Annotated in this window: 45 protein-coding genes, 3 tRNA genes and 2 pseudogenes (1 of these 50 only partly in view); 19 read left to right on the top strand and 31 right to left on the bottom strand. The window is 52.3% G+C overall.

All coding sequences use genetic code 11. The annotated features are described in order from the left end of the window. Positions 1-345, top strand: the 3' portion of a protein-coding gene (locus BSZ31_RS14910; RefSeq protein WP_240605725.1) for a DUF1841 family protein. 51 nt of this gene lie to the left of the window's left edge; 345 of the gene's 396 nt are visible here — the last part of the coding sequence; its start codon lies beyond the left edge, outside the window; the stop codon is at positions 343-345. 92 nt (positions 346-437) lie between these two features. On the opposite strand, the gene BSZ31_RS14915 is transcribed toward BSZ31_RS14910, so the two are convergent. Further along, positions 438-770 carry a cytochrome c gene (locus BSZ31_RS14915; RefSeq protein ID WP_105029407.1) on the bottom strand — a complete coding sequence of 111 codons (333 nt, stop codon included), beginning with the start codon at positions 768-770 and terminating at the stop codon, positions 438-440. 22 nt (positions 771-792) lie between these two features. Further along, on the bottom strand, positions 793-1,134 hold the full coding sequence (locus tag BSZ31_RS14920; RefSeq protein ID WP_105029408.1) for a cytochrome c: 342 nt from the start codon (positions 1,132-1,134) through the stop codon (positions 793-795). A gap of 210 nt (positions 1,135-1,344) precedes the next feature. On the opposite strand from BSZ31_RS14920, the gene BSZ31_RS14925 reads away from it, so the two are divergent. From BSZ31_RS14925 to BSZ31_RS14940, 4 genes are all read left to right on the top strand, one after another. Beyond that, on the top strand, positions 1,345-2,187 hold the full coding sequence (locus BSZ31_RS14925; protein ID WP_105029906.1) for a MoxR family ATPase: 843 nt from the start codon (positions 1,345-1,347) through the stop codon (positions 2,185-2,187). Positions 2,188-2,201: 14 nt separating this feature from the next. Then, on the top strand, positions 2,202-3,377 hold the full coding sequence (locus BSZ31_RS14930; RefSeq protein ID WP_105029409.1) for a VWA domain-containing protein: 1,176 nt from the start codon (positions 2,202-2,204) through the stop codon (positions 3,375-3,377). A gap of 69 nt (positions 3,378-3,446) precedes the next feature. After that, complete coding sequence (locus BSZ31_RS14935; RefSeq protein WP_105029410.1) at positions 3,447-4,037, top strand: glycine zipper 2TM domain-containing protein; 591 nt, start codon at positions 3,447-3,449, stop codon at positions 4,035-4,037. A 134-nt stretch (positions 4,038-4,171) separates the two neighbouring features. Beyond that, positions 4,172-4,633 (top strand): hypothetical protein, encoded by a 462-nt coding sequence (locus BSZ31_RS14940; RefSeq protein WP_105029411.1) that lies wholly within the window; start codon positions 4,172-4,174, stop codon positions 4,631-4,633. 13 nt (positions 4,634-4,646) lie between these two features. Here the strand turns inward: BSZ31_RS14940 and htpG are convergent, their stop codons facing one another. The 5 genes from htpG to rnr form a co-directional block, all read right to left on the bottom strand. Then, positions 4,647-6,218: a molecular chaperone HtpG gene (gene htpG / locus BSZ31_RS14945; RefSeq protein WP_369907273.1), complete on the bottom strand. Its 1,572-nt coding sequence runs from the start codon at positions 6,216-6,218 to the stop codon at positions 4,647-4,649. Further along, positions 6,215-6,544 (bottom strand): hypothetical protein, encoded by a 330-nt coding sequence (locus BSZ31_RS17850; protein ID WP_369907274.1) that lies wholly within the window; start codon positions 6,542-6,544, stop codon positions 6,215-6,217. Before BSZ31_RS17850 ends, htpG begins: the two co-directional genes overlap by 4 nt. 95 nt (positions 6,545-6,639) lie before the next feature. Beyond that, a complete protein-coding gene (gene parC / locus BSZ31_RS14950; RefSeq protein ID WP_105029412.1) occupies positions 6,640-8,961 on the bottom strand; it encodes a DNA topoisomerase IV subunit A in 2,322 nt (773 codons plus the stop codon). Between the two features lie 18 nt (positions 8,962-8,979). Further along, positions 8,980-9,714, bottom strand: coding sequence for a 23S rRNA (guanosine(2251)-2'-O)-methyltransferase RlmB (gene rlmB, locus BSZ31_RS14955; RefSeq protein WP_105029413.1), 735 nt, complete (start codon positions 9,712-9,714; stop codon positions 8,980-8,982). Positions 9,715-9,728: 14 nt separating this feature from the next. After that, positions 9,729-12,245, bottom strand: a complete 2,517-nt coding sequence (gene rnr, locus BSZ31_RS14960; protein ID WP_105029414.1) for a ribonuclease R — start codon at positions 12,243-12,245, stop codon at positions 9,729-9,731. A 44-nt stretch (positions 12,246-12,289) separates the two neighbouring features. On the opposite strand from rnr, the gene BSZ31_RS14965 reads away from it, so the two are divergent. Continuing rightward, a tRNA-Leu gene (locus BSZ31_RS14965) sits at positions 12,290-12,376 on the top strand. Positions 12,377-12,509: 133 nt separating this feature from the next. On the opposite strand, the gene BSZ31_RS14970 is transcribed toward BSZ31_RS14965, so the two are convergent. The 10 genes and pseudogenes from BSZ31_RS14970 to BSZ31_RS15015 form a co-directional block, all read right to left on the bottom strand. Beyond that, complete coding sequence (locus BSZ31_RS14970; protein ID WP_168427010.1) at positions 12,510-13,541, bottom strand: YdiY family protein; 1,032 nt, start codon at positions 13,539-13,541, stop codon at positions 12,510-12,512. A gap of 145 nt (positions 13,542-13,686) precedes the next feature. Then, positions 13,687-14,163 carry a phosphoribosyltransferase gene (locus tag BSZ31_RS14975; RefSeq protein WP_105029416.1) on the bottom strand — a complete coding sequence of 159 codons (477 nt, stop codon included), beginning with the start codon at positions 14,161-14,163 and terminating at the stop codon, positions 13,687-13,689. A gap of 17 nt (positions 14,164-14,180) precedes the next feature. Further along, a complete protein-coding gene (locus tag BSZ31_RS14980) occupies positions 14,181-15,482 on the bottom strand; it encodes an adenylosuccinate synthase (protein WP_105029417.1) in 1,302 nt (433 codons plus the stop codon). Continuing rightward, positions 15,479-16,680 (bottom strand): annotated as a pseudogene (locus BSZ31_RS14985) (ATP phosphoribosyltransferase regulatory subunit). The gene BSZ31_RS14980 and the pseudogene BSZ31_RS14985 overlap by 4 nt, the downstream one beginning before the upstream one ends. Before the next feature lie 27 nt (positions 16,681-16,707). After that, complete coding sequence (locus tag BSZ31_RS14990; RefSeq protein WP_105029418.1) at positions 16,708-16,887, bottom strand: DUF2065 family protein; 180 nt, start codon at positions 16,885-16,887, stop codon at positions 16,708-16,710. A 69-nt stretch (positions 16,888-16,956) separates the two neighbouring features. After that, on the bottom strand, positions 16,957-17,823 hold the full coding sequence (gene hflC / locus BSZ31_RS14995; protein ID WP_168427011.1) for a protease modulator HflC: 867 nt from the start codon (positions 17,821-17,823) through the stop codon (positions 16,957-16,959). A gap of 2 nt (positions 17,824-17,825) precedes the next feature. Continuing rightward, entirely contained in the window at positions 17,826-19,124 is a 1,299-nt protein-coding gene (gene hflK, locus BSZ31_RS15000; protein ID WP_105029420.1) for an FtsH protease activity modulator HflK, read from the bottom strand. A gap of 36 nt (positions 19,125-19,160) precedes the next feature. Further along, positions 19,161-20,282 (bottom strand): GTPase HflX, encoded by a 1,122-nt coding sequence (gene hflX, locus BSZ31_RS15005; RefSeq protein ID WP_105029421.1) that lies wholly within the window; start codon positions 20,280-20,282, stop codon positions 19,161-19,163. Between the two features lie 36 nt (positions 20,283-20,318). After that, positions 20,319-20,552 (bottom strand): RNA chaperone Hfq, encoded by a 234-nt coding sequence (gene hfq / locus BSZ31_RS15010; protein ID WP_008248719.1) that lies wholly within the window; start codon positions 20,550-20,552, stop codon positions 20,319-20,321. Between the two features lie 179 nt (positions 20,553-20,731). Next, the gene (locus BSZ31_RS15015) at positions 20,732-22,099 is read right to left on the bottom strand and encodes a YihY family inner membrane protein (RefSeq protein WP_168427012.1); all 1,368 of its coding nucleotides are present in this window, start codon (positions 22,097-22,099) and stop codon (positions 20,732-20,734) included. Between the two features lie 50 nt (positions 22,100-22,149). Between BSZ31_RS15015 and wrbA the strand changes: the two genes are divergently transcribed. The 3 genes from wrbA to BSZ31_RS15030 are packed head-to-tail and all read left to right on the top strand — an operon-like array spanning position 22,150 to position 24,573. Further along, a complete protein-coding gene (gene wrbA / locus BSZ31_RS15020) occupies positions 22,150-22,755 on the top strand; it encodes an NAD(P)H:quinone oxidoreductase (protein WP_105029423.1) in 606 nt (201 codons plus the stop codon). Next, on the top strand, positions 22,755-23,138 hold the full coding sequence (locus BSZ31_RS15025) for a DUF2069 domain-containing protein (protein WP_105029424.1): 384 nt from the start codon (positions 22,755-22,757) through the stop codon (positions 23,136-23,138). The genes wrbA and BSZ31_RS15025 overlap by 1 nt, the downstream gene beginning before the upstream one ends. A gap of 4 nt (positions 23,139-23,142) precedes the next feature. After that, positions 23,143-24,573, top strand: a complete 1,431-nt coding sequence (locus BSZ31_RS15030; RefSeq protein WP_146106719.1) for an FAD-binding oxidoreductase — start codon at positions 23,143-23,145, stop codon at positions 24,571-24,573. 7 nt (positions 24,574-24,580) lie between these two features. Here the strand turns inward: BSZ31_RS15030 and dusA are convergent, their stop codons facing one another. From dusA to BSZ31_RS15085, 11 genes and pseudogenes are all read right to left on the bottom strand, one after another. Further along, positions 24,581-25,558, bottom strand: a complete 978-nt coding sequence (dusA, locus tag BSZ31_RS15035; RefSeq protein WP_105029426.1) for a tRNA dihydrouridine(20/20a) synthase DusA — start codon at positions 25,556-25,558, stop codon at positions 24,581-24,583. A gap of 77 nt (positions 25,559-25,635) precedes the next feature. Further along, positions 25,636-27,455, bottom strand: a pseudogene (gene typA / locus BSZ31_RS15040) (translational GTPase TypA). Then, complete coding sequence (gene truB / locus BSZ31_RS15045) at positions 27,452-28,486, bottom strand: tRNA pseudouridine(55) synthase TruB (protein WP_105029427.1); 1,035 nt, start codon at positions 28,484-28,486, stop codon at positions 27,452-27,454. The pseudogene typA and the gene truB overlap by 4 nt, the downstream one beginning before the upstream one ends. Beyond that, positions 28,458-28,862, bottom strand: coding sequence for a 30S ribosome-binding factor RbfA (gene rbfA, locus BSZ31_RS15050; RefSeq protein WP_105029907.1), 405 nt, complete (start codon positions 28,860-28,862; stop codon positions 28,458-28,460). Before rbfA ends, truB begins: the two co-directional genes overlap by 29 nt. 27 nt (positions 28,863-28,889) lie before the next feature. Further along, positions 28,890-31,721 (bottom strand): translation initiation factor IF-2, encoded by a 2,832-nt coding sequence (gene infB / locus BSZ31_RS15055; protein ID WP_105029428.1) that lies wholly within the window; start codon positions 31,719-31,721, stop codon positions 28,890-28,892. 72 nt (positions 31,722-31,793) lie between these two features. Then, entirely contained in the window at positions 31,794-33,263 is a 1,470-nt protein-coding gene (nusA, locus tag BSZ31_RS15060) for a transcription termination factor NusA (RefSeq protein WP_105029429.1), read from the bottom strand. Positions 33,264-33,273: 10 nt separating this feature from the next. Then, the gene (rimP, locus tag BSZ31_RS15065; protein WP_240605727.1) at positions 33,274-33,789 is read right to left on the bottom strand and encodes a ribosome maturation factor RimP; all 516 of its coding nucleotides are present in this window, start codon (positions 33,787-33,789) and stop codon (positions 33,274-33,276) included. Positions 33,790-33,979: 190 nt separating this feature from the next. Beyond that, the gene (gene rluB / locus BSZ31_RS17855; protein WP_335618915.1) at positions 33,980-35,350 is read right to left on the bottom strand and encodes a 23S rRNA pseudouridine(2605) synthase RluB; all 1,371 of its coding nucleotides are present in this window, start codon (positions 35,348-35,350) and stop codon (positions 33,980-33,982) included. Further along, a complete protein-coding gene (gene scpB / locus BSZ31_RS15075) occupies positions 35,322-35,936 on the bottom strand; it encodes an SMC-Scp complex subunit ScpB (RefSeq protein ID WP_105029431.1) in 615 nt (204 codons plus the stop codon). The genes rluB and scpB overlap by 29 nt, the downstream gene beginning before the upstream one ends. 461 nt (positions 35,937-36,397) lie before the next feature. Further along, on the bottom strand, positions 36,398-36,613 hold the full coding sequence (locus BSZ31_RS15080; RefSeq protein WP_105029432.1) for a DUF1289 domain-containing protein: 216 nt from the start codon (positions 36,611-36,613) through the stop codon (positions 36,398-36,400). Positions 36,614-36,622: 9 nt separating this feature from the next. Next, the gene (locus tag BSZ31_RS15085; protein WP_240605728.1) at positions 36,623-37,117 is read right to left on the bottom strand and encodes a DUF4442 domain-containing protein; all 495 of its coding nucleotides are present in this window, start codon (positions 37,115-37,117) and stop codon (positions 36,623-36,625) included. Between the two features lie 127 nt (positions 37,118-37,244). Between BSZ31_RS15085 and BSZ31_RS15090 the strand changes: the two genes are divergently transcribed. The 3 genes from BSZ31_RS15090 (at position 37,245) to BSZ31_RS15100 (ending at position 40,029) form a co-directional block, all read left to right on the top strand. Further along, positions 37,245-37,321: transfer RNA gene (locus BSZ31_RS15090), tRNA-Met, on the top strand. An 854-nt stretch (positions 37,322-38,175) separates the two neighbouring features. After that, positions 38,176-38,865, top strand: coding sequence for a RusA family crossover junction endodeoxyribonuclease (locus tag BSZ31_RS15095; RefSeq protein ID WP_105029433.1), 690 nt, complete (start codon positions 38,176-38,178; stop codon positions 38,863-38,865). Positions 38,866-38,991: 126 nt separating this feature from the next. Further along, the gene (locus tag BSZ31_RS15100) at positions 38,992-40,029 is read left to right on the top strand and encodes a DUF4917 family protein (RefSeq protein WP_105029434.1); all 1,038 of its coding nucleotides are present in this window, start codon (positions 38,992-38,994) and stop codon (positions 40,027-40,029) included. 321 nt (positions 40,030-40,350) lie between these two features. On the opposite strand, the gene BSZ31_RS15105 is transcribed toward BSZ31_RS15100, so the two are convergent. The 3 genes from BSZ31_RS15105 to BSZ31_RS15115 all read right to left on the bottom strand — a co-directional run bounded on the left by BSZ31_RS15105 (position 40,351) and on the right by BSZ31_RS15115 (position 42,762). Then, positions 40,351-41,331, bottom strand: coding sequence for a hypothetical protein (locus BSZ31_RS15105; RefSeq protein WP_105029435.1), 981 nt, complete (start codon positions 41,329-41,331; stop codon positions 40,351-40,353). 15 nt (positions 41,332-41,346) lie between these two features. Further along, positions 41,347-42,183: an abortive infection family protein gene (locus tag BSZ31_RS15110; RefSeq protein WP_105029436.1), complete on the bottom strand. Its 837-nt coding sequence runs from the start codon at positions 42,181-42,183 to the stop codon at positions 41,347-41,349. Between the two features lie 503 nt (positions 42,184-42,686). Next, positions 42,687-42,762: transfer RNA gene (locus BSZ31_RS15115), tRNA-His, on the bottom strand. 597 nt (positions 42,763-43,359) lie between these two features. On the opposite strand from BSZ31_RS15115, the gene BSZ31_RS15120 reads away from it, so the two are divergent. The 7 genes from BSZ31_RS15120 to BSZ31_RS17860 form a co-directional block, all read left to right on the top strand. Then, positions 43,360-43,656 carry a phenol hydroxylase subunit gene (locus BSZ31_RS15120; protein WP_105029437.1) on the top strand — a complete coding sequence of 99 codons (297 nt, stop codon included), beginning with the start codon at positions 43,360-43,362 and terminating at the stop codon, positions 43,654-43,656. Between the two features lie 34 nt (positions 43,657-43,690). Continuing rightward, positions 43,691-44,704 carry an aromatic/alkene monooxygenase hydroxylase subunit beta gene (locus BSZ31_RS15125; RefSeq protein WP_105029438.1) on the top strand — a complete coding sequence of 338 codons (1,014 nt, stop codon included), beginning with the start codon at positions 43,691-43,693 and terminating at the stop codon, positions 44,702-44,704. After that, on the top strand, positions 44,701-45,003 hold the full coding sequence (locus tag BSZ31_RS15130) for an MmoB/DmpM family protein (protein ID WP_105029439.1): 303 nt from the start codon (positions 44,701-44,703) through the stop codon (positions 45,001-45,003). Before BSZ31_RS15125 ends, BSZ31_RS15130 begins: the two co-directional genes overlap by 4 nt. 39 nt (positions 45,004-45,042) lie before the next feature. Next, a complete protein-coding gene (locus BSZ31_RS15135) occupies positions 45,043-46,584 on the top strand; it encodes an aromatic/alkene/methane monooxygenase hydroxylase/oxygenase subunit alpha (RefSeq protein WP_105029440.1) in 1,542 nt (513 codons plus the stop codon). 22 nt (positions 46,585-46,606) lie between these two features. Further along, complete coding sequence (locus BSZ31_RS15140) at positions 46,607-46,969, top strand: phenol hydroxylase subunit P4 (protein ID WP_105029441.1); 363 nt, start codon at positions 46,607-46,609, stop codon at positions 46,967-46,969. A 19-nt stretch (positions 46,970-46,988) separates the two neighbouring features. Beyond that, positions 46,989-48,047, top strand: coding sequence for an NADH:ubiquinone reductase (Na(+)-transporting) subunit F (locus BSZ31_RS15145; RefSeq protein WP_105029442.1), 1,059 nt, complete (start codon positions 46,989-46,991; stop codon positions 48,045-48,047). A gap of 15 nt (positions 48,048-48,062) precedes the next feature. Next, positions 48,063-48,192: 2Fe-2S iron-sulfur cluster-binding protein (locus tag BSZ31_RS17860; RefSeq protein WP_146106744.1), on the top strand; the 130-nt coding region annotated here is incomplete at its 3' end.

Consider the following 48,192-nt stretch of genomic DNA (forward strand, 5'->3'; position numbering starts at 1 on the left):
AGCCTCGCCCTGCAATGGATGACCAAGCACCCCGAGTATTTTGAAGTGTTTGACGCTGAACCAGAATCGATTCTTGCCGCTGACTTCTCGGTAGAAGCGGGCCAAAGCAATCCCTTTCTTCACTTGTCCATGCACCTGGCCGTGGCTGAACAGGTCAGCATCGACCAGCCACCCGGTATTCGGGCAGCTTTCGCCAAACTGTGCGAGAAAATGGGCGATGATCACAAAGCAGCTCACCAAGTGTTTGAATGTTTGGCCGAGCAAATTTACCAGCAACAGAAAAATGGTGTCGCGTTCAGCAGTGAAAATTACATTCAATGCATTCTGGAACACAGCGGGGTTTGATCCACTCCCATTCGTCGTAAAAAACCCGCTTCAGCAACAAGGCTTCAAGCGGGTTTTTTATTAAGCCCAGTCCATTCAGACTGGTAACTAATTTACTTCTTCAGGTACAACTCTCCTTCAAGCGACGCAAAGAATGCTGACAAATCCTTGATGTCTTGCTGGCTCAGGCCAGCGGCCATACCGGCCATAATGGCATTATTACGGCCACCCTTCTGGTACTGCTTCAAGGTGTTGGCAATGTAGTCCGCATGCTGCCCAGCCAGCTTCGGGTAAGAAGGATCCATGGTTTTATTCCAGTTGCCTTCAACAGCATGGCATGCCGCGCACTGGGCTTCGGCCTTGGCTTTGCCTGCTGCAATGTCAGCAGCCTGAACTGAGAATGACGCGGCAAACAAGGCTGCAGCGATAGTGTATTTAGTTTTCATATTGATTAGTCCTTGTTGCAAATCACTTGGCTTGTGCGTAGTACGCAGCCAGGTCAGCGATGTCTTGTTCGGTCAGGGTTTCAGCAATACCGCGCATGGTCGGGTGTTTGCGATCGCCCTTCTTGTAGGCATTCAGCGCTGCCTCAATGTACTTGGCGTTCTGACCCGCGATATAGGGCACGTTATACACCTCGGGGAAGCTGGCCTTGTAACCGGGAATACCATGGCAACCAATGCACATGGACTTCTTCGATGCCGCTGCCTCGGCGTTGCCTTCAACAGCCATTGCGGGGGTGGTAAAAGCCACCGCAGCCAACAGGCCGATAGCGCTCATTGCGCGAACAGTCAAACCGATACGTTTCATCTCGCTCTCTCGTCAACAAATGTAATTGGTGGTCAGCCGCGCCATTTTGTGTAAGGGGTGGCGCTGGGCAAAAACCTTGCTATTTTACGGTTGATCTGCCGCTTAGTCTATGAACTGCTGGTCGAAAGCGCCAAATTGGATGAAAAATTCAGCAAATTCGCCCTGAAAAGCACTTACACTTGCGATATTGAATTACAAGGAATTACAAAAATGCGTTTTGAAGGTAGCAAAACCTACGTCGCCACTGACGATCTTAAACTTGCCGTCAATGCAGCCATTACCCTGCAACGCCCCTTGCTGATCAAAGGCGAACCCGGCACCGGCAAAACACTGCTGGCTGAAGAAGTGGCTGCATCCCTCGGCCTTGAGTTAATGCAGTGGCACATCAAATCGACCACCAAGGCCCAACAAGGCCTTTACGAGTACGACGCGGTGAGCCGCCTGCGCGATTCGCAGTTGGGTGAAGCGCGTGTCAAAGACATCGCAAACTACATTGTGAAAGGCGTGCTGTGGCAAGCGTTCGAGGCCGACAAGCCAGTTGTGCTGCTGATCGATGAAATCGACAAGGCCGACATTGAGTTCCCGAATGACTTGCTGCGTGAAATTGATCGCATGGAGTTTTACTGCTACGAAACCAAGCAGCTGATCAAGGCCAAGCACCGCCCGATCGTCATCATCACCTCCAACAACGAGAAAGAGTTGCCCGATGCCTTCCTGCGTCGCTGCTTTTTTCACTACATTCAGTTTCCTGACAAAGCCACCATGGAAAGCATTGTGGCTGTGCACTTCAAGAACTTGAAAAAAGAATTGCTGGATGCTGCCATGGCCAGTTTTTTTGGCATTCGCGCCCTGCCCGGCTTGAAGAAAAAACCGACCACATCGGAGTTGATCGATTGGCTACGCCTCCTGCTGGCTGAAGACATTCCAGCCGGTGCACTGCAAGCGAAAGACGGAAAAGACGCCATTCCACCCATGCACGGGGCGTTGCTGAAAAACGAGCAAGACATTGAACTGTTCAACCGCTTGGTGTTCATGGCCCGTCAGGGTCGCTGATAAAGGCTTTTGCTGTGCTACTGGATTTTTTCTTTCAACTTCGCGATGCCAAAATTCCCGTCACCGTGCGGGAATACCTCACCCTGCTTGAGGGGATGAAGGCGCAATTCATGACCCCAAGCCTGGACAATTTTTACCATTTGTCCCGCCTTACGCTGGTGAAGGATGAACGGTTCTTTGACCGGTTCGATCAGGTGTTTGGCAACTACTTCAAAGGGCTGGAAAAGAACATGGACCTGTTCGCCCAGCTGCCGAAAGACTGGCTGGAAAAGCGATTCAACCGCGAATTCACGCCTGAAGAAATGGCGGCCATTGAAGCCATGGGCGGGTTGGACAAGCTGATGGAACGCCTGAAAGAACTGCTGAAAGAACAAAAAGAACGCCATGAAGGTGGCAGCAAATGGATTGGTTCGGGCGGTACCTCCCCGTTTGGCAACAACGGATACAACCCGGAAGGCGTGCGTATAGGGCAAGATGAAAGCCGAAACCGCCGTGCCGTGAAGGTGTGGGACCAACGCCTTTACCAGGATTACGACGACGAGCTGGAAATTGGCACACGCAACATCAAGATTGCCCTGCGCCGCCTGCGCCGCTTTGCGCGAGAAGGTGCGCAAGAAGAACTGGATTTGGACAACACCATTGAATCGACAGCGCGCAATGCGGGCTGGCTGGATTTGAAAATGCGCCCCGAACGGCACAATTCAGTGAAAGTGTTGATGCTGCTGGATGTGGGTGGTTCCATGGATGATCACATTCGCCGCACGGAAGAATTGTTCAGTGCCGCGAAAAGTGAATTCAAGCATTTGGAGTTTTATTACTTCCACAATTGCGTCTACGATTTCTTGTGGAAAAAAAACCACCGTCGCCACAGCGAGCGGTTTCAGACCACAGACATACTGCGCACCTACAACGGCGACTACCGTTTGATCTTTGTGGGAGACGCCACGATGAGCCCCTACGAAATTCTACAGCCCGGTGGTTCGGTCGAGTACAATAACAAGGAAGCTGGCGCAGTGTGGTTGCGTCGTTTTCTTGATCGTTTTCCGAAAGCCGTCTGGCTGAATCCGGAACCCGAAGGGCTATGGCAATATCGCCAAAGCGTTGAAATCATTCAAAATATCATGGAACACCGCATGCACCCCCTCACGGTCGGTGGGCTTGAAACTGCAATGCGATACCTTAGTAAGTAATCCTTGTATTCCTTTTTCTGACCCTCCCCGTTATTAGCATCACAAACACATTTCGTGTGGAGAAAGAAAATGGAAACCAAACGTACCCATCCCCTGATTATTACTGCCGCTGTTGCCGTTATTTTGGCCAGTGGCATTGCAATTGCATCCATGACTGGCCTGCTGCCAAGCAGCAACGCCAATATGAGCGACCAGGAAATCGCCCAATTGGAAGAAGAAGCACGACTGGAAGAAGAAGCAAAAGCCAAGGAAGAGGCCGCTGCGAAGAAAGCAGCTTCAAAGCCTGTCGCTTCCAAGCCCGCACCAGTGCAAACGGCCGCAACTTGTAACACTTGTGGCCGCGTTGTGGAAATTCGCCAGCGCACCATTCAAGGTGAAGGCTCCGGCATCGGCGCAGTGGCTGGTGGCGTGGTAGGCGGCCTGCTGGGCAACCAGATTGGCGGCGGTAGCGGCAAGAAGGTGGCCACCGCAGCCGGCGTGGTTGGTGGTGCCGTGCTTGGTAATAAAATTGAAAAGGACCGTAACTCCAGCACCCAGTATGATGTGGTGGTTCAATATGACGCTGGCGGTTCCGACGTGTTCAGTTTCAGCAGCCCACCCAGCTGGCAGTCTGGCGACCGCGTAAAAGTTGTGAACGGTCAGATCACCTCTAGCCTGTAAACCCGCTCATCTGTTTACAGGATTTGTTTGGTCACCCAGCAATGGGTGGCCTTTTTCATTTGAATGGCCGGTTGTGGAACCAGTTGAAATTGTGGGGCACTCAATTCAAATTTCCTTTTGAATGGAATCTCCACATGACAGCATTGAATGACCCCGATTTGATCAAGGCATTAGCCGCCTGGGTGGGACAACTGAAAAGCCCCTATCATGAGGACAAACAAGTGAACAAGTACCCTGTAAAGCTGATGTCAAGTTCACCGAATGCCTGGCTTGAAATCAAGCAGATTGACCAAGGCATGATGGAAATAACCTGTATTCATCGGGTGATGGAGCAAGACGAGCACAGCGACCTGGAAGGAATTCGCAAGGAGTGCAGCCAGTTCAATGCACTAATGGAACGAGTGCGCCTTCCTGCATATATGTGGGAAGACAGCCACAAGGCAGAATTTCAGCTGCGGTGGCAAGAAACCCTAGTAACCCAGGCAGACCTGAAGTACGTGCAGCGATTTTTTGAGCAATCACTTTACCTGGCCAACGCCTTGCAAAGCAGGCTGGGCTGGGCACTGAATAATCAGGCCCAGCCACTTAGCCATTAATTACTTGTCAACCCTAGGCTTTTACGGTCAGTAACAACATGTTCAAGCGGCGAACAAACCCGGCTGGATCTTCCAGCTGGCCGCCCTCAGCCAACACCGCTTGATCAAACAGCACGTTCACCCATTCATCGAAATGATCTTTCTCGATTTTCAAACGCTGAATGAAGGGGTGCTCAGGGTTTAGTTCCAGAATCGGCTTGGTGTCGGGTGCATTCTGGCCAGCCTGCTTTAGCATACGCTTCAAATGCTCGCTCATGCCCATTTCGTCAGCCACGATACATGCCGGGCTGTCGGTTAAACGCAAGGTAACACGGGCCTCTTTGATGCGGTCTTTCAGCAGGTCTTCGACCTTCTTCAATACATCCTTGAACTCGTCTTCAACCTTCTTCTTGGTTTCCTTGTCTTTTTCATCCTCAAGGGCACCCAAATCAAGGCCACCTTTGGCACAGCTTTGCAGCTCCTTGCCTTCAAACTCCTGCAGGTAAGACAACATCCACTCGTCCACGCGGTCGCTAAGCAGCAGCACTTCCACACCCTTTTTCTTGAACACTTCCAGGTGCGGGCTGTACTTGGCCGCAGCATAGGTATCAGCCGTCACGTAGTAAATCTTTTCCTGTCCCTCTTTCATACGGCCCACATAGTCAGCCAGTGAAACAGTTTGTGCCTCGCCTTCGCTTTGTGTGGTCGCAAAACGCAGCAGTTTGGCAATGCGTTCTTTGTTGGCTGGGTCGTCGCCCATGCCCTCTTTCAGCACCTGGCCAAACTCTTTCCAGAAACTGGCGTATTTCTCGGCTTCATTGGCGGCCATGTCTTCCAGCAAGCCCAACACCTTCTTCACAGACCCTTCACGAATGGCTTTCACATCACGGCTTTCCTGCAAAATCTCGCGTGAAACGTTCAAAGGCAAATCAGAGGAATCGATCACACCTTTGACAAAGCGCATGTAAGGGGGCATCAACTGCTCTGCGTCGTCCATGATGAACACACGCTTCACGTACAACTTGATACCTTTCTGTTGGTTGCGGTCCCAGAGGTCGTAAGGGGCCTTGGCGGGAATGTACAGCAGCGAAGTGTATTCCGAGCGGCCGCCTTCAACGCGGTTGTGAGTGTAGGCCAAGGGGTCGGCAAAATCGAAGCTAATGGTTTTGTAAAACTCGTTGTACTGCTCAGCAGTGATGTCGCTTTTCGAACGGGCCCACAAAGCATTGGCCTTATTTACATTTTCCCACTCGCCCGTGGCTTTCATCCCGCCCGCTTCTTCGTCCCATTCTTCTTTCAGCATCTGGATGGGCAGGGAAATGTGATCAGAATATTTGGTCAGAATGCCCTTCAATTTCCAGCCAGAAAGCAATTCGTCTTCATCAGCCTTCAAATGCAGAATAATTTGGGTGCCTCGGTCTGCTTTCTCAATGGCTTCCACGCTAAATTCGCCATCACCTTTCGATTCCCATTCAACGCCCTCTGCGGCCGGCAAACCGGCCTTGCGCGAGCGCACAGTCACCTTGTCAGCCACAATGAACGCCGAATAAAAACCCACGCCAAACTGGCCGATCAAGGCAGCGTCTTTTTGCTGATCGCCACTCAATTTGCCAAAAAATTCTTTGGTACCACTTTTGGCGATCGTGCCAGGTGCTCAATCGCGTCCTCGCGGCTTAAGCCAATCCCGTTATCCTCAATAGTGATAGTGCGCGCTTCCTTGTCAAAGCTGACACGAATTTTCAGTTCAGTGTCGCTCTCGAACAGCCCAGCGTTGTTGATGGCTTCAAAGCGCAGTTTGTCGCAAGCGTCCGATGCGTTGGATACCAGCTCGCGAAGAAAGATTTCCTTGTTGGAATACAGGGAATGAATCATCAAATGCAGAAGTTGCTTTACCTCTGTTTGAAAACCCATTGTTTCCTTCATTGCACCCATGTTGTTTGCTCCCTTCATCTTCTTGGTTTGGATGTTGGGGAAATGGGGACGGATTCCTGAATTTCAAGACGAAAAAAAGCCCCGAAGGGCTTTTTTTAACTGGCCTTGCGCAGGGTGTCGGCTTTGAACTTGATGTCCAGTTCCTTGCCTTTTCTGCCGCGCTTGCCCAGCCGCTCAGCCAGCAAGGCAGGTTTCAAAACCTCCTCCCGGTCTTTGCCGCCGCGGCCTGTGCCGGCAATCACCAGGCTATCCGACGGACCGAAAGCAACAACGGCCACCAACGAGTCTTTGTCATCGAGTGGCAACAGTTGTACGCCACGCCCGCCACCTGAGAGTTGTTTGAGCTCGTCCAGCATGAAGACATGGAAACGTCCACTTTCGGCAAGCACAGCCACCCGGTCGTCGGTGGCCTGCAACAGCACCGGCGGCAACAGCTTTTCACCCGGGTTAAGGCTGATGAATTGCTTGCCCGCCTTCATGCGGCTCTCCATATTGCCAGCCATGGCCAAAAAGCCGTAGGCCGCGCTGCAAGCCAGAAATACGGGCTGGGAAGCAGGTGCGGCTAGCGCGTGGCTCAGCGTACCGCCATTCAACTCCACAAGGCTTTGTGCGGGTATGCCATCGCCCCGGCCACCCGGCCATGCAGCAACGGGCACACTAAACACCTTGCCCAGTGCATTGCCAGCACCAAACAAGTAGGTATTGTCGGTGGTTTTGCATTCAAAAGCGGCGTACAAGGCGTCGCCCACCTTAAAACTGAACTGGGCGGCGTCGTGACCATGGCCCTGGCGGTTTCGTATCCAGAATTTCTGGGAAACAATGACCGTGGTCGGTTCTTCAACCACTTTCACTTCCACGCTGGCCTTCTCGGCCTCTTCAATCAGCGTGCGGCGATCATCGCCATAGGTGTCGGTGTCTTTGCGAATTTCACCAATAATTCGGGTTTTCAGCTTGCCCTCATCGGCCAGCAAAGCCTCCAGGTCGGCTTTTTCCTCACCCAACTTGGCCAGTTCCTGCTCAATCTTGATTTTCTCCAAGCGAGCTAACTGACGCAGTCGAATTTCAAGAATGTCTTCGGCTTGACGGTCGCTCAGTTTAAAAGCCTCAATCAAGGCAGGCTTGGGCTCATCACTTTCGCGAATCACCTTGATCACTTCATCAATATTCAACCAGGCAATCAACCTGCCTTCCAGCACGTGAATACGATCATTAACCTGCGCCAAGCGGTGTTGGCTGCGTCGGGTTACGCACACTTTGCGGAACTCGATCCAGTCCAGCAACATGGCAATCAAACCACGCTGGCCCGGGCGGCCCGAATTGTCGATGCTCACCAAATTGATGGACGTGTTGGTTTCCAAACTGGTGTGGCTAAGTAGCAGGTTCGAAAACTCCTCTACCGACACATTCCGGCTTTTCGGCTCGAACACCAAGCGCACGGCGTTCTCTTTGCCCGATTCATCGCGCACCGCATCCAACATGGCCAACACTTGCGCCTTCAAGTTTTGCTGTTCCGTACTCAGGCCTTTCTTGCCAGCTTTTACCTTGGGGTTGGTCAGTTCCTCAATTTCTTCCAACACCTTGGCAGTGCTGGTGTTGGGTGGCAATTCTTTCACCACCAGCTGCCACTGGCCACGGGCCATTTCTTCAATGTCCCAACGAGCACGCACCTTGATTGACCCACGACCACCCGCATAAATTTCTTTCATCGCGCTGGCGGGCGAGATAATTTGCGCGCCACCCGGAAAATCAGGGGCTGGCAAATGACCCATGATGGTGTCCAGGTCGGCATTGGGATGCTTGATCAAATGGATCGTTGCTGCAGCCACTTCCCGAATATTGTGAGGGGGGATGTCAGTGGCCATGCCCACCGCAATACCGGAAGCACCATTGAGCAACACAAAAGGCAAGCGCGCTGGCAACAGCTTGGGTTCTTGAAAGCTGCCGTCATAGTTCGGAATGAAGTCGACGGTACCCATGTCCACTTCATCAAGCAGCAACTTGGCGATGGGCGTCAAGCGGGCTTCGGTGTATCGCATGGCCGCAGCGCCATCACCATCCCGGCTGCCAAAATTGCCTTGACCGTCAATCAGCGGGTAGCGCAAGGTGAAATTCTGCGCCATGCGCACCAATGCATCGTAGGCGGCTTGGTCGCCATGCGGGTGATATTTACCCAAAACATCGCCCACCACACGGGCCGATTTCACAGGCTTGGCGTTGTTGCCCAGGCCCATTTCATTCATTGCGTACAAAATGCGACGCTGTACCGGTTTTTGACCATCGGCACATTCGGGCAGCGCCCTGCCCTTCACCACAGAAATGGCGTAGTCCAAATAAGCGCGCTCGGCGTACAAGCCCAGCGTAATGGTTTCAGAATCGTCGCCAGAAGGTGGCGTTGCATCCAGGGTGAGTTGTTCCATGCGGTGCTTCGAGGTTTCTTATTTTGTGAATTGACGTTGACGAAGGGTTTCAAACAGGCACACTGAACTGGCCACCGACACATTCAGGCTTTCAACACTGCCGATCATTGGAATCTGTACCAGTTGGTCGCATTTTTCGCGGGTCAAGCGACGCATGCCGTCGCCTTCGGCACCCAGCACCCAGGCGATGGGGCCGTTCAAATCGGCGTTATACAGCGTGTCGGTGGCTTCGCCTGCTGTGCCAATGCACCACACACCGGCATCTTGAATTTCTTCAAGCGTGCGGGCCAGGTTGGTTACGGTAATTACGGGAATTGTTTCAGCCGCACCACAAGCCACTTTCGACACCACCGGAGTAATACCCACTGATTTGTCTTTCGGCAACACCACCGCGTGCACCCCAGCCGCATCGGCACTGCGCAGGCAGGCCCCCAGGTTGTGGGGATCAGTGACACCATCCAGCACCAGCAGCAATGTGTTCTTGCCATGGGTTTCAATGATTTCAAACAGATCGTTGCTTTTTACCAATTCTTTGGCAAATGCAACCACGCCCTGGTGCTGTTTGTGACCCGCTGCTTTTTCCAGACGATCGGAATCGGCTGCACTTACTTTCACGCCGGCAGCTTTCACCTTGTCGATGAACTGCTGCATGCGTTTGTCTTTGCGGTGTTGGTCCACCAACACCTCTTCCACGCTGGCCGGGGCCGTTTTAACCCGGGCCGACACGGCATGAAAACCATACAATATGGCCAATTGGTACGCTCCGCTTATCTAGATTTTTTCGCTGCAGTGCGCATTTTAGACCCTGTGGCAGGTTTGGTACGGCTGACACGCTTGGCTTTTTGAATTTCTTCCTTGCGTTTTTTCTCGGCAGCAGCTTTGCTTCGCGATTCGTCCGCGGCCCGCTTCTTGTTCACACCACGCGTGGTTGCCGCTTCTTCAGGTGGCAACACTGGGGCAGTTTTTCCTGCGTCTTGCACAGCCTGCTGCATCTGAGCGGTATTGGTGCGACGGCCCTGCTGGCGCTGCGGACGGTTACCCGCTTTGCCATTGGGCTTGGCTGAACCTGGATCGCGCATCAGGCTTTCAAACTTCACGCCTTGTACCAAACGGAATTCAATGCGACGCGCATCCAGATCAACCCTGGACACCTGCACATTGATCGGGTCCGTCAGACGGTAGCGAATACCGCTGCGCTCTCCACGCAATTCATGCAGGCTGTCGCTGTACTGGAAGTATTCTGTACCCAGTTCAGACACATGCACCAGACCTTCGACATACAAAGCATCAAGCGTAATGAAAAGACCAAAGCTGGTTACACCGGAAACATGGCCCTGGAAGGTGTCACCAACGCGCTCTTTCATGAAGAAACACTTCAGCCAGGACATCACGTCGCGTGAGGCTTCGTCCGCACGGCGCTCGGTAGACGAAAACCAATTGCCAGATTGATCCCAACGGGCAATTTCCTCGGACTTGTCTATTTTGCGCTTGGGGTCGAAATCTTCGAACTCACGATCATCCAGCGGTAGTGGCACATAACGCTTGCCGGCCAGCAGGGCCTTGATGCTTCGGTGAACCATTAAATCGGGATAACGGCGAATGGGCGAAGTAAAGTGCGCATAAGCTGGGTAAGCCAAACCAAAGTGGCCACTGTTGTGCGGCGTGTAAATGGCCTGTTGCATGGAACGCAGCATCATGGTTTGTAGCAAAGCCTGATCGGGGCGCCCCTGAATCTTTTTCATCAGGTTCGCGTAATCGATACTGGTGGGGTCGTCGCCGCCATCCAGTGTTAAACCAACCGAGCGCAAGAAAGCGCGAAGGTTTTGCAGTTTCTCAACTGTTGGGCCTTCGTGCACACGGTACAAACTGGGGTGTTTGCTGCGCTCCAGGAAATCGGCAGCGCACACGTTGGCGGCCAGCATGCATTCTTCAATCAAACGGTGTGCATCATTACGGCGTTTGGGTACAATTTTGTCGATCTTGCCGTCGGGGTCAAGCATCACCTGAGTTTCAACCGTGTCAATTTCCATGGCACCGCGACGCTGGCGCGACTCAAACAACACCTTGAAAAGCGTGTACAGGTTTTCGACATCGCCGTACACGTGGCCCATTGCTTTGGCGGTAAGGCTTTGCGGATCAGTGAGCGCATCCCAAACCTGGTTATAAGTCAGGCGAGCCGCAGAGTGGATCACTGCGTTGTAAAACTGGTAGGCCTTGATCGCACCTTTGGGGCCAATAATCATGTCGCACACCAACACCAGGCGATCCACGCCGGGGTTCAGCGAACACAAACCGTTCGACAGTTTCTCTGGCAACATGGGAATGACCCGGCGCGGGAAATACACGGAGGTGCCACGCTTGGTGGCCTCCTGGTCAATCGGTGTGCCGGGCAACACATAGTGGCTTACATCGGCAATGGCCACCAGCAAACGCCAACCGCCTTTGGTGTCGTTTGAAGGGGTGCAATAAACCGCATCATCAAAGTCGCGGGCGTCTTCTCCATCAATGGTTACAAAAGGCACATCGCGCAAATCAACTCGGCCTTTCAGGTCTTTGTATTCCACTTCATTGGGAATACTTTCAGCCTGGTTCATGGTCATCAGGTTGAATTCATGCGGCACATCAAATTTGCGCACCGCAATCTCGATTTCCATGCCGGGATCGTCCAGCTCGCCAAGAACTTCAGCCACTTTGCCGATTGGCTGTGAATGACGCGTGGGTTGTTCGATAATTTCGACAGTGACTACTTTTCCAGGTGTGGCATTGCCCACATCTTTTGGCGACACCAGAATGTCGTGCTTGATGCGCTGGTCTTCAGGAATAACCAGCAAAATGCCGCGCTCAGACACCAGTCGTCCAACCAGGCGATTGGTTTTACGTTCCGTGACCTCAACAATGGTTCCTTCGGGCTTGCCACGGTGGTCGGTGCCGGTAATTCGCACTAGCACGCGGTCGCCATGCAGTACTTTTTGCATCTCGCGCGGGGAAAGAAAGGCGTCTGGTCCGCGATCATCACGAACCAGAAAACCGAAACCGTCACGGTGACCAGCCACTCGGCCGGCTACGAAATCAAGCTTGGTAGAAAGCAACAACATGCCCTTTCTGTTGGGCATTAATTGACCATCACGCTCCATGGCGTTCAGGCGTTTTTCAATAATGGGGATTTGATCTTCGGTGAGTTTAAGGTGCTCAAAAACCTGTTCGCGGGTTAAGGGGGCTTGCGCTTGGCGCAGTACAGCCAGGATGTCTTCACGACTTGGAATTTTTATTTCTGTTTTATGCATTGACAAATTTATTTATTTCATTAGAATTCACGGCTCGCACATGTGCCCAGGTGGCGGAATTGGTAGACGCGCTAGGTTCAGGTCCTAGTGGTGGTAACACTGTGGAGGTTCGAGTCCTCTCCTGGGCACCAGCAGTTTTCTTTGTTCCTATGCGTTTCAACGCAGTGTACAGCACTTTCCCCGCTTTAATTCTGAATTTCCAAAGCGCTTTGCGAATTTGCATTGCCGCAGGTGTTTGCAACACAAATTCGCCAAAAATTTCACTTAAAAACCATAGCCCACACTGAAAATCAGGCTGCTGTCTGTTTTCTTAACGCCAGGTGGCGGCATGTTGTCATAGTCCAAATTCACTTGCGTGGCCACATTCACATTTTCAACAATGGGAACGCGCAAACCTACTTTGGTTTTGAACAGGGCATCGGCTGTGTCCTCAAGGCTCACGGACAGGTCGTTGTTGTTGAAAAACACCAGGCGTTTGTTCCAGAATTTTCGTTCATAGTTCAAACCCAGACTTAATGAGGGAAACGACTCATCTGGCGCAACAATATAATCTTCATTGATGTAAGCCAAACCATATTCAGTCGATAACTTGGCGCGCTCGGTTTCAAAAAACTGATAACCATAACCAGCACCCAGCGAGGTTCTCAAATTCAGGTCAGCCAACTTGTCCTGCTCGCCCTTGGCGTTCACAAACAAGTAATCTTTCTCACTTAAAAATGCATCGTACTGGGTCAGCAAATATCGGTTTGACGTGGTCGTCACTCCTGCCGACTCGGCCTCGTTCACTTCGGCCGCAACGGTGTACCTGTTCTCTGGTGTTCTGGCAATGAACTCGGTATCGAAGTTCAAGGCATCGTCTTCGGAATTGCCGCGATTGAACACGCCACCCAAATTGGCCCTGCCACTGTATTTCACAGAGCGATCAACCACAGGTGGGTTAAACATCGCAACGTCAGCCCTTTGAAGGGGTCTGGAGCGCCCCAAATCACCTTGATCAATCACCAGCTCACCCTGCTGACTCAAAGTCACCTTGCCCTTTGCGGTGCTGCCGTCCTTCAGCTTCACTGTGACGCCGTCATCCGACTGCAATTCAAGAACTTGCTTCCACGGCAGTTCAACTTCTCCAAACAAGGGGGATTTGAAGGTAAGAATGTTGTCGCTTAGCTTCACAATCTCGCCGGTAAGACGATCGCCGTTTTTCAACACCACATTGGCTGCGATAACCGGGCTACTGAACAGGGAAAGTACAACTGCACAGGCGGGTGCAAATTTGAACACAAGGGGGAAATTTTTCACGTTTACTTCTTTTAAGACAGGCATTGTCCCGAGGTCTCCTTGGCAGGTAAATGGACCCATAGGATAACACATCGATTTTTAAGCCTTTTTAGACCACAAATGAGGTACTTATGAGAGGAGTTAATACAAGATGTTCAGAGGGGCTTCAGAGAAAGTCGCGGGTTTCAAAAGGCTGCACAATCCAGACATCGGACTCAAGATATTCAGCGGCAAAATCAGGTTTGAAAACAGAGCCTGGCTTTACCCAAACCACCGCGGTTTTCATCTCGGTGATAGTGGGGCAAATTGTGCGCAGGTACTCACACAAGGCCTTTAAGGTGTGCCCAGTGTCTGCGAGATCATCCACCAAAAGCACCTTGCCACTCACCGGCCCAACTGATGCGATACTGGCAGAAATCTGCAATTCACCCTGGCTGGTTCCTTCGCCACCACGATAAGACGATGCAGCGATGACAGCCATGGGCTTGCGCAAAGAACGAGACAAGCCATCCGCCAGAAAAAGACCACCCCGAGAAACCCCGAGCACGCAATCTGGCTGAAAGCCCGAGTTTTTGACGGCATCCACCACCTGATCAATCAGGTGGTGGTACTGGGCATAATCGATGTGTAGCTTGTCGCTCATGCGCCAGAGCTTCTGATTCAGGCTTTGTAGGGGTGACGAAGCACAATGGTTTCGTCACGGTCCGGGCCAGTCGAGATCATGTCCACAGGCACACCGCACACTGCTTCCATGCGCTTAAGATAAATCTTTGCCTCTTCTGGCAAGTCATCAAACTGCTTCACGCCGAAAGTGGTGCCTTTCCAACCCGGGAAAGTCTCGAAAATTGGCTTGCAGCCTTCCACTTTGTCGCTGCCGAAAGGAAGAATGTTGGTGGTGGTGCCGTCGGCCAGTTCGTAGCCCACGCACATTTGAATGGTTTCCATGCCATCCAGCACGTCAAGCTTGGTAATACACAGGCCAGAAACACCGTTCAACTGAATGGTACGGCGCAAAGCCGCGGCATCAAACCAGCCACAACGACGTGGGCGGCCTGTTACAGAACCAAACTCATTGCCCTTCTTGGCCAGGTACATGCCCTTCTCGCAAAACAGCTCGGTGGGGAAAGGACCTGACCCAACGCGTGTTGCGTAGGCCTTGGTAATACCCAATACATACTGCAAACGCTGCGGGCCAACACCTGCGCCAGGCGAAGCTGCACCGGCGATACAGTTGGAGCTGGTCACGAAGGGGAAAGTACCGTGGTCGATATCAAGCAAGGCGCCTTGCGCACCTTCGAACAACAGGTTTTTGCCTTCCTCATTGGCCTGTTGCAGCAGGGTTGGCACGTCAGCCACCATGTTCTTGATTCGGGGTGCCAGCGCCATGGCTTTGTCGAATACCACTTGAGCGTCAACAGGCTCAGCCCCCAAATATTGGGTCAATACAAAGTTGTGGTAATCCAGCACCTCATCCAGCTTGGCGCGGAATTTCTCGGGATGAAACAGATCCTGAACTCGCAGTGCACGGCGTGCGGCCTTGTCTTCATAGGCAGGGCCAATGCCACGGCCAGTGGTACCAATTTTCGCGTCGCCGCGCTTGGCCTCGCGTGCTTTGTCCAGCGCAATGTGGTGGTCCAGGATCAATGGGCAGGTTTCGCTGATTTTCAGGCGACTTTCAACTGAAATGCCACCCGCTTGCAGTTCATCAATTTCGCTGAGCAAAGCCTCGGGCGACAGCACGACACCGTTTCCGATGTAAACCTGAACTTCAGGACGCAAAATACCAGAAGGAATCAGGCGCAAAATGGTTTTCTTGCCACCGATCACCAGTGTATGGCCCGCATTGTGGCCACCCTGAAAACGAACAACGCCTTGGGCGTGGTCAGTCAACCAGTCCACCACCTTGCCCTTGCCTTCGTCACCCCACTGGGTACCAATCACAACCACATTTCGAAAACTCATTTCAATTTCTCCTGATTCATGCCAATCGGCACCACTTTCCACACGGCGTTGGCCTGTACAAGCTGCCGATCACATACAAACTCTTCTTCCTCTTGGGCGGTATTGGGCAGCGACTGAAGCACCACCTCGCCCTGACTGCGCAATTCTCGAATCACGGCCATCAATTCAGTGTCATATACCCATGGAGCGCGAATGGCTGTTTTAGGCCTGGAGTGCACAGCCTGCAAAGACACCAACTCGCGCAAATCCACCGAAAAACCAGTGGCAGGGCGGGCTCGGCCATACACTGCGCCCACATCGTCGTAGCGGCCACCACGCAACACTGCGTTGGGGCAGCCTTCCACATAGGCCGAGAAAATCAGGCCACTGTGATAATCAAAGCTGGCCAAGTCTGCCAAATCGAGAATAAGCGCCGGCATTGCTGATACGGTTTCCTGCAGACGGGCAATCAGGGTGCGCAATTCATTCAGAACTGCAGCCACCTTGGGATTGCGCGGCAAAGTCTCGGCCGCGCGGTTCAATACACAATTGCTGCCACCAACCGAACCATACAAATTCAGCAAAGCCAGCACATTGGTCTTGCAAGCAGCAGGAACGCCAGCCAACAAGGCTCCAGAGCGGGTCGGTCTTTTTGGGCAAGGCAATCGTGCAAACTGCGAATCAAATTGTCGGTCAGGCCTTCGCCATCTACCACAGCAGCCAGCAAGCCTGCATGGGACAAAGCCAGGCGGTAGCCCTTCAAGCCTGACAAATTCAATGTGTCCACGGCCAAATTCAATATTTCAAGGTCGGCTTCAATACCGCCACAACCATAAAGCTCAGCACCACATTGCAGCGGTTCACGGGTGTTGTGCAAACCCAAGGCCTGCGTGTGCAGCACTGGGCCGCAATAACAAAGACGGGTTACGCCCTTCCGGTTCAAAATGTGGGCATCAATGCGGGCCACTTGGGGTGTTGTGTCAGCCCGCAAGCCCAACATGCGCCCACTGGCCTGGTCCAGCAACTTGAAAGTTTGCAAATTCAGGGATGCATCGGCATTGCCAAGCAGTGATTCTGTGTACTCCAGCATGGGAGGCATCACCAACTCGTAGCCGTATACGCGAAAGCGGTCCAGCAAGGACCGTCGCAATTCTTCAATTCGCCGGGCCTCGGAAGGCAATACATCGGCGACAGACTCTGGCAAAAGCCAAGCAGACATGACTATTCCAACTCTTAAACGAGTGTTTTACAACAAAAAAAGCGTGATACCGATGAGAATCGCCACCAGCCCCACAAATCGTATTTGACCTTCTGTGAGCGAGGCAATCTTGAGAAAGGTCTCTTTCCATTGTTTTGGAAACAGAAAAGGCATAAAGCCCTCGAGAATGAACACGAGGGCCAAAGCCAACCAAAAGGTCTCGCTCATATCAGTTTTCCCAGAGCCAGACCTTTCAAGCGAAGGTGATTAACCAACGCAAGCGCACGAAAGCCCAAGTTATTGCGTTTTCTGCAAAAACTTGAAGAAATCAGACTGCGGATCAACCACCATCACATCAGACTTGGATGTCAAAGACTTCTTGTAGGCATCCAGACTGCGATAAAAGGAATAGAACTCGGGATTGCGACCAAAAGCGGCATTATAAATCGAACCGGCCTTTGCATCACCCTCCCCCTTGATAGTTTGTGCTTCTCTGTAGGCTTCAGCCAAAATTACAACCACCTGGCGGTCTGCATCCGCACGAATTTGCTCGGCCTCCGCTGCACCTGTGGCGCGCAGGTCGTTGGCCACCCGCTTACGTTCTGCTTCCATACGGCGGAACACCGATTCACTGACTTCGGGCAGCAAATCCACGCGCTTTAAGCGAACATCCAGAATTTCCACGCCAATTTCCGCAGCTTCGTCCTTCACCTTTTCCACCACCGTGTTCATCACAGTGGTGCGCTCGCCGGAAACCATTTGGGGCACGGTGCGCTTCGTAATTTCCTCGTTCAAGGCAGACTTGACCACTTGAGACATGCGGCTTTGTGCCAGGCGGGAATCTCCGCTCAAGCGAACAAAATACAAACGAGGATCGATAATTCGCCACTTGATGTAAGAATCAATCAAGAGGTTTTTCTTCTCGGAAGTAATGAAACGCTCTGGTTCGGGTGTGTCAATGGTTTGAATCCGCTTGTCCAGAAAAATAACATTCTGGAAAGGCGCTGGCAGCTTGAAGTACAAACCAGGCTCCTGGCGCACTTCCTCAACCTGACCCAAAGCAAACACAATGGCGTATTGCCGTTGATCGACAACATAAAGGCAGGTGTTGGCCACAAAAAAGCCGATCAACGCAGCCGCTACTACTACAAAAATCTTAGGCATGATTAACGAGCTCCCCGGTCACGATTGCGCATGGCATCGCGAATGCTAGTGTCAAATCCATCATTGGCAGCACGTGGTGCAGATGGGCTGGTTTCTGCGGCTTTGGCAGCAGCGGCGGCAGATGTCGCACTGCTTTCAGCGCCCGAGGAACCAGTTTTCTCAATCAATTTGTCCAAAGGCAAGTACAGAAGCTGGCTGTTTCCCTTTGAATCAACAATAACCTTGGTTACGTTGGTATAAATTTCCTGCATCGCGTCGATGTACAAGCGATCACGTGTAACTTTGGGAGCTTTCTCGTATTCGGTCAAAATTGCCTTGAAGCGGGCTGAATCACCCTCGGACTGGGCAACCACGCGTTCGCGATAACCATTCGCTTCTTCCAGCAAGCGGGCTGCATTGCCTCGGGCACGCGGAATCACATCGTTTGCATACGCCTCACCGTCGTTTTTCAAACGCTCGCGATCCTGGCCGGCCTTCACGGCATCGTCAAACGCTGCTTGTACCTGTTCCGGGGGTTGAACACCCTGAACCGTCACGCTCGATACCAAAATACCGGTGCCGTATTTGTCCAGGATTTCCTGCATCACTTCGGCCGTGTTCAAGGCGATTTGCTCTCGGCCCTCGTACAGCACAAAGTCCATTTTGCTGCGACCCACCACCTCGCGAATGGCCGTTTCAGCAGCCATTTTTACGGTTTCGTCGGGATCAATGGTGTTAAACAGGTAATCACCTGCATCTTTCAGGCGATATTGAACCGCAAACTGAATGTCGATGATGTTTTCATCTTCAGTCAGCATCAGCGCTTCTCGCAGTACCTTGCTTTTCACGTCGTTGCGATAACCCACTTCAACAATGCGCACCTGGGAGGAGTTCACCACCTCGTGCGACTGAATCGGGTAAGGCATGCGCCACTGGAAACCGGGCATTGAGGTGTGGTGGTATTTACCAAACTGCAATACCACACCTTCGCGACCTTCCTGAACAATGTAAAAGCCGCTCGCCAGCCACACCAGCACCGCGACAACGATCACGGCAGTGAAGCCCTTGCCGGCATTTTCCATGCTTGGACCGCCACTGCCGCCACCGCCGAGTGGACCACGCGGGCCACCGCCATTGCCGCCCTTCTTGCCGAACAGGCGATTCAGCCTGCTGTTGAAGTCGCGCCATAGTTCGTCAAGATCGGGGGGGCCGTCCTGACGGCCACCGGGACGGCGATTGTCTTGATCTTGAGGCTTTGCGGGTTCATCGTTGTTTTGATTACCCGATGAATTTCTGCCCCAATCCGGATCATTCATTGACATGCTTGTTCCTACTGCTGAAAAATTAGTTGTTGACGTTCAGGCCCACTGCAATTCATCTGACTGCGTGTCTGCACCCCGACTTTGAGCATAAAAGTTGCCAGCAAGTTCAGTCAGACATTCACGCAATTCTGCAATGCCAAGCCCGTAGCGCGCACTCACCGCCACGGACAAAATCTTACCATCGCCGTCGCGCTCGACTTCCACGGAACGCTCGCAGGCGTCTATTTTGTTCCAGATGATCACCTGTGGAACATCCCCCGCTTCAATCTCTTGCAACACTTTGTTGACTTCGTCGATTTGACTGTGCCGAACCGGCGAGCTCACATCGACAACATGCAACAACACATCGGCATGCACCGCACTTTCCAGGGTAGCCTTGAAGGCGTCTACCAGGGAATGTGACAAATCGCGAATAAAACCAACGGTATCCGACAAGGCCATGTCCACCTTGGGTGCAAGCCACACGCGGCGTGTAGTCGTGTCCAATGTGGCGAACAGTTGGTCTGCGGCATACGCCTTGTCGCTTGCAATGGCATTGAACAAAGTGCTTTTACCAGCATTGGTATAACCCACGATCGCAACCGTGAACTGCCCGCGCCGCTCGCGTTGACGGCGCTGGGTTTGACGCTGTTTCTGAAGCTTCTCGAGCCTGGTTTTCAGCTGCTTGACCTTCACGCCAATCAGACGGCGGTCTGTTTCAAGCTGGGTTTCACCCGGACCACGCATGCCGATACCACCCTGCTGGCCATACAAATTCGCGTTGCCACGCACCAAGCGCGAGGCCATGTACTGAAGCTGGGCCAATTCAACCTGCAATTTGCCCTCAAAACTGCGTGCCCGAATGGCAAAAATATCGAGAATCAGACCAGTGCGGTCGATTACACGACGCCCAAGCGCATTTTCAAGATTTCGCTGTTGAGCAGGACTCAGGCTGTGATTGAAGATGACAAGTTCGACTTCTTCGGCCTCGCAATGCGCAAGTATTTCCTGCACCTTGCCGGAGCCAATGAATGTGGCTGAGTCAGGGGAACGCCGTTTGGACACGAAAACGCCAATCACCTCTGCACCCGCAGAGGTGGCCAGTAGGGCAAGCTCATCGACACTTTCGCGGAACTCGTGTTGACCTAGGTCAAGTGCAACCAAGGAACTACGCGTCATTTCAAACCGCGGAAAAATTGGCAAGTGAAGATAAGTTTACTCCTTCACCTCGGGGGTGAATGTCACTGAACGGCCGGGCACAACAGTTGAAATTGCGTGCTTGTAGACCATTTGGGTTACGGTATTACGCAGCAGAACCACGTATTGATCGAAAGACTCGATTTGGCCTTGAAGCTTGATGCCGTTGACCAGGTAAATGGACACGGGTACATGCTCTTTGCGCAGCAAATTGAGGAAGGGGTCTTGTAGTAGTTGCCCTTTGTTACTCATAACAGCTCCAGACTGTGTTGATATTATTAAATGTCAGAGCTTTTGGCTCGTCACGCTTAGTTTACAGAAAGCGCTTATGGGTGCCAAACGTAAGCCCTTCTTTTGTTGATATGGACACTCTTTTTTCACAAAAAGTTCAAATCCAACGCCAGAGAGTGATTCCCGTTGACATCACCCGCTTAACAAGGAGTTAACTCAAGCCATTGAGACAAGCGGGGACGCCGAATAAACTCCTCCTGAAACTCGGTCAGCTTCGCGGTGGACTGGGGCAAGCGAGCGGCCCATTCTGAGGTCAGTGAGGGATCGTACCAAAGCGCTTTTGCCACCACTTCGGCGCTGATATTGGCGGGGTCGCAAATCAGGGCAAAGCGATCATCACCCCGCACAATCGCCAGAAGACCGATCACTCCATGGTCAATCAACAAGCTCAGGATCTCGTCCAGTTGGTCGGGCGGCACCTTGGCAAACACCCGCAACTCTTCCATGGTCATGCCCGGCTTTTCCTGCTGCCGCGACTTTTCCAGTTCAACCAAAACACTCAAACCTTGCAACCACCTTTCACCGGGGCGGTTACTAGGGTTCCAGTAACCAGTGCGGGCCACAGGCAAAGCCGCAACGGTGCTGGCCCCCAGCAACACAATAATCCAGCTGACGTAAATCCAGAGCAAAAAGATTGGAAATGCCGCCAAAGCGCCATACAAAGCCGTGTAACTTGGAAAATGCGTGATGTAAGCCGCAAACGCCCGCTTGGAGATTTCAAACAAAACCGCAGCCAGCACCCCGCCCACCAAGGCGTCTTTCCAATGCACAGCCCTATTCGGAACAATGCGATAAATAAAGGCAAAAGCCAGCACCGTCAAAGTCAGCGGTATCAGATTAAGGGCGGGAAACATGCCGCCCAACACAGGGTTCACACCCGCCATGGTTTCACCGATCAGTGCAGTGGATACGCTGATGCTCAGCCCGATCAGCACTGGCGCCAGCGACAAGACCGCCCAATACAACACCACCTTGTTCATGGTCGAGCGTTGACGCTTCACGTTCCAGATTTGATTGAATACCCTATCCACCGTGAACATGGTGGTTAATGCAGTAATCACCAGAAACACAATACCAATTGCGGTCAGCCCCTTTGCTTTGTCAGAAAACTGGGTGACATAAGTCAAAATGGTTTCAGACAAGGTTTCGGGAAAAAAGCTGTCGATCAAATAGCCCTGAAGCGACAACTGCAAACGGTCAAACATCGGAAATGCCGTGAATATGGCCAGCACCACCGTGGCCAATGGTACCAAGGACAGCACCGTGGTAAAGGTGAGGCTGGCAGCCACCTGCGGCAAGCGCTGTTCGCTGATGCGCTGGCTCACCAGGCGTGTAAACGCGATCCACCAGCGCAAATTCAGCGGTGACAGCTCAACATCGGCCACGCTGAAAGCACGGCGGGCACCACGCATAAAGCGTGCACGGCGTGTTTGACTCTCTTCGGTCGATTTGCCAATGGCTTTGAAACTCTTGGTCTCAGTTGTTTCGGAAGGTACGGCTGAACTCATGCGCTTCGATACAATAGGGTTTCCAACAGTCCCCATGATAACCCCTAAGCATGATTGAAGTATTGGTCTTGTATTACAGCCGCCATGGCGCAACTGCGCAGCTGGCCCGAGAAATTGCACAGGGCGTAGACTCCGTGAAAGGTGTTTCGGCAAGAATTCGAACCGTACCCGCGGTATCTGCGAACACAGAAGCCACTGAATCCGACATTCCCGAACAGGGCCCACCCTATGCAGAGCCTGCTGACTTGAAAGAATGCGCTGGCCTTGCCATGGGCTCACCGACACGGTTTGGTAACATGGCCGCCCCCGTGAAGTATTTTCTGGATGGTACGGTTGGAACCTGGCTGGCTGGCGATTTAATCAACAAACCCTTTTGCGTGTTTACCAGCACTGGCAGTTTGCATGGTGGGCAGGAAACCACGCTGACCAGCATGGCTTTGCCCTTGATACACCATGGCATGCTTTGGCTGGGCATTCCCTATTCCGAGCAAGCTTTGAATGACACCCGCACTGGCGGCACGCCCTATGGCGTGACCCATTGGGCGGGTGGACAAGGCCAGCACCCAATTTCTGAACATGAAAAAACGCTTGCCCGAGCGCAAGGTGCACGCCTTGCCAAAGCAGCACTGGCACTACAACACATGGATAAATCTTGATGAGCAGCACCCCCGAAGTTGATTTGACCCGCAAGAAGGCCTACTGGGCAACCGTCAGCAGCCTGTTGGCATTAATTGCCCTGTGCGTGGCTTGGGAGCTTTTCGTTGCACCCATTCGCCCCGGCGGCAGCTGGCTTGTGCTGAAGGTTTTGCCTTTGCTGCTGGTGGTGCCCGGCATATTCAAACAACGCGTGCGAACCTACCAAGCCACATCACTGCTGCTGTGGCTATACTTTGCAGAAGGTGCCACACGCGCAACTTCTGACCCGGCGCTGGCCTCGCAGTTAATGGCCGGGCTGGAAGTGCTTTTGACCATCGTGCTTTTTGCCAGTGTCAGCGTGTTTGCCCGTACCTACAAAGTACCCAAAACCAAGGTTGCTTGAACGCATGAATGAATTTCTTGAACAATTGCGCAAACAGGTTCCAGGGCTGCTGATTAATACTGAGGCAGCCTACATTGCCCAAACCTGTACCGACTGGCGCAAACGCTACTGCACCACTGCGCTGGCTGTTCTGGAACCCCTGAGTACCCGACAGGTACAGGCGATTGTAAAAACATGCGATGCATTCAATGTGGCCATTTCAACCCAAGGCGGCAACACTGGCCTGGTGGGTGGTGCGGTGCCCGTGGCAGATAACAACGCGGAAAAACGACCACATGTGGTTCTTAAAACAGGGCGCATTCGCGAAGTACTGAAGCTGGATGAAAGCAACTTGACCCTGACCGCAAGTGCAGGGTACACACTGCACGAAATTCAGGAGTACGCAGAGGCACACGGCTTTCTGTTTCCCCTCAGCCTGGCCTCAGAGGGCACCTGCACCCTGGGCGGCAACCTGGCCAGCAATGCAGGGGGCGTGGCCGTACTGCGTTATGGCAACACCCGCGAATTGTGCCTTGGACTGGAGTATGTGAATGCACAGGGCGAGTTGTGTGGTGATTTGCGGGGACTTCGCAAAAACAACACTGGCTATGACCTGCGCCATTTGTTGATTGGCTCGGAAGGCACTTTGGGAGTGGTAACCACAGCCTGCATGAAGGTGTACCCCGCCCCCAAAAGCCGCTGCGTTGCGTGGCTGAATGTGGACAACATTCAAACTGCTGTAGACGCATTGGGCTTCGTACAAAGCCGCTTGTTTGGTGAACTCAGCAGCTACGAATGGATGAACGCCAATGCAATTGATGTGGTTCAAACCCATTTTCCTGCCCGTGCGCCAACCTGCCCAGGCGCAGTAGACCATGTGCTCGCTGAATTCACCTCATTGGGTTCCGAAACCGCCTTGCGTGAACAAGTCACCAGAACACTCGAGGCGATGTTGGAAGAGATGCCCGGGGTACGCAACATCGCCATTGCCCAAAGCGGGCGAGACATTGAAACCTTTTGGGCATTGCGAGAAAACATATCCGAGGCACAAGCCAAAGCGGGTTTGAATGTGAAACATGATGTGGCGTGTGCGGTGTCGCAGCTGCCGACATTCCACAACATGGCCCTGAATGACATAGCAGAGCATGGTGTCGATGTTCAGCCAGTGCTGTTTGGCCATTTGGGCGATGGCAACCTGCACTTCAATTTGTCAGCCCCAACAGGCAGCGACTCTGCAGAATTTCTGAAACAACACCAAAGTTTGCTCAACAATTTGGTGCACGACGCGATTCTGCGGTGCGGCGGCACCGTATCGGCTGAACATGGCATTGGGCAGTTGAAAGCTGAACTACTGCGAGATATTACGAGTGCCAGTAACTATGCTGCATTCAAGACCATCAAACAGGCCATGGATCCTAAAAACCTGCTGAACCCCGGCAAGCTGGTTTTGCTGTAATGCCGGCTCAGGCTGCGTGCTTGAGCATTTTCGCCAAAGCATCTTCAACCACCTGCCAGTTGTTGGCCTTCAGCAGTGTTGAATCGGACAACACCTGACGGTAAAGCCTTCCACCTGCTTGGCCGTGAAACAGACCCAACCAGGATTTCGTAATGCTTCGGATGCTTTCACCTTTTCGCAACTCCTGCTCAGCATAAGCGCGTAATTCAACAATAACATCCAAACGGGTTTTTGGTTTGATCGGTTGGCCGATGATTTCGTCAAACCCGGCCAATAGCCACGGGTTGGAATAGGCCTCTCGACCAATCATGCAACCGTCGGCCCATTCCAAGTGGGTTTGAATCGACTCGAGGGTTGTAATTCCCCCGTTCAGAATGATTTGAAGGTGCGGGAAATGTTGTTTCAGGCGTTTTACCACCTCGTAACGCAAGGGAGGAATGTCGCGGTTCTCCTTTGGTGACAGGCCTTTCAGCACCGCATTGCGCGCATGCACAATGAAGGTATTACAACCCGCTTCACTCACCTTGCCCACAAAGTCATACAGTATGGTTTCGCTTTCATCGTAATCAAGCCCAATCCTGTGCTTCACAGTCACATCGATCGAGCAGGCATCCCGCATGGCTTTCACGCAGTCGGCCACCAAGTCGGGTTCCGCCATCAGGCAAGCGCCAAACGATCCCTTTTGGACACGCTCCGAAGGACAACCCACATTCATGTTCAATTCGTCGTAACCGGCTTCTTCAATCCATTTCGCGCATTGCGCCATATGAACAGGATCGCTTCCGCCGATCTGAAACGCAACCGGATGCTCTTCTTCGTTGAAAGCGAGAAAACGTTTTCTGTCGCCAAACACAAGCGCACCCGTGGTGATCATTTCGGTGTAAAGCCAGGTGTGCTGGCTGATCGCACGGTGAAACCGACGGCAATGCCGATCGGTCCAGTCGATCATGGGGGCAACAGAGAGAATTCTGGGTTTGAATGTCATGGTCTGGATTCTACAAACAAAAAGGGCGAGGCCAAAGCCACGCCCCTTTTGAATCTGGCCTTTCAGCCAAACAAAACTTATGCTGCGTCGCGGCTTGCGCGCTTGCGCTCATGTTCTTTCAGGAAGCGCTTGCGAATGCGAATGTTCTTGGGAGTAATTTCTACCAATTCGTCTTCTGCAATAAACTCCACCGCGTATTCCAGGTTCATCTGGATTGGCGGTACCAGGCGAACGGCCTCGTCAGTACCCGATGAACGAACGTTGGTCAGTTGCTTGCCCTTGATCGGATTCACAACCAAGTCGTTGTCCCGGCTGTGAATACCAATCACCATGCCTTCATACAGGGCCTCGCCCGGGGACACAAACATGCGGCCACGGTCTTGCAGTTTCCACAAAGCATAGGCCACCGCATCGCCATCGTCTTGAGAAATCAGCACGCCATTGTGGCGCTCGGCTGAACCGCCTTCACGCACGGGTGCATATTCGTCGAACACGTGGCTAATCAGGCCGGTACCGCGTGTCAGGGTCATGAAGTCGCCCTGGAAACCAATCAGGCCGCGTGCCGGAATTTTGTATTCCAGACGAACCCGGCCTTTGCCGTCGGGAGACATGTCGAGCAAATCACCCTTGCGGCGACCCAATTCCTCCATCACGCCGCCCTGGTGTGAGTCTTCCACATCCACGGTCAACATTTCATAGGGCTCGCATTTCACGCCATCAATTTCCTTGAACACCACGCGTGGGCGGGAAACAGCCAATTCATAGCCTTCACGACGCATGTTTTCCAGCAAAATGGTCAAGTGCAATTCACCACGACCCGACACTTCAAACACAGTATCGTCGTCGGTGTCTTTCACACGCAGAGCCACGTTGGCCTTCAATTCACGCTGCAAGCGGTCACGCAACTGCCGGCTGGTTACAAACTTGCCTTCACGGCCAGCCAATGGCGAGGTGTTCACCATGAAGTTCATGGTCAATGTGGGCTCGTCAATTGCCGGAATTTCCAGGCCTTCCACTGCGTCAGTGGCGCAAATGGTGGTACCAATGCCGATTTCCTCGATGCCGTTGATCAGGCAAATGTCACCCGCCTGAGCTTGTTCTTCCTGAACACGTTCCAGACCACGGAATTTGAGAACCTGGTTGATTCGACCATTGAATGGTGTGCCGTCTGGCCCGTTAACACAAGTAACCTGTTGACCCACACGCACGGTTCCGCGCTTGATTCGGCCAATGCCGATCTTGCCCACGTAGCTGTTGTAGTCAAGCGAGGTGATCTGAAACTGCAATGGACCATTGGGGTCATCATCACGCACAGGTACATACTTCAAAATGGCTTCAAACAATGGGCGCATGGTGCCTTCACGCACATCGGGCGTGTCGCCTGCGTAGCCGTTCAGCCACTGGCATACACAATCGGGAAGTCCAGCTGCTCGTCGGTGGCACCCAGTTTGTCGAACAAGTCGAAAGTTTGGTCAATCACCCATTCAACGCGCGCACCTGGGCGGTCTACCTTGTTCACCACCACGATAGGCTTCAAACCCAGGGCCAAAGCCTTGCGGGTAACAAAACGTGTTTGGGGCATCGGGCCTTCAACGGCGTCCACCAACAGCAAAACCGAGTCAACCATCGACAACACGCGCTCTACTTCACCACCGAAATCGGCGTGTCCTGGGGTGTCAACAATGTTGATGTGGGTGCCTTCATATTCAACCGCGCAGTTCTTGGCCAGAATCGTGATGCCACGTTCTTTTTCAATGTCGTTGCTGTCCATCACGCGTTCTTCGAGCTTTTCGTTCTCGCGGAAGGTGCCGGATTGGCGAAGAAGTTGGTCTACCAATGTGGTTTTGCCGTGGTCCACGTGGGCGATAATTGCAACGTTACGTAATGCGCGTGTCATAGATTTACCTGAATCAATCTGTCGGGTCGAAGCAAGGCGCCCTTCCCATCCGTTTCTAAAATGCCTGTTCCCATGAATCGGGAATTGCCTTTGAAGGCTGTATTGCTAACTTCGGTGTTCACATCCTGTGCAGACGTTTCTCCGTACACCCGCACCCGCCCTGGCTTGGCATCAACCAGGCTCAGTGGCAACCGTTGCCCGTGCGAAAACCGCCGCGCAAACTCATTGTTCAATTCGACTTTGCCCAGGCTGCCCAAAAGGGCATCTACCGGGAAAAGCACCGCATCCAAAGCGTCAAAGGGGGTTTCCGATTCACCAAGCACCTTAAGTGCATCCAGGGTGTACGCGCGTTCCACTTTCAAGTCACCAATTGCCGTTCTGCGCAATTCCGTGAGATAGCCCGCTGTGCCCAAGGCCTTGGCGATGTCTTCGCCCAAGGTGCGCACATAGGTGCCTTTGCTGCAATTCACTTCCAGTTCAATGGTGCAACTGCTTTCACCATGGATTGTATTGTGCTCGACTTTCATGACATCCAATTGATGGATCAAAAGGGTCCGAGCGGGTCTGTCCAATTCAATGCCTTCGCGAGCATACTCGTACAAAGGCTTGCCGTCTTTCTTTAATGCAGAAAACATGGGTGGCGTCTGTTGAATTTCACCAACAAACTGCGCGCACACCTGTTTTACTTCATCCAAGGTGATGCTTTCAAGGGCGCGGGTGCTGACTTTCGTCAATTCTCCCTCAGCGTCACCCGTGTTGCTTGAAAACCCAAGCCGCACCTTGGTGCGATAGGTTTTGCTGGCATCGATTAGATCTGCTGCAAACTTGGTGGCCTCACCGAACATCAATGGCAGCAAACCGCTTGCGAGCGGGTCTAGCGTACCGGTGTGACCGGTTTTTTCAGCCCAGTACAAGCGCTTTACAATTTGCAGGGCTTGATTGGACGAGAAACCAGTTGATTTATCGAACAACAGCACACCCGACAAGGCACGCTTTTGTTTCTTAGTCTCCGCCACCGTCGCCACCACCATCCGAATCTGTGGCGCCACCGCCCTCGCCTTTCAGCGCCCGGTCGATCATTTGAGACATTTCAGCCCCACGCTCCACCGATTGGTCGTGTTTGAAACGCAAGGTGGGCACGGTGTGAATGTGCAGCTTCTTGAAAATCAAATTGCGCAAATAACCCGAAGAATCATTCAATGCTTCTTCAGTGGTTTCGGCTGAACCAGTCAACACCGAGAAATACACGGTTGCATAGGCGTAATCGGGCGTCAGTTCCACATCGGTGATCGTGACAAACCCAAGCCGTGGGTCTCTCAACTCACGGGGAATCAGCTCAGCCAGGTCTTTCTGGATTTGCTCGGCAACCCGAATACCTCTGACTGGTGCTTTTTTCTTGTGACGCATACTTTCCTTTTCAAACCCGGGCAGCAATTACAGCTGTGTACGGGCCACTTCCTTCACTTCAAATGCTTCCAGAATGTCGCCAACCTGGATGTCGTCGTAGTTGTGCAGTTGCAAGCCACACTCAAAGTTCTGACGCACTTCTTTGGCATCGTCTTTGAATCGCTTGAGCGAGGCCAACTGACCTGTCCACACCACTACGTTGTCGCGCAACAAGCGAACGCCAGCACCGCGACGAATAACACCATCGGTCACCATACAACCAGCGACAGAACCCACTTTGGAGATCTTGTACACTTCGCGGATTTCCACGTTACCGATGATTTCCTCTTTCTTGTCGGGCGTCAGCATGCCGGTCATGGCGGCCTTGATCTCGTCTACTGCGTCATAAATGATGTTGTAGTAGCGAATATCCACACCGTTGTTCTCGGCTGTTTTACGGGCACCTTGATCGGCACGCACGTTAAAGCCGATGATGACTGCTTTGGAGGCCACTGCCAGGTTGACATCTGATTCGCTGATGCCACCCACTGCCGCGTGCACCACTTGCACCTTGACTTCGTCGGTTGACAGCTTTTGCAGGGCATGTGACAGCGCTTCTTGCGAACCCTGTACATCGGCCTTCAAAATCACAGCCAGGCTCTTGACTTCGCCCTCGGCCATTTGCTCGAACATGTTTTCAAGCTTGGCTGCTTGTTGCTTGGCCAGCTTCACGTCGCGGAATTTGCCTTGACGGAACAGGGCAATTTCACGGGCCTTGCGTTCATCTGGCAACACAATCACTTCTTCGCCTGCCGCAGGTACATCGCTCAAACCCTGAATTTCTACAGGGATGGACGGGCCGGCGGAGTCAATGGAACGACCGTTTTCGTCAACCATGGCACGTACTCGGCCAAATGCAGAACCTGCCAGCACCACATCGCCTTTCTTCAAGGTACCGCTTTGAACCAACACGGTGGCCACTGGGCCGCGGCCCTTGTCCAGTCGGGATTCAACCACAAGGCCCTTGGCCGGTGCTTCCACCTGCGCTTTCAATTCCATCACTTCAGCTTGCAACAACACTTGTTCCAGCAAGTCGTCAATGCCCTTGCCGGTTTTGGCCGACACGGGAACCATGGGTGAATCGCCGCCGTATTCCTCAGGGACCACAGAGTGTGTAATCAATTCCTGCTTCACACGCTCTGGGTTGGCATCGGGCTTGTCGATTTTGTTGATAGCCACAACCAAAGGCACATTGGCTGCCTTGGCATGGTGAATCGCTTCAATGGTTTGGGGCATCACGCCGTCATCGGCGGATACGACCAGAATAACGATGTCGGTTGCCTTGGCACCCCGGGCACGCATGGCAGTAAACGCCTCGTGACCTGGGGTATCCAGGAAGGTGATCATGCCGCGTTCCGTTTCAACGTGGTAAGCACCAATGTGCTGCGTAATGCCGCCAGCTTCACCAGAGGCCACTTTTGCACTGCGAATGTAGTCAAGCAGTGAAGTTTTACCGTGGTCAACGTGACCCATCACGGTAACAACTGGCGCGCGCGGCACTGAAGGCGCCTCGGAATGTGCGACACCAGCTTCTTCGATCATGGCTTCAGGATCGTCGAGTTTGGCTGCAATCGCTTTGTGACCCAATTCTTCAGTCACAATCATGGCGGTGTCTTGGTCGAGTACCTGATTGATGGTCACCATTTGGCCCATCTTCATCAAACACTTGATTACCTCAGCAGCCTTCACTGACATTTTGTGCGCCAGGTCGGCCACAGTAATGGTTTCTGGCACGTGAACATCGCGAACCACAGGTTCAGTTGGCTGGTTGAAGTTGCTTTGTTCCTGGCTGTGGCGGTTGTTTTTGCCCTTGGGGCCCTTCCAGCCACCAGCGCCTGTGCGGCCAACACCGGTTTCACCGCGTGTTTTCAAACCACCACGGCGGCGGCCTGGTTCTTCCTTTGCACCCGCAGCGCGAACACCTTTGCGACCACGCTCGGCGGCTGAATCCTCTTCAGTGACAGCAACAATGGCTTTCTCAGGCTTCTTGATTGTAGCAGCCGGCTTGGGAGGCTCAACCGGCTCCTCGGCCTTCATGACTTTGGATGGCTGGGACATCATGCGGTTAATTGCCGCAACCTCAGCTTCTGCCGCTTTGCGAGCACGCTCTTGATTCGCGCTGGCTTTTGCTGCGTCCTCAGCGGCCTTTTTGGCCTTTTGCTCGGCCTTCAACGCATCGGCAGCACGCTGTTCGCGAGCCTTCGCTTCTTGGGCACGTGCGGCCTGCGCGGCTTCATCTTTAACGTCAGTTTCTTCTTCAGCCTTGGCAGGCTCGGCGCTTTCGGCCTTGGCTTGTTCCACAGCTTCGTGAGCAAGGCGCTCTTCTTCGGCACGCTGACGTGCTTCTTCCTGAAGCTTCAGTTCGCGCTCGCGCTCTTGCTCAAGCTTGGCTTGTTTTTCCTTCAGTTCTGCTTCCTGTCGTGCCTTCAACTCGGCCTGGCGCTGGGCTTCAGCGTCGCGGCGGGCTTGTTCTGCGGGTTCAAGCTGAGCTTCCATGACTGGCTCGCTTTCACCGGCTTTCTCGGCACGCTGAACGAACACACGCTTCTTGCGCACCTCAACCTGCACCGTGCGCGCGCGGCCGCCAGGGCCAGCCTGTTTGATTTCACTGGTCTGCTTGCGGGTGAGGGTAATTTTCTTCTGACCGCTTTCAGATCCGTGCGCCTTTCTCAGGCTTTCCAAAAGCTTTCCCTTGTCCGCTTCAGTAACTGCATCTGCCTCAGAATTTTTGCTCACGCCAGCAGACTTCAGCTGCTCCAAAAGAACATCGGCGGGCATTTTCAACTCTGCTGCAAACTGTGCGACTGTGGTACTGGTCATCTACTATTCCTTCAAATTCCCTTGCTGACCGGGCCGAGTGGCCCGATTCGACTCTACTCAATGCGGTTTGTATTATTCAAACCAGTGTGCTCGCGCTTTCATAATGATGTCGCGGGCACGGTCTTCTTCAATTCCTGCAATTTCAACCAATTCATCGACTGCCAATTCGGCCAGACCTTCGCGGTCAGAAATTTCAGCGGCTGCCAATTTGCCAACCAGATCGGCATCCACACCTTCGATGGACATCAAATCGCCTGCACCCTCAACCATTTCTTCACGGGCAATTGCCTCGGTCAACAATGCATTGCGGGCACGGGTTCTCAGTTCTTCGACAGTGTCTGCGTCAAATGCTTCAATTTCCTGCATTTCAGCGATGGGCACGTAGGCCACTTCTTCAAGACCGGTGAAGCCTTCTTCGATCAGAATGTTGGCCACTTCCTCGTCCACATCCAGCTTGCTGGTGAACAATTCACGCAACTTGCCGATTTCTTCTTCGGAACGCTTGGCCGACTCTTCGGGTGTCATGATATTGATTTGCCAGCCGGTGAGGTCGGAAGCCAAACGCACATTCTGACCGCTGCGGCCAATGGCTTGTGCCAGTTCAGCTTCGTCCACCACCACTTCCATCACGTGCTGGTCTTCATCCACAACGATGGATTGAACAGTAGCAGGCGACAAGGCGCCGATTACAAATTGGGCTGGATCTTCAGACCACAACACGATGTCCACACGCTCGCCGCCCAATTCCTGGGTAACTGCCTGAACGCGAGAACCACGCACGCCCACACAAGTGCCGATTGGATCAATGCGACGGTCGTGAGCCAACACGGCGATTTTGGCACGCATGCCGGGATCGCGGGCAGCACCCTTGATTTCAAGGTGGCCTTGTTCAATTTCAGGCACTTCCATGGCAAACAAGGCTTTAATGAACTCGGGCGAAGTGCGTGACAGAATGACTTGCTGACCACGGGCCATGCGATCAACCTTCCACAGGTAGGCGCGCACACGGTCACCGGGACGCAGGCTTTCGCGAGGAATCATTTGATCACGGGGCAAGCGGGCTTCGATACGGCCACTTTCAACAATGGCGTCACCACGCTCCATGCGCTTAACCTGACCAATCACGATTTTGTCGCCACGGTCGAGAAAGTCTTGCAAAATTTGCTCACGCTCGGCGTCGCGAACGCGCTGCAAAATGACCTGCTTGGCTGCTTGTGCACCAATTCGGCCAAACTCAACAGGCTCAAGTTCTTCTTCGATGAAGTCGCCCATTTCGGCTTCAGCATCGTGTTTCAGGGCCTGGTCTAGAACCATTTGGTAGGCGGGGTCGTAGAAATCTTCTTCTGTGACCACTTCCCAGCGGCGGAAAGTGTCGTAGTCGCCTGTGTCGCGGTCAATGGACACGCGGACATCCACTTCTTCATCGAAGCGCTTCTTGGTTGCGGAAGCCAATGCCAATTCGAGCGCACCAAAGACGATGTCTTTGTCCACATTCTTCTCGCGCGCCAACGCATCAACTAATAAAAGCAACTCACGGCTCATTCCAGGGCTCCTAAAACTTTAGATGGGGGACCAGACGGGCACCCGCCAAATCAGTTATTTCAAAATCAAGCAAATAGGGTTCGGCATTTTTACCGTCGGGGGTCACTAGGACACCCCAGGTTTGCTCTTTGCCCTTTTGCAATACACCTTTGAACTGTTTTTGATTGTTGATGGCCCGTTTGAATTTCAGGGACACCTCTTGCTCCAAAAACCGTTCGAAATCTTTTTTGCGGCGTAAAACGCGATCAACGCCCGGCGAGGAAATCTCGAGCCGTTCGTAGTTGACATTTTCGACGGTGAACAGGTGGGTAAGCTGGTGGCTGACCTTTTCGCAATCTTCGACGGTAACGCCAGTGGGTGAATCGATCATGATGCGCAACAGACCATTGCCCTCGCGCTCAATATCGGCCACTTCAAGGCCCAGAGAGGCGATCACGGCGTCGGCTTCAGTAACCCAGGATTCTGACCACACGCCAGACCATGAATTGCCAACAAATTCTTCAGGATTGATCACTTCGCCTTTCAACGTTCTTAACCTTTACTTGTCTGTTCGCTTCGCTTGTTCACTTTATTTGCGTACTTAAAACCGCCTCGCCAAAAAAAATGGGCCTGTAAGCCCACTTCATTTGAGACACCCTTTTTGGAGTGGGCGCTCAGGCAGCCTCAGAGAATAACCGAAACTGCCTTTATTTTCAAGTAATTTCAGGTGCGGAGAACTACGCGGCTGGTGCCTTCCTGCGTCTACGCTGCTGGGGTTTCTGGGCTGCACCATTTCCACCCTCATTGCCGCGCCCGGGACCGCGCCCGGCAGAAGGACCACCAGACCGCGGACCCGCATTGCGTGGCCCTGAGGGGCGCTTGCCTGTCCCAGCAAACTTTCCAGCTGGGGCAGCACCATTGCCATTGGCACCGGCTCTGTTGCCATTTCGGTCACCACCGCCACCTCGCCGGGCTGAGCCCCCGGCAGAAGACAAGTTGTTCTGGTTGCTCAACGCGGCGGCGGCGGCAGCGCCAGACACGGTGAGGTAAGTTTGGGTTGGCGTGGTAAAGGCCAAGCCCGGATCTATCAGGGGTTGACCGTTACGACGCTTGTTGTTTTTCGAGCCAATGTTCTTTTTGTCACGGCGAATGGCACCTTCTTGGGCAGACTCATCCACCTTCAAGCCCAATGACTGCATATAGGACATGGCCTCAAGTGCTTCCATTTCCATGTGGCGGCCACGTTTCAAGGTGGAGGGCATCAGGATGTCGCCAAAACGTGTGCGAATCAGGCGACTTACGGTCAGGTTACAGGCCTCAAACATGCGGCGAACCTCTCGGTTGCGCCCTTCTTTCAAGCCAACTTTGTACCAGCGGTTAGCACCCTCACCGCCTGCAGCATCCACATAGAGAAACTTGGCAGGACCGTCTTCAAGCTGAATACCAGTGAGCAATTGCTGGCGTTGTTCTTCAGAAAGCTCACCCAGAATGCGCACAGCGTACTCACGCTGCACTTCGTAACGCGGGTGCATTAAACGGTTGGCCAACTCGCCCGAGGAGGTGAACAGCAATAAGCCCTCGGTGTTGAAATCGAGACGCCCCACTGCAATCCACTTGCCGTTTGAAATTTTCGGCAGTTTCTGAAATACGGTAGTACGGCCTTGGGGGTCGTCCATGGACACAATTTCGCCGGCGGGCTTGTGATAAATAAGTACCCGAGGTGGCTTGGATTTGTTTTTGCGCTGAATCAGCTTGCCATTGACACGCACCTGGTCGGTGGGCAATACACGCTGACCCAAATGGGCAGGCTCGGCATTGACCGAGACACGCCCAGCGACAATCAGCTCTTCCATTTCACGACGAGAACCCATACCGGAATCGGCCAATACCTTGTGCAACTTGGGCGCTAATTCGGGGTCTAGCCGCACATTGAGCTTGCTGCGGTTCTTGCCTGCGCCGCCACCCTCTTCAGACTTCAGGCCTTCGACCTGATCCAGCACTTCGCCCCATTCCAGATCATGACTTTCGCTGTCTATGCTGACTGCCGCCTGCTCGGGAATTGGGTTGCTGTCGAGTGTTTCAGTTGCTTTGCGCTTGTTGGTTCTCATCGTTTTCCGCTGTTTCGCTGTCATCCAGATCAAATGGAATGACTTTCTGTAATTCATCAGCCAGCTGTTGGTCTTTTTCATCGTCCAGTGCTGGCAAGTCGCTTAGGCTGGCCAAATTCAGGTCAGCCAAAAACTGGGGCGTGGTTGCCCACAGTGCTGGGCGCCCCGGCGCATCGCGGTGGCCGATTGACTCGATCCAGCCGCGATCCTCGAGCGCCTTCATGACCTGGGTAGACACGGTGACCCCACGAATGGACTCGATGTCGCCCCGGGTGACCGGCTGCTTGTAGGCAATAATTGCCAGGGTTTCCATGGTTGCCCTTGAGTACTTCGGGGGCTTCTCGGGATTCATTTGTTCGAGGTAACGTTTGACGTCCTCGCGGGTTTGGAAGCGCCAGCCCGTTTTGACTTGCACAAGTTCCAAACCCTTGTGAGTCCAATCTCGACGCAGGTCTTCCAACAAGGTTGTGACCACGGATGCATCAATTGCATCATCGAACAGGCGCATCAATTCCTTGACGGCAATGGGCTCGACCGAACACAGCAATGCTGCTTCTAATATGTTTTTAGCGCGCTGGGGATCCATCCAGGCGGACTCACTTTAAGAAATTCAGGTGTTGATAGGGAAATAGTGCCGATTGGTCCTGCAGGCCGATGTGGCTGTTGCCAGCGGGGTGCAGGGGCGCAGCGTGAAACGAGTTGCGCGACAGGCATTTTATAAACCGATGGCGCATTGTAACCACGTTATCCACCGCTCAGCAACCACTTGATCACACAATTAATTTCAAAAAAAACGGCTCACCGAGGCAAGCCGTATCTGAAAGTAACCCACGGAGGGTCGGAGACATTCATAGAGTGCCGGAACAAAGTGCACTGAACATCCCCACTGTGGCTTACCCCGAGGCTTATGGAACTTATCCACACTGGGCGGGGAAAACCTTCCCTATTCGCTGTGGATAAAATTTTCAGCCTGTTGATTTTGTGCAGTTTTTGGTTGGTTGATTAAAAACTGAGCATGGGCTCTAGAGACTATCAACTCTTGCTATTTCAGCTTTCCCAGCGATAGCCAACACCCGCTTGGCGGATGCGGTTCCAGATAGCCTCTTTCTCCTCGTCGCTTTTGAACAGCCAACCATCGACTTCGTCCAGAGTGCGACCGCAGCCCATGCAAATGTCGTCTCCAAGGTTGGTTGAACAAAAACCCACGCAAGGGGTATCGGCTTGGGGCCACACAGGCAGGTTGGCGTATTCAGGTTTTGACATGATGCTGCTTTATTTGGGGTTGGGACGGTACTGCTTCTTCAGGCGAATATAGAGCACTTTGGTGACGTGTGCGACAACCGAGCCATCGGCGTGGGTGATGTCGGTCTCGAAGGTGTGCAAAACTTTTTCACCAGTGGCCGCTTTGGCTTTGATTTCTTCCAGTGTTTGATCATCAACTTGATACACGCCTTTGACCAAGGCGTTGCCCGGTGCAACAAACCGAATGTTGGCCTCTTGATCCCACACATGGTAGCGACTGCCCAAGCGCTTCATGAGAATGAGCATGTAGAAGGGATCGGCCATGGCGTAGAGAGAACCGCCAAATTGCGTACCCATGATGTTCTTGTTGCGACGCGTGAGTGGCATGTGCACTTCGACTTCTTCGAAATTGGCACTGATGTGATGCACATGAATGCCTGCGCCGCGCAAAGGTGCGTAAAAATTCATGGCCCTGCGCATGAATTCGGGCTTGTCAGAGAGGTTTTTCAGAAATTTTTTAAACATTTTTTGCTGCGAATTTTTCTTGTGGTTTCAGTAGGATAAAGGTTTTTGAGCCGCGGTTTAGGCGTTTGCATGCGTTTGTGCACTTGCACACAAGGGGAAAACCCGCTATAGTTTCGTTCTTACCAGACGCGGGGTGGAGCAGTCTGGCAGCTCGTCGGGCTCATAACCCGAAGGTCGTAGGTTCAAATCCTGCCCCCGCAACCAGATCTTTATCATTAAAACCAATCACTTAGCGGTGGTTGGTTTTTTTGTTTTCTAGGCCACTAACCGCGTGTGCCCAAAATGTGCCCAACTGGTGCCCAACCCCGCTTTAGCCCGCCTTCCCTTTCATGACCTTCGGTCAAACCCAATAACGGTCAACAGGGCACATCTGTAAAAATTTCTCGAATTTTCTGGTTCACATTTTTGTGCCCAATGACCGTTTGGGAAATCAACCCAAAGGTCGTGAATTTTCGAGTTTTTGAAGCGAATTTTTGTGCGGAATTTTCGGAAATTTGTGACCTTCAGGATGGAATTTGACTATTAATAGGATGTGCCTAAGTTGTGCCCAGGTTGTGCCCATGGTTTGGCTGAGACCATTGACTGAATTGGTATCGCGGCTAGGTGACATGGCGTATTCTTGTGGTCAGTTACGCAGAAATTTAGATTTTCTGGGCACTAAGATATGATTTTTGGCAAATGTTTGGTTCATGGACGCAGATTACATGGCTGACCTTCGGGAAGCGGTGCGTCGGTTTTGAAACTAGATATGCAGTTGCAACGGCAGGTAATCGACCGGAGCGGAAATTCGGACTTACGACAGAAACGTCTGAGTTATTGGCGAAAGCGTTCTTTGGAACTTATGTGGTAGTAGATAAAGGCTCTGATTTTCCGAGTCAAATCCTTGACTCGCCATTTGATGGCGAATAACCAAGGTTTATTTTTCATCTTGTTCATGCGATGCTTTGCAAACATCTGAAATGGTTAAATTATGGAAATTATTTGCGATGTACGGATAAATGAATATCTCCGTTATTGTTCGACAAATCAAGTTATGCCATCTGTACAAAGAGCAGTAAATGAGCGATGACTTGTTGGAAGAATTAGACCGTGCTAATAGAGGAGAAGCCCCCTCACCTTTCGGTAGGGCTGAATTTGTAGTGCTAGGCTCACCAGCCTCAGTACAGTCTAAAAAGTCTGTTCGCGATACATATCTGAGCTCAATAAAAGAGCAATTCTCAAAATTACAGTACCTTCTTACGGGGGAAATAATTCTCAACGTAACATGGCTGCTTCCCGCCAAACAAAGATTTGAAACAGATGCTAAGTCAGATATTGATAACTGTATCAAGCCAATAATTGATGCCTTTACTGGTCCTGATGGTCTATTTATTGATGATTGTCAGCTCAGAGGGCTATATATCTGTTGGCGGCACATTGATTCTGGAAATGAGCGACTTGTATTTGAATTTGAGTTCCAGGGTGACCAATATTCCTTAAAGAAAGAGCTAGCATTCGTTCAACTAAATGGGGCGTTATGTACTCCTGTTAATTTGAACTGGCCTAGTGCAGCAAAAATCATGTGGGCTGCAATGCTAGCTGCAAACCAAAAAAGCAAAGATATACTTGATAGGCTTAGTGTGAGTTATCCTTCTGTTGCTGGCTTTCTCGGAGGTAATCAGCCTTTTCACAGAACAAGAGTAAATGGTTTCCCGGTTTTATCACTATGTGAGTTCGCTGGTAGAAAATTCAACATCACAAAGAAATAACAAGTCATGCCAGTCGGACAGTTTATTCCCCGGCCTTTGTGTGCCGATCGCTACGCTCGCACAAATCGCCACCCCACAAAATGCCGCTGCACTCGGCGTTATGTCTCATCTTGATCGGGGCAACGAATGAAATTAGAAACTTTTGACGATGTGCTCGAATCCATTCGGAAGAACCCACGGCGGCAGTTTCATCTGCTATTGGGAAATGGCTTTAGCGTCTCATACGACCCAAAAATTTTTTCCTATAATGCGCTTCACGAGTTCGTTAAAAATCTCAAGGATAGGGACCTTTCAAAGATTCTAGAAGTAATTGAGACTCGCAACTTCGAAGTAATAATGCAGTACTTGGATAACTTTGCCGCGCTAGTAGAGGCCTTAGGTGGCGATTCAAAACTAAAAGAACGCGTCGAGAACGCAAGTGTCAAGCTGAAAAAAAGTCTGTTGGACGCTGTGAAAGCAATGCACCCCGAGCACGTTTTCAAGGTGCCGGAAGATCAAAGCGCGGCGTGTGCTACCTTCCTCCAGCAATTTTTTAACACTAGCGGGCACATTTATTCGACCAACTACGACTTGCTTTTGTATTGGGTCCTAATGCGAAACGACATACTCAATCACGTCGATGGCTGCGGCCGAGAGCTTATGAATGACACTGGCGAGTACATGGCCCCAGAGGATCAGGAATGGTCCGACCTAATATGGGGGAAAAACCGTAGCAAGCAAAATGTTTTCTATCTGCACGGAGCCCTTCCATTTTTCGACAGCGGGGTATGCGTTGTTAAAGAAGAGTACGACGTTTATAACTATCTACTCCGGAACATAAGCGCTCGAATGGAAAAGGGTGAATACCCGATTTTCGTTACTGCTGGTGATGGGCAGCAAAAGCTGAACCATATAACTCATAACCAATACCTCACTTATTGCTACGACAGCTTATGCCAAACTGAAGGCTCACTCGTAACCTTTGGGTTCAGCTTCGGGCAATACGATGAACACATCATTGCAGCGATCAACAAAGCCGCCAAGCAAAAGGTTCCTAATAAACTCTGGAGCATTTACATAGGCGTTTATTCGCCTGAAGACAAGGAGCATATTGAGCAGATCAAAGGAAAGTTCAAATGCAAAGTGCACGTCTTTGACGCAAAAACAGCAAAGGTGTGGGGGTAGCCGAGACGTGAAACATAACCCTACGTGCGAACTCACTCGCTTCGATCGCTGGACGCTGCGGGATAAAGCCGTGTGGCGGCGCTCACCTTCACGTTATACACCTTCGGTTCAAGGTCACTTTGGAAATGTTCTAAGTTGAAAGTCTCACGGCCGCTCAGGCCGAAAATCGCCCCATCCCAACGTACAACCATCGCAATAAGAGCAGCCGATATTCGGTGGCCAGAAGACAACGGAGCGCTAGTTTCCAGACCTTACGTTCTCGTTTACCTACCCAGAGTAGTCGCTTGGCGGGTGAGGGCTTGTCCGTTCTTGATGCCGATTCTAATTACAGCTTCGGAACAGGGCCGAGCGCGCTGTAATGCGCTCGCCGGTTGATGTCATTTGCACCAGCCAGTTGTTCTTAGAGTTGACGAAGACGTTGTTAAGCACGACGTCGAACTTCTCCCTAGAAACGGCCATAGTTTCGTTGTTCAGGTCGGCCAAGGTACCTGCAAGATAGTCCGGGAGTCTGACCAATTCGTCGAAGCGGTGCTTGGCGGTCTTCTCTGGTATTTCAAAAACAAGGGTGGCCAGAGATTCGCCATGGCTCTGGGCGATCTGCTGTTCCGGTGTGGCGAACTCGATTGCCTGGGTCAGGTAGTACACGTACGCTAGGTCAGACACTACGGCGTCATGGCGCTCAAACATTGCATCCCTGTCAGAAATCCAACGGATTACGCTAGCGCCCACCGCCTGATTGAGCAAGTTGCAGAGGGTCGCTACCATGGCAGCGACCAAATGAATCTGTCTGGCTAACTTCGCATTTGCTCCCTTATGTTCGAGCTCTCGTTTGAAAGCCTTCAGTCTCCTGATGGCGTTTTCGTGATATTCAATGTCATGCTTATGCTGGTATAGCGCAAGGCGGTCATGCATAAAGGATATGGCTCCCGCGACCAGCGCGTCCATGGCCTGCATGCTCAAGTAGTCGCGTAACAGCACATCCTCACGCCTCGTTACGAAGGAGACGCTAAAGGTGACAGGCACCTCGCAGGTCAAATACTGGATTAGACCGAGCGGAACTTTGCCTGTGTTCTTCAAGTCCTTAGGTGCCACTCTGGCTATGTACTCGCTGATGTTCTCAGCCTTGTCATGGGGTGCGACGACTACAAAGCTGAAGACATCGTTCCCCTTATTGACGTCCCCAATGCAGTAGTCCGAGATAACTGACCATGGCATGCCTGCAGGATAGCGAGCGAACCACTGCTTAAGCTGTAACTGGGTCGTCACAGTTGCTTGAACTAGGACGGGAAGTAGGTCAATCATGGTTAATCATGGAGACTACCGCACGTTTATCGCCAGCTTTGCTAGCAAGTAGCTGGCCACCGTGCCAACAGACTCAATTGCTGCTTTGGCCTCAGCATCGGTAAGTGTCGGTAGCCAAGGACGGCCGTGGCCAGAGCCCTGCTTGTTCCTGACGCGGTTAACACCAAGAGCGGTCAGGAACAGCCCTCGCTCCATAGCGCGGATAGGCGATTCGCCCTGAACTTCCGGCATCTCAGGCACCGCAAGACCCAGTGCAACGAAGGCCATACCTAACAAAGCCTGAAAGTTAGCTCCCGCGGGATAGCTGCCCCTGATTGTCATAAGCACATGGGCGGCAGTGGCCTCAAGCAGATCTTTGCCCGTTCCAGCCACCAGGGCAGCGTCTTCGGCGCCTCGTTGCGCGCGCCTCGCGTAGCTTAGCAGTGCATCCGTCAGCTCCGGTCCATTAAGAGCTGTGAGCACTTTCGGGGAAAGCGCCCCATCGTCTGCAAGGACGAAGCCGACGCTCTCGCAAGCCGTTTTGGCGTTCGCAATCGCGTCGAGGCCGACGAAGTTAGGTGCACCTGCACGGAAACCGCCACACGCACGAATCTTTCCCAAGAGACCCATCGCGAACCCCGAGGCGGCGATTGGATTGGCTGTCATGGCCTCATACAGCACAGCTCTAACACGCTTAGCCTTTCCGATCAGTTGGCCCTGTTGCTTGGGATCAAAGTTCGCCAGCCCGAAAGTATTAATTTGAAATTCTATGTCTGAATGCGACGGCTCTCGATAGCTTCCGCCATTACCCGAGTCGTCTACCAACTGGGAAAACGCGTGCACGATCGTGTCAGTGATAGGAATGTTCGGCATCACTTCCTCCTCTTTAGTTGTTACAACCTTGGAGTTTGTTAGATGAGATAGCACTGTGCCAGAAACTTGCTGTATCTGGCATGGTTTGTATCCACACTGATACCAATTACTTGTTAGGAAGTAGGCACTGTCGTCGAATGTTAAATGTCAGCGAAGCGTCGAAAGCAGTCGTTTTTCAAGAATATTTAAAAGTCCGCTTCGGCCGATTAGCGGAAGCTTTGTTGCAGAGATTACTTGTTGTTACATACTGCCACCAAGTTGAATTTCTTCTTATGTGACAGATGAATATGTGTCAAAGATAGGTCGATACTCACGAAATGTCTGTGACAGAAAATTTGTCACAGAATTTGTCACAGGATTGTCACAGCCGCATACTGATGGGTGGAGACTAAAAGACAGTTTTCCAAATATATGATCCATGGGAAAATTTCTGTGTCGAGAATGAAGCCGCCGAAAAACAAAAGGACTTAGCGGATCATTCACGCTAAGTCCTTGATTTTATTTGGGGCGATGTATGGGGCTCGAACCCACGACCCATGGAATCACAATCCATTGCTCTACCAACTGAGCTAACACCGCCACCGTAAACCGGTACTGAATTCTTGGCCTGCCCGGAGGGGTTCGAACCCCCGACCTTAGAAGTTTGGTACACGTAACTGTGTAGAAAACTACACAGTTAGTTTTCAAATGGCGTAAATGCGTGCTCTCAACAAGGTTGTAACTCTTGTGATCCATGCCAATAATGTCGTTTAACATCAACATAGCACTAGTAACTCAAACCGGATGAACATCCAAAAACGTTCTAATCTGAGCATCGGTTCAACTAGAACTGCGGCTAAACGAGGACTAGGTATCAGCCTATTAGACTAAGTTTGCTGATCTTATAACCGGTCTAGTCTATTTGCTTCGAGTCTAAGCATACCCCAAAAAGGTTAACCAATTTAGACAAACCTCGATCCTCAAAAAGACTCGACATAAAACGGCCCAGGCGTAAATATTTGCAAGTCCAACTTCATCATTTGATCAACTTGCACCGCAGCAATTGATCTTTTCAGCACCCGTAAATTTCTTAGAATTCATCCTCTATTTTTTATAATTCCCATCATTTCAATCACTTAGATAACATGGCATACCCCTTGCCCCCTTTACATGGGAAATCAAGCAAGAGGGCTCCAAATGATCAAAGAAGTCAAAACATCCAAAAGCGATACCCCGCCACCGGAGCTGAACGGAATTCTGGAGGCGTCCATTCCACGTTATGTGCGCGTCACCGGCACCTTGAACAATCGCTTTGTCGAGTTCGAGTTTTCGATTGGCGATCCAGAGCTTTGCGTGGAACTGGTGATGCAATTCGATCAGTTCCGCGAATTTTGCAAACAACACAATGCTGTGGAATTGACTGCCGAGCAATGCGCCTGGCTGGACTACGAACGCCTGAAGTGGCAATTCGGCCAGGCCGGCGTCAGCGAATAAAAAACCAAATAAATAGAGGAAAGGAGAAGACATCATGCAAGTCGACATCAAAACGTCGAACATCAAACAACTTCGCAACACATTCTCGAATGTGGCCCGCCGGTTGGGTGCAGACAAGCCTGCGTCGCGCTATCAGGAAGCCACGTTCGACATGCAGTCGGACACCAACTTCCACTACCGCCCCATTTGGGACCCACAGTACGACCTGTACGACACTGCCCGTACAGCCATCAAAATGGCCGATTGGTACAGCTTCAAAGACCCACGACAGTACTACTACGGCGTGTACACCATGAACCGTGCCAAGCAACAGGATGCGGCCGAAAAGCAGTTTGAGTTCGCAGAAAAGCGTGGTGTGTTCTACAACCTGAGCGAAAAAGACAAAGAACATTTAATTTTCGCTGTGCTGCCGCTTCGCCACTACGAGTGGGGCGCCAACATGAACAACTGCTTTTGTACCAGCTTCGGTTACGGCGCTGCAATTACACAAGCCACCATGTACAACACCATGGACCGCTTGGGCCTGGCGCAATACGTCAGCCGCCTTGGTTTGCTGCTGGATGGCAACACGGGCGACTCATTGGAAGTGGGCAAGCAGCACTGGCTGCACACGCCCGAGTGGCAAGAACTTCGCCGCAGCATGGAAAACCTGTTTGTCACAAAAGACTGGTTTGAAGTTTTTCTGGCACAGAATTTTGTGATGGACGGACTGGTGTACCCCATGTTTTACAAGCACCTTGAAACACGCCTGAATCCAATGGCAGGCCAAACCTTCTCCATGTGTACCAACTTCATGCAGGAATGGTTTGCCGAAACCCAACGTTGGGTGGACTCCACCATCAAAACCGCAGTGGATGAATCACCAGAGAACAAGGAAATACTGAGCCGCTGGTTCGACATCTGGATGACAGAAACTACCCGCGCTTTGCAGCCTTTGATGACCTCATTGTTTGCAGAAGAAGCCGCCAGCATTTTCATGCAGATTAAGGAAGACCTGCTGGTGCGCGCCAAGAAGATCGGTTTGAAAACACCCGGAGCTGCAGCATGAACACGCCAACCCCAGAACGAACGAAAACGCCGGTGTTTATTGCATTTGTCACCAACGACGATACCCGCAACATTGTCGAGGCCATTCGGGAAGACAACCCGCAAGCCACAGTCGAGGAGTTTCCGGCAATGGTCAAGATCGAGTCGCCCGGCCGTTTGGTGGTCAAGCGCCAAAGCGTGTCCGACCTGATGGGGCGTGACTGGGATCTTCAGGAAATTCACCTGAACCTGATTTCCCTGTCGGGCAGCATCAATGAAACAGAGGATGAATTTGAACTGTACTGGGGCCACGCGGCGTAATGCCAGTCCCGGAAATTTTCAACTTGAAGGAGTAGAGACATGAGCGCAGTACCCAAGAACACAGGCAACAAAAAACTGGGCCTGAAAGAGAAATACGGCATGATGACCCGCGGACTTGGCTGGGACACCACCTACCAGGCCATGGACGATGTATTCCCTTACGACCAGTTCGAAGGCATCAAAATCCATGACTGGGACAAGTGGGAAGACCCGTTCCGCTTGACCATGGACGCGTACTGGAAATTCCAGGGCGAAAAAGAGAAAAAACTGTACGCCATTATTGACGCGTTTGCTCAGAACAATGGTCAGTTCAATGTAACGGATGCTCGCTACATCAACACGCTCAAGCTGTTCCTGACTGGTGTATCCCCTCTGGAATACGCTGCACACCGTGGCTATGCCCACGTGGGTCGCTCTTTCCGTGGCGTCAGTGCACGAATTGCGTCGCAGATGCAGGCCATTGATGAATTGCGCCATGCACAAACCCAGGTGCACACCATCAGCCACTACAACAAGTTTTTCAACGGCTTGCACGACTTCCGCCACATGCACGACCGCGTGTGGTACCTCAGCGTACCCAAGAGCTACTTTGAAGATGCACAGTCTGCAGGTCCCTTTGAATTCATTACAGCCATCTCGTTTTCTTTTGAGTATGTATTGACCAACCTGTTGTTTATGCCATTCATGAGCGGTGCTGCCTACAACGGCGACATGGCCACGGTTACTTTCGGCTTTTCCGCCCAATCAGATGAATCCCGCCACATGACACTTGGTCTTGAGGTGGTCAAGTTCATGCTGGAACAAGACCCGGGCAACAAAGACATCGTTCAAAAGTGGATCGACAAGTGGTTCTGGCGCGGTTACCGCTTGCTGGCCTTGGTTTCGATGATGATGGACTACATGCTGCCCAAACGCGTGATGAGCTGGCAGGAAGCATGGGAAACCTATTTCGAGAAAAACGGTGGCGCACTGTTCGAAGACTTGAGCCGCTACGGTATTCGTATGCCCAAGTACCACGAAGTAGCCAGCAAAGAGAAAAGCCGTTTGAGCCATGAAGTGTGGGCTACTTTCTACAACTTCAGCCATGCCGCTGCATTTCACACTTGGGTACCCGAAGAAAGCGAACTGAAGTGGTTGAGCGAGAAGTACCCCGACACTTTCGACAAGCACTATCGTCCACGTTTTGAGCACTGGGATGCCCTTCAGAAAGAAGGTAAGCGCTGGAGCAACCCTGGCCTGCCGATGCTGTGCCAGTTGTGCCAAGTGCCGGCAATTTTCACGGAACCCGATGACCCCACAACCACCTGCCTGCGGGAAACAACCTACCACGGTATGAAGTACCACTTCTGCTCGGATGGCTGTAAAGACATTTTCGAGAACGAGCCCGAGAAGTACGTTCAAAGCTGGCTGCCGGTGCATCAAATCTTCCAGGGTAACTGCGGCGGCGAAGGACTGGACAATGTACTGAAGTACTACAACCTGGTGCCCGGCCAGGACAACGGCGAGTACATGGGCAGTCAGGACCAGATGAACTGGGAGCAATGGACAGGGCGCGACCACAAAGACGCACCGGCGGCCTGACAACAACAAGGAGGAGAACAACATGGCACTCGTTTCATTGCAGCCGGGCTACACCGGCGTGGTACGCGATCTTGAAGAGAACTTTCACGGCAACCGCTTATTGTTCGTGAACTGGGAGCACCACCTGATGTTTTGCGCACCCATGGCCTTGCCACTGCCACCCGCCATGCCCTTCGGGGCATTGGTGAATGAGGTACTGCCATCGCTCTACGGCAGCCACCCCGACTTTGCAAAAATTGACTGGAGCAAAGTGCAGTGGAAACACGGGCGTGAAAACTTCACTCCCGACTTGGGCAAATCGCTGGATGAAAACGGTTTGACGCACAAGTCGGTGTTGCGCTTCACCACCCCTGGCTTGACAGGCCTGTCTGGTTCGGGCGCGTAAGCGCAAAGGGGAACCCGCAATGAGCTATCAACTCACCATCGAACCGATTGGTCAAACAATCGACATCGAGGAAGGGCAAACCGTGCTGGACGCCTGCCTTCGTGCAGGTGTTTGGCTACCCCACGCCTGTGGTCACGGCCTGTGCGCTACTTGCAAGGTACAAGTGTTGGAAGGTGAATTCGAACATGGGGAAGCCTCACCGTTTGCGCTGATGGACTTTGAACGCGATGAACGAAAAATTCTGGCGTGCTGCGCAACCGTTGAATGCGACACCGTGATTGAAGCTGAGGTTGATGAAGACCCGGATGCGCAATTCATCGGACTTCAGGATTTCTCCGGGCGTGTGGTCAAAGCTGACATGCTCACCCCCACCATTCGCGGTATCTGGCTTGAAGTCGACGAGCCAGTTCACTTTCAAGCTGGGCAGTACGTCATGCTGAAAGTACCGGGCGTGCAAGGCGAACGTGCATTTTCAATCGGCAATGCCCCGGGCACAAACCTGGTTGAATTGCATATTCGAAAAGTACCAGGCGGTGCGGCCACCACCTGGCTGCATGACGAACTGAAGGTGGGTGACACACTGGAATTCACCGCCCCGCTGGGTCGCTTTTTCACACGCAAATCGGCCAATCTACCCATGATTTTTCTGGCAGGTGGTTCTGGCCTTTCCAGCCCGAAAGCCATGATTGAAGAATTGTTTAATGAGGGTTGCACATTACCCATGACCTTGGTGCAAGGGGCACGCAATGAAGCCGAGTTGTACTACCACAACTACTTCACGGAGCTTGCAGCCAAACACCCCAACTTCACCTACATTCCTGCCCTCTCGGATGCAGACGTGAGCGCGAGTTGGACCGGTGCAAAAGGTTTTGTGCACGAGGCATTGAAGGCGCACTTCAACAATGATTTTCGGGGCCACAAGGCTTACATGTGCGGACCACCGCCCATGATTGAAGCGTGTATCTCCACGCTGATGCAAGGCCAATTATTTGAACGAGACATTTATACCGAGCGATTCCTGACCTCGGCCGATGCAGAGGGATTGGCCAAGAAAAGTCCGCTGTTCAAACACGTGTAATGGAGGGCCGCACACATGCACCGCGTGGCCATTCAGAACACAAAGGAAGAGTACACCTGCAGCTCAGAAGACAACCTGCTGAAAGGCATGGAGCAACTGAACCGCAAAGGCATCCCGGTGGGGTGCCGTGGAGGTGGATGCGGCG

Origin of the sequence: Limnobacter sp. SAORIC-690, assembly GCF_002954425.1 — a bacterium.
GTDB lineage: Bacteria > Pseudomonadota > Gammaproteobacteria > Burkholderiales > Burkholderiaceae_B > Limnobacter > Limnobacter profundi.

Excerpts from the sequence above, each read along its gene's own strand:
- BSZ31_RS15130 (WP_105029439.1), top strand. The coding sequence starts at position 44,701 with ATGAACACGCCAACCCCAGAACGAACGAAAACGCCGGTGTTTATTGCA.
- BSZ31_RS14920 (WP_105029408.1), bottom strand. The coding sequence starts at position 1,134 with ATGAAACGTATCGGTTTGACTGTTCGCGCAATGAGCGCTATCGGCCTG.
- rluB (WP_335618915.1), bottom strand. The coding sequence starts at position 35,350 with ATGAGAACCAACAAGCGCAAAGCAACTGAAACACTCGACAGCAACCCA.
- BSZ31_RS14980 (WP_105029417.1), bottom strand. The coding sequence starts at position 15,482 with ATGAGTTTTCGAAATGTGGTTGTGATTGGTACCCAGTGGGGTGACGAA.
- BSZ31_RS14940 (WP_105029411.1), top strand. The coding sequence starts at position 4,172 with ATGACAGCATTGAATGACCCCGATTTGATCAAGGCATTAGCCGCCTGG.
- BSZ31_RS15145 (WP_105029442.1), top strand. The coding sequence starts at position 46,989 with ATGAGCTATCAACTCACCATCGAACCGATTGGTCAAACAATCGACATC.
- BSZ31_RS15030 (WP_146106719.1), top strand. The coding sequence starts at position 23,143 with ATGAATGAATTTCTTGAACAATTGCGCAAACAGGTTCCAGGGCTGCTG.
- BSZ31_RS15120 (WP_105029437.1), top strand. The coding sequence starts at position 43,360 with ATGATCAAAGAAGTCAAAACATCCAAAAGCGATACCCCGCCACCGGAG.
- parC (WP_105029412.1), bottom strand. The coding sequence starts at position 8,961 with ATGGAACAACTCACCCTGGATGCAACGCCACCTTCTGGCGACGATTCT.
- BSZ31_RS15110 (WP_105029436.1), bottom strand. The coding sequence starts at position 42,183 with ATGCCGAACATTCCTATCACTGACACGATCGTGCACGCGTTTTCCCAG.
- scpB (WP_105029431.1), bottom strand. The coding sequence starts at position 35,936 with ATGGATCCCCAGCGCGCTAAAAACATATTAGAAGCAGCATTGCTGTGT.
- BSZ31_RS14990 (WP_105029418.1), bottom strand. The coding sequence starts at position 16,887 with ATGAGCGAGACCTTTTGGTTGGCTTTGGCCCTCGTGTTCATTCTCGAG.
- BSZ31_RS14925 (WP_105029906.1), top strand. The coding sequence starts at position 1,345 with ATGCGTTTTGAAGGTAGCAAAACCTACGTCGCCACTGACGATCTTAAA.
- BSZ31_RS17850 (WP_369907274.1), bottom strand. The coding sequence starts at position 6,544 with ATGGGTGCAATGAAGGAAACAATGGGTTTTCAAACAGAGGTAAAGCAA.
- BSZ31_RS15105 (WP_105029435.1), bottom strand. The coding sequence starts at position 41,331 with ATGATTGACCTACTTCCCGTCCTAGTTCAAGCAACTGTGACGACCCAG.
- BSZ31_RS15100 (WP_105029434.1), top strand. The coding sequence starts at position 38,992 with ATGAAATTAGAAACTTTTGACGATGTGCTCGAATCCATTCGGAAGAAC.
- dusA (WP_105029426.1), bottom strand. The coding sequence starts at position 25,558 with ATGACATTCAAACCCAGAATTCTCTCTGTTGCCCCCATGATCGACTGG.
- BSZ31_RS15025 (WP_105029424.1), top strand. The coding sequence starts at position 22,755 with ATGAGCAGCACCCCCGAAGTTGATTTGACCCGCAAGAAGGCCTACTGG.
- hflK (WP_105029420.1), bottom strand. The coding sequence starts at position 19,124 with ATGTCAATGAATGATCCGGATTGGGGCAGAAATTCATCGGGTAATCAA.
- BSZ31_RS15140 (WP_105029441.1), top strand. The coding sequence starts at position 46,607 with ATGGCACTCGTTTCATTGCAGCCGGGCTACACCGGCGTGGTACGCGAT.
- BSZ31_RS15015 (WP_168427012.1), bottom strand. The coding sequence starts at position 22,099 with ATGAGTTCAGCCGTACCTTCCGAAACAACTGAGACCAAGAGTTTCAAA.
- BSZ31_RS14935 (WP_105029410.1), top strand. The coding sequence starts at position 3,447 with ATGGAAACCAAACGTACCCATCCCCTGATTATTACTGCCGCTGTTGCC.
- hfq (WP_008248719.1), bottom strand. The coding sequence starts at position 20,552 with ATGAGTAACAAAGGGCAACTACTACAAGACCCCTTCCTCAATTTGCTG.
- BSZ31_RS15095 (WP_105029433.1), top strand. The coding sequence starts at position 38,176 with ATGAGCGATGACTTGTTGGAAGAATTAGACCGTGCTAATAGAGGAGAA.
- infB (WP_105029428.1), bottom strand. The coding sequence starts at position 31,721 with ATGACCAGTACCACAGTCGCACAGTTTGCAGCAGAGTTGAAAATGCCC.
- wrbA (WP_105029423.1), top strand. The coding sequence starts at position 22,150 with ATGATTGAAGTATTGGTCTTGTATTACAGCCGCCATGGCGCAACTGCG.
- BSZ31_RS15125 (WP_105029438.1), top strand. The coding sequence starts at position 43,691 with ATGCAAGTCGACATCAAAACGTCGAACATCAAACAACTTCGCAACACA.
- BSZ31_RS15085 (WP_240605728.1), bottom strand. The coding sequence starts at position 37,117 with ATGTTTAAAAAATTTCTGAAAAACCTCTCTGACAAGCCCGAATTCATG.
- BSZ31_RS14975 (WP_105029416.1), bottom strand. The coding sequence starts at position 14,163 with ATGAGCGACAAGCTACACATCGATTATGCCCAGTACCACCACCTGATT.
- truB (WP_105029427.1), bottom strand. The coding sequence starts at position 28,486 with ATGGTGGTGGCGACGGTGGCGGAGACTAAGAAACAAAAGCGTGCCTTG.
- BSZ31_RS15080 (WP_105029432.1), bottom strand. The coding sequence starts at position 36,613 with ATGTCAAAACCTGAATACGCCAACCTGCCTGTGTGGCCCCAAGCCGAT.
- hflX (WP_105029421.1), bottom strand. The coding sequence starts at position 20,282 with ATGACGCGTAGTTCCTTGGTTGCACTTGACCTAGGTCAACACGAGTTC.
- BSZ31_RS15135 (WP_105029440.1), top strand. The coding sequence starts at position 45,043 with ATGAGCGCAGTACCCAAGAACACAGGCAACAAAAAACTGGGCCTGAAA.
- rbfA (WP_105029907.1), bottom strand. The coding sequence starts at position 28,862 with ATGCGTCACAAGAAAAAAGCACCAGTCAGAGGTATTCGGGTTGCCGAG.
- hflC (WP_168427011.1), bottom strand. The coding sequence starts at position 17,823 with ATGCCTAAGATTTTTGTAGTAGTAGCGGCTGCGTTGATCGGCTTTTTT.
- BSZ31_RS14915 (WP_105029407.1), bottom strand. The coding sequence starts at position 770 with ATGAAAACTAAATACACTATCGCTGCAGCCTTGTTTGCCGCGTCATTC.
- nusA (WP_105029429.1), bottom strand. The coding sequence starts at position 33,263 with ATGAGCCGTGAGTTGCTTTTATTAGTTGATGCGTTGGCGCGCGAGAAG.
- rnr (WP_105029414.1), bottom strand. The coding sequence starts at position 12,245 with ATGCATAAAACAGAAATAAAAATTCCAAGTCGTGAAGACATCCTGGCT.